Below are 57,671 nucleotides of genomic sequence, written 5' to 3'. Positions count from 1 at the left end.
TAATAAGAAGGGCCTAGCACCTGCAACAAAAACACTTCGGTGCGATGCACTTAGTGCGTTGATCTTTGCTTGTACTTGAGCTGATTTGGCGACTAAGCGTGCTTTAAGCAAATCTTGTTTAAGCACTTCCTCTTCGCTAGTAAACAGCTCATCGAGGATGTTTCCGACCGTCTGAATAGGGTCTTGCGTCGCACTGCCAAATAGTTTCGCCAATAACCCCATTATTGCCACTCCCCTGTCAGCATTTGCTTCGCAAGTTCGTTGGCTCTATTTGGCACCTGATTTGCCCAACGGCTATTAAGCATCTCGAGTGCTGCTTGCTCGAAGTTACCCCGCTCAACATGCGTAAGCATTTTCTTAAAACCCATTAATCCATTTAGGCCTAAGTTAAATGCCATGTTAATCAGTACAGCCATACGCGCTTCATTGCACTTGCTCACATCAATACGACGCTTAACGCCCGCTCTGGCCTCTTGTACATCATGGGCTAATAACTGCTCGGCTTCTTCCTCACCGACACCGTTATCATCGAGATTACGACCATACCCAATGGTCAGTTTGCCTCCTGTACAATAATAAGGGTACTGCTTGTACCCTTCGTGCTTTTTGATCTGTTCGACCGTGATCATCAGCGACATAGTTACCCCTTATACACTATTAAGGTTGGTCGAGAATTCGACCAACAAACTGCGTTCAGCTTTGACTAACCAAAACTCTGCTGAACGTTTTGAGTCAAAGCCAACTAACTTTGCAGCATCAGCCAATGTGCCAGACATTAAGTAGCGCGCGCGAATAGCGCGTATACATTCAGGCCTCATTGCTGCTACTAGCTGGGTAATTAACTCAATTTCTTGCGGTACTGACATCGCGTCAGCCCCCATCGCACCGCCCGTTGGTCGACCTGATGAATCACTCATCGAGCTGCGCTTAAAACCTTTGCCATATTCTCTGGATTGCCAGAACTTTCCCCAACGCTTCAAAGCACTTCGAACTTGTTTAATCGTTATGTGTGTCGTCATGATTGATTTTTCCTATAACTTCTAAAATATCAAGTAAATACACGTCTTCAACTAGGCTGATAACGTCGTTCCATTTGGGGTCAAACTCACGGTTCTCCCAACGCCTTAATGTGCGTTCTTCAATTCCATAGCTCGCCGCAGATTCCGCCTGGGTATAGCCACGCAATTGGCGTGCAAAGCGCAAGATTTCTCCGCCACGCGGGGTTTTTCTGGTTGTAAAGATTCTTGCAGGCTTGGAAGGTGATTGATTCATTACTGTACTGTTCCCTTTAATTTCTTAATTAACTAAATCATCGCTGGTGGTGTGTGACTGCGGCGGCTTAAACAACCATCGAGTACATGCAACGAGACCGTACAATTGAGCGGTAGCCAAACTTCAGTAAAGAATGCCTTTTTTCTTGGTACGTTCCCTAGGTACCAACTAAGCAGACTTTACTATTGGCTAATTACCAACTCTTTGGAGCATTGAATTACGAAAATGATTCACAAAGTTTGCTAAACATAAATTGCTGATATTTTCGCCTGAGTTTCGTTTTGCTCTGTTTGGTATTTATTTACAATCTGTCTAAAAAATTGTTCTCAATGTAAGCTAATCTTACCGTTTTCTTGCCCCTAAAACAGGTCAAATATGACCTATTATTATAAAGTTACGCCTTATCACCCCTCGCCTTCATTACCGATTGAAAAACACACAACTAATACACATTTGTAAAATAATAATGTTGTCTTAGGTTTGCTCTTTGCAGTTCATACCTTTGGCAGAGTAATTGAGCTAAAACATTGCTCCAACGCTTTGCATTCACTAAAATAACGCCAAACAATATAATCAAATAATTGGAACCTCATGGCTCAATATATTTATACAATGTCAAGGGTGAGCAAAGTTGTGCCACCTAAAAGAACCATCTTAAAAGACATTTCTTTATGCTTTTTTCCAGGCGCTAAGATTGGTGTTCTTGGTTTAAACGGTGCGGGTAAGTCGACCCTACTGCGTATCATGGCTGGTATCGACAAAGAGTTTGAAGGCGAAGCTCGTCCACAACCTGGCACCAAAATAGGTTACTTGCCACAAGAACCTGTACTTGATGAAAGCAAGACGGTACGTGAAACTGTTGAAGAAGCGGTCAGCGAAGTTAAAAATGCGCTTGCCCGACTGGATGAAGTGTATGCTGAATATGCAATGGAAGATGCAGACTTTGACGCCTTAGCCAAAGAGCAAGGCCAGCTAGAAGCGATTATTCAAGCTCACGATGGTCACAACATTGATAATGTACTAGAGCGTGCTGCTGATGCACTTCGTTTACCTGAATGGGACGCCAAAATAGAGCACTTGTCAGGGGGGGAACGTCGTCGTGTTGCAATTTGTCGCCTATTACTAGAAAAACCTGACATGTTGCTACTTGACGAACCAACCAACCACTTGGATGCTGAGTCTGTTGCTTGGCTAGAGCGCTTCTTACATGATTATGAAGGCACAGTCGTTGCGATTACCCACGACCGTTACTTCTTAGACAACGTTGCAGGTTGGATATTAGAACTTGACCGCGGTCATGGGATCCCTTGGGAAGGTAACTACTCCTCTTGGCTGGAGCAAAAAGATGCACGCTTGAAACAAGAAGAAAAGTCAGAAAAAGCGCGCCAAAAGTCCATTGAGAAAGAGTTGGAATGGGTCCGTTCTAACCCGAAAGGTCGCCAAGCTAAATCTAAAGCGCGTATGGCTCAGTTCACTGAGATGCAGCAATCTGATTACCAAAAACGTAATGAAACTAATGAGCTATTCATTCCACCTGGCCCGCGCTTAGGTGACAAGGTGATTGAAGTAAGCCACCTTAATAAGCGCTTTGGCGACCGTGTACTCATCGATGATTTAAGCTTTACTGTGCCTAAGGGTGCCATTGTTGGGATCATCGGTGCCAACGGTGCCGGTAAGTCAACGCTATTCAAAATGCTAAGTGGTCAAGAACAACCAACTGCGGGTGAAATCACAGTTGGTGATACCGTAGAGCTGGCAACCGTTGACCAGTTCCGTGACGATATGGGTGAGAATAACACGGTTTTCCAAGAAATTGCTGATGGTCAGGATGTCTTGAAAATTGGTAACTTTGAGATACCGAGCCGCGCATACGTTGGGCGCTTTAACTTCAAAGGTAATGACCAACAAAAGTTCGTTAAAGAACTCTCTGGTGGTGAGCGCAACCGTTTACATCTAGCTAAACTATTAAAAGCAGGTGGTAACGTTATCCTACTAGATGAACCAACCAACGACCTTGACGTAGAAACGCTACGTGCTTTGGAGAATGCTATTTTAGAGTTCCCAGGCTGCGTAATGTGTATTTCTCACGATCGCTGGTTCCTAGACCGTATTGCGACACATATTCTTGATTACCGTGATGAAGGCCAAGTTAACTTCTTTGACGGCAATTACACAGAATATGAAGAGTGGTTGAAAAAGACCTATGGCGCAGAAGCGACTGAGCCAAAGCGGATCAAATATAAAAAGATAGGCTAACCTGCCTTTAAGCCCCGATAACTCGGGGCTTTTTAATTTGGTATTGGTTGCAATATGCAACTATGCTTATCTTAAACATGCCATTTTGGAGTTGTGATGGAAGAGCGTAGAAAATTTACCCGAGTGCTATTTTCAACACCCGCGCTGTTGATGACTGCCAGTGGCGACTATCATTGCCAATTACTTGATTTATCGCTTAAAGGGGCGCTAGTAACGCTACCACAAGGCTATGTACCTCTCAAAGACGAATTAGCCAGTATTAAGGTATCTCTGCCGGACAGTGACATTGTGATTTCTATGGAAGTCGAAGTTCGACATGTTGAACATGATCATTTAGGCCTACATTGCAGTCAAATTGACCTAGACAGCGTCACTCATCTAAAACGTTTGATACAGCTAAACGTTGGAGACGAGCATATTCTCCACCGAGAGCTATCACAATTAATACACCTGCCTGAATAGCAGCTTTGGTTCTCTGAGGACAAGCACAGCTGTATCCAAATCAATTACACACTTGATGCGCCAGTGTCTTTGAACACAACTTTCTCAGTAAAAAGGATGGCAAATTTTACTGCCTCCATATTTCATCCATTTTGTTTCATTAATCTAAACGAACTTAACAACAACCTATCAGTAAAATAAAATGGTAAATCGAACAATGAGAGAACTAAGGTTACAAGTAAACGTAACCTTCTATACAACGGTGGCTATTATGGTGATGAGTCTACTAACAATCTCACTGTTTATCACCAAAGGTCACAGCGACAGCGTACTTAAAGGCGCTATGCTCATGTCTTTTATCCTGATTGGCGCAATTAACTTAAACCTAATAATGACGCTTTCAGGAAAGCGCCAGGCTAGTATGTGCAACAACGGCCTATTTTATACATCAGCTTTTGGTCGCCACGTTTACATTCCGGTAGAAGGGATCACCCACATTAGTGTACGTAAGTTTTGTGGTATCAAATTGACTAAAGTATCCACCATTGATGGTGACGTGCATTTCTTAACCATGCAGTTTTCTAACACGCAAGAAGACAAACTTAGAGAGTTTGGTTATCTAGCGCAGTAGTTTGCGATTGCACCACAAAGCACTTAGGATTGGGTTTTGTTCTCTTATTTGAGGCTCTTATGTCAAAACCCTATCCTATCGGGGAGGCCAATAAGCCTTGGCAAGCATCGCACAAGCAACAATGGCTCTCTCAACAGCAAATAAAACGTAGTTACACAAACGATGTTGTTACGCAAATTCAGCAATTCGCCGACTCATTCACTATCATCGAATATGGGATGTTGGAATATGCTCAGCACACTTATCCATTATTCGCCATAAAAACCAAAGACTGGCAAGATCATAAACCAACGATATTAGTTACAGGTGGCGTACACGGCTATGAAACAAGTGGCGTGCATGGCGCTTTGGCGTTTGTAAGAGACAGTGCCAAACAATATGAAACACACTTCAATATCATTGTTCTCCCCTGTATTAGTCCATGGGGTTATGAAACCATTAACCGCTGGAACCCTGATGCGATAGACCCAAATCGCTCATTCTATAAAAATTCACCAGCCAACGAGTCTCGGCTTGCAATGGATTTCGTTCAAGCTCACAACCATAACATGCTTTGTCACGTTGATTTGCATGAAACAACCGATACAGACAATAGTGAATTTAGACCAGCGCTCGCTGCCAGAGATGGTATAGAGAATCACAACTGGAATATCCCAGATGGATTCTATTTAGTTGGACACACGCAAAAGCCACAGCCTGACTTTCAAAAAGCCGTTATTACAAATGTGGCTAAAGTTACCCAAATCGCGCCAGCCGATGAAGCAGGCAAGCTGATAGGCGTGCCCCTTGAACAATTTGGTGTCATTAATTACGATGGTACAGCGCTTGGCCTGTGTATGGGGATGACTGATGCTCCCTATGTGACAACTACAGAAGTCTACCCGGATGGCGCTGCAGCAACACCGCAAAACTGCATTGACGGTCAAGTTGCAGCCGTCAAAGGCGCACTTGACTACCTGATTGAACACAACGCATAGCAAATACTTGTAAAATCGGTGCGCTGAATAATCAGCGTCACCGTTTATTTTTGAGTAAATTACGCCGACATTTCTTCATGCTCGTGAATAATGGCGAAGATTTCTTTAAAAGAGTGCGCTTTTTGAAAGATATTGACGGGTATGTGTAGCGACTTAGCAATATCGCTGGCGGATATCATTCCACGAAGCCCTCCATCACCGCCAACTAACAATACATGCTGCTGCCCTATTTCTTTGGGTGTTTCGAGAATGTCTTCTATTTTTGCCTCTTCAATGTCGCTGTATGGCCACGCGTGTAAATCCGATTTACTTGTCATCACATCTTCCACACACAAGTCGCTTCTTGATTGACTTCGCTTTTGGGCAATACTGCGCACGTTTCTCCCCGTCAAATCCCGAGAATTAACAACGCCCAAAAACGTATCATCATGATCAATAACCAACTTAGAACGAACGTGACCATTAATCATCATTTACAATGCATGGGCAATATCAACGTCCTTTAAGATCACTTTAGGCGCTCTACGGGTAAAATCTGTCACCACTTTCAAGGCACTGGCGTTCAGTGTTAAACGTTCACAATCGAAGTAATCACAGAAGTTATAGACTCCCGCTAATTTTACCGTATTCATTTTTCTGAACTCGCCCATTTTACCCTCGTAAATGACGAGTCAAATAGTGTTTTAAAATATGGCTCACTCTGCAATAATGCGCAATATGGGATTAAGGTACGTATGTAATACCGTGTAATTGGCGAGCTAGTCTAAATTCTCTAAACTACTTAATGTAAAGATTAAAATAGATGTTTAGCCAATAATTTTAACTCTCTGAAAGTAACTGACGTTGATTTTTTCTCACATTGGTTTGAAGTTGTACCTGGAATTAACACCCCATCACTTGAACCCGTTGAACTATCCAAAATTCAAGTTAAAGGGACTTTAGTATTGGTAAATGACGCAGTTAAAATTAAGTAGGAATCTGAAACTTTTAAACTTGTGTCGTGCTTAAAGACAACAGTAAATGGTAATGTAAGGACATATTCATGGCTTATCTTATTGATGAACATAAACTCACAAAAGTATATTTGAAAAGCTATCATACGATCGGCCGTTATAAATTTAATGTCGATACGCTGATTGATCAGCCGGGCGTTTCACGCCATCACGCCATCATTGAACTTGCCCAAGGCAAATGGCTCATTAGAGACGTGAGTACTAACGGAATTTGGCTCAACGATAAAAAGATTGATAAAAACCTGCCGTATCAACTATGCGAAAATGATAAGCTAGACTTCGCAGCCCCGGGGCAAAACTCATTTGTTGTTGGCAACCTGAACGCAGAATGCCAGTATTTGGTATCTCAGTCAGATAACCAACAGGTCATTGAAGTTTCAGACCAATTACTACTTCCTGACGAAGAGAACCCAACCCACATTATCTATTATGATAAAATGCTTAATTATTGGTTTTTAGAGGATCTTAATACCAATGATCGTCAGGCACTTATTGACGGTGGGCTGGTCAGTGTTTTTAACAATCAGTGGGTATTCTATTCCGCAGGTGCAGCCCCTATGACCAAGCATTTAGACAGTCAACCCATTGTAAAACCATGCGGCTTATCCTTCTCTGTCAGCCAAGATGAAGAAGCCACTCAACTGTCTGTTACGCTCAACGGAAATATGATTGATTTAGGCGTTCGTAGCCATCATTATTTGTTACTGTTATTGGCCCGACTTCGTATTCAAGACAAAGACGAAGGCATAGAGCTAGATCAACAGGGCTGGATTTACCGCGAAGATTTAATTAAAGCGCTAGGCGTACAAATGAACCACATGAACATTATGGTTCACCGTGCGCGTAAGCAGTTGACCGACGCAGGTGGAGAAGACTTTCCAGAGCTTGGTTACTTGATTGAAACAAATAATGGCAAACTAAGGCTCAACAGCCAAGATATTACCATTATCAAAGGTCATAAACTTGAGACTCGTATGTCTTTGTAATACATATAAATAGACTGGGTAAAAACCCAGTCTATTTATATGGGCCCGCTTGCGCAATGATTGTTTGTTCGAGCGATTTACACAGCCCCAGCAAGAATAATACTTCAACAACTACAAATAGTGGCCCCGTCACCAAGCCCATTATGTCATCCACAAATGCAGGTTTTTTACCTTCATAGTAATGACCAACAAACTGAACTACCCAGCCAACGAAAAACACCGCAACACCACCTAAATAATACCATGTATGATCTAGCGGCCAATTTAGATAGACAGCTTTCGCGCCAGTGTACACCAGCGCAAGCAACAGTGACATCAAAGCGCCCAAGCGAAAATCCAAGCGCAGGTAATAAATGCTCAAGATCACCGCGGTGACCAAGGCGGGTGTAAAAATTGTGGTGTTTATCTGAATGATTGGGATATACAACAACCAAGCAACAGCAAAAACAATCAGCGGAATACCGAAGAAGTGAGTGGCAATATTGCGCCTATCTCGATGATATTTTGCATAGGAAACTAATTGTTGTTGTAAAGTTTGCATCATGTCCACCAGATTAAAGTATTTACTTTAATCTGTTAAACCACACTGTATAAATTTTGTCAATATTGAGCTTTATCTCAAAGCAATAGCATAACTAAGCTCAGTGAGTTAGGCTGGAAAAATATAATAAAAATTAATAAGAAGGACGTCTTTCATGCGTATACTCCCCGTCTTGGCTACATGTTTGAGCCTACCTCTGAGTTTCGCGGGTTCCGCCAAGCCAGATACCAGCATCGAGCTTGATGCAATTAATCAGCAGGTTATCGAGTGGCGTAGGCATCTCCACCAATACCCAGAACTGAGTAACAGAGAATTTAAAACCGCAAAGTATATCGCTGAGCATTTACAAGAACTCGGCCTTGAGGTCGAAACCGGTATAGCGCACACAGGCGTAGTTGCTAAGTTGGTTGGGGGCAAACCTGGGCCCCTAATTGCCTTACGTGCAGATATGGATGCATTACCCGTGACCGAGCAAGTTGATCTTCCCTTTGCTTCTAAGCAAACTGCACAGTACCGAGGCCAAGAAGTCGGCGTCATGCACGCCTGTGGTCATGATACCCATGTGGCCATGTTGATGGGCGCAGCTGCGGCATTAAAGCAACAGCAAGCACAGCTTGCAGGTTCGGTGCTGTTTGTCTTTCAGCCGGCCGAAGAAGGCGCACCTGATGGCGAAGAAGGCGGTGCTGAATTGATGCTCAAAGAAGGTTTGTTTACAAAGCAAAAACCTGAAGCCATTTTTGGCCTACACTCTACCAGCCATTTAAAAGTCGGCCAGATTGGTTATCGCAGTGGCCCAATGATGGCCAGTGAGGACTCCTTTGCCATTACCGTTAAAGGGAAGCAAACTCATGGCTCTAGGCCTTGGAATGGTGTTGACCCCATTGTAACCGCAGCGCAAATCATTATGTCTACACAAACGATTGCATCGCGACAAGTTGACGTCACCAAGGCCCCTTCGGTACTGTCTTTTGGTGCAATTAATGGGGGGATACGCTCAAACATTATCCCAAATGAAGTTGAGTTAATTGGCACGATTAGAAGCTTTGACCAAGCGATGCGTGCAGATATCAAAACGCGCTTGCAAAGCACCGCATCACTGGTTGCTCAGTCAGCAGGCGCTGAGGCTGTCACCCATATTGACGCCGGTTATCCTGTTACGATTAACAACCCCGAGCTCACAAAAATGATGCGACCAACGCTTGAAAAAGTGGTTGGCAAGGATAATCTCATCGAACTGGACTTGATCACCGGAGCTGAAGATTTTTCATATTATGCACTTCAGACCCCGGGCTTATTTTTAATGCTTGGTGTAACACCCAAAGATAAACCGCTGAGCGAAGCCGCAAGTAACCATTCACCCAACTTTTATGTTGACGAAAGTGCTTTGGCGGTAGGTGTATCAACTCTAACAAGCTTAGTAACAGACTATATGAAGAAACACTGATTATTATACGAAAAAGCCGCCACAAGTTACTTATGGCGGCGTGCTGACCACTGGGCAGTGGAGTACTTAGGGAAGGTAAGTATTTGCCACAGGTTCAAAGAGCAAAACTTACCTTAAAAACTATAGAATACTTTACAAAAAATTCAACACTGAATCAACTTGTTAATTTTTCATTAACCTTTCTCGTAAACCAGAACATCGGGATACCGATCTCGCCATAGCATTGAGCAACACTTGCTCTTGTGCAACTAATTCAAAGTATTGCTTCGCTCTGGTTATTCCTGTGTAGAGCAATTGTCTATTAATACCTACAGACGAGCGCTGTATAGGCGGTAAGATCATTGCCGTATTTGCAAACTCCGAGCCTTGAGACTTATGAATAGTCATCGCGTAAACATTCTCGTGCCTAGGTAAGCGCGCGGGGTAAAATGAACGCAAATTCCCCTGTTCATCAATAAATGTTGCCTTAAGCTGCATGTGCTCATCCTTCAGCAAAATACCTATATCGCCGTTAAATAACTTAAGCTGATAGTCATTCTCTACAACCATAATAGGTTGCCCTGCATAGTGGCGAGCAAACGGCTGAATAAGCCCTCTGGCATGAAGCACCTGCTCTATGCGCTTGTTAAGTTGCTCAACACCATACGGACCCTCTCTTAACGCAGCCAATAATTGATATTGTAAAAATGCCTGATGAATATCTTGTGCTGCTGCACCACCTTGCATGAGCGTTAAATAATGGCTGTAATGTTGGGCTGCCCGAGAGATCAAATCTTGGTACTGCTCATTGTTTAAAGGGTGTATGGCAATGTCTTCAAAGCCTTTTTGCAAAGTCTGGGTCAAAAGTTTGCGATCATTAGTATTGACGGCCAACGCGAGTTGACCAATACCACTTTGGCTGTCAAAGCGGTGACTATGCTGCAAAAATGCCACATTGTCACTGAGTGCAAAATCACTTTTCTGCCCTAACAACTTTGGTTGTTGAGTAAAGCATAGGCGATTTAAGCTGTCACACAATGTTTGGCTGTAATGGGGTAATACGCCTATTCTCAGCTCCTGACACAAATCACTAAGTACACTGCCCGTATCCACCGACGCAAGTTGATCTTTATCACCTAACATAATCAGTCGCGCATGCGCTGGCAGGGCCTCAACCAGCTTAGCGAGCAAGGACAAGTCGACCATGGAGGCTTCGTCTATGATCAGCAGATCTACATGCAAAGGATTGTGCTGGTTGTGACGATATTGATTGCTTTGCGGGATCACACCTAACAAACGATGAATGGTTTGCGCTTGTTCTGGTATCAGCTCACTCAATTGTGACTCAAGCTCGAGTTTTACCTTTGCCCCAAGTATCGACTCGCTAAGGCGCGCCGCAGCTTTGCCCGTAGGAGCCACCAGCTTTATGGTTAATGGAGCCTTGATATAAAGGGACTGTAAAATAGCCAGCAGCTTAGTGACTGTAGTGGTTTTTCCTGTTCCAGGCCCGCCTGTGATCACACAAAACCTTCTGGTTGCCGCCATCGCACAGGCCACTTTTTGCCAATCAATCGTGTCGTTACTGTTATCTGGAAAGTATTCACCAAGTAACCTAATCAGATGATTTTCATCGATCACAAGTGGCTGCTTCTGCATGGCTATAAATCGCTCAGCCAAGAGCGCTTCGTAGTTTGCCAAACGTGACAAATACAATTTCTGTGCAAATAATGTGAGCGGCTTATCAACACCTACAGCCTGATGTTGCGCAAGCTTCTGCCAGATTTTGTGGTGTACTTGTTCTTGCCATGGCGCCGCATTACCTAGCTGGTAATGCGCTTGCATAGCAAACGGGTCCTGCCAATCTATATCATCAAACGCTAAACAGCTATGTTGTAGCTGTTCCGCCCTAAGTAGCAGCAAAATAAGATAAAACACATCGTCGATAGTTTGCTTGTTCAACAACTTTGCAAGCGCCACATCGGCGTAACGAACCCTTGACTCTTGCAATAGCAAGTTAATAAATGCATCGTGGTCAAAATCATGGTGTGTTGCATCTTCGAATAAGTCTAACTGGCTCATAACACGCTACCTCGTGTGAATAATGCGTCGAGCTTTAACAACTGTTCGAGCGTTAACTGATTAAAATACACCCCTGCCCCGTCTGGTAGTGCACGCAAAAACAGGTAATACACGCCGCCCAAGTGCTTATTGGGATCATAATCATTCAATCGCTGCGATAGCAGCCGATGTAGCGCAACAGAGTAGATCATATATTGCAAATGATACTGGTGCGCACCCATTGCCAGTTGCAAGTTACTTGGCTTGTAGTCACTGGCTTTGTCTCCCAAATAGTTAGACTTATAATCCAAAATGTAATATTTCTCTTGGTAAACAAAAATCAAGTCTATAAACCCTTTGAGCAAACCTTTGACCTGTTCAAATTGCAGCTGGCTGTATTGCCCTGTTATTTCACTCACCAAACGGTTTAATTGTCCCGCTTGCAAAGGCTCAAGTGGCAGATGAAATTCCATCTCAACCAGGCACTGTGTGGGGTTTAATGCACTTAGGCTCAAGCCGTTACTGCTATTTAGCGGGCAATTTAGACACGCCAAGATCCAGTGACTGACAGGCTCCTGCCATTGCTCTTCAATGTGATATTTGGTCAAACTCTTGGTAATGGCTTCTGGTAATGGTATTTGCTCTGCGCTTGGGTCATACGGCGCAGTAAAGTCGATTAGCTCAAATATTTCATGTAGACAACTACCTGGCTTAGCACCCTTTGGGAAGGTGTACGAGTCAAACACTTGCTGAGTATTAGCAACAACTTGTTCAGGTAAATCAAGCTGGTGGTTTTCATCTAAAGCGCCTGCTGGTCGCTCATCAGAATGACTATGATAACTTAGCTGACTAAAACTGGTGGCTCGCCAATCACGCTCAATTTTAATCGTGACGGGCTTGACCCCCATACTGGATGACTCGACAAACTGAGCATCCATAACCTTAGGTGTGCTATCCTCTGTGGTTATCCAGTGTAGCCTAATATCCTCTTGCTCATCACAAAATGTTTGTAGCCTCTGGTGCCAGCTTTGTGCATCTGCAAAGGCCTCGTTGCCAAACAGTACATAACCTATCGCTGTTTGTGTGATCCCCGGTTTTTTAGTTCGTCCTGCTGCAATGTTAAATAACCCTATATCACAAAAATGGACGGCCCGGGTTAAAGCAACGTATAGCAGTCGAATATCTTCGGCTAAGCGCTCTTGTTGCGCCAAAGCTTGCTCATCTTCTGTTGCATCCATACTATAAATGAGCTGGCCATCTTGATGATAGATAGCATCGCTGGTTTCTCGGTAACTGCTAGCAAAAGGCATATAAACGATTGGGTATTCAAGCCCCTTAGATGCATGCATTGTGACTATTTTCACGAGGTCTGCATCACTTTCTAGGCGCACCTGAGCGCTGTCTTGCTGTGATTGCTGACATTGTCCTGAAAACCATCGCAATACGCGCAGTGTGCCGTCCAGCTCTATCTGTTTTTGTTGCAACAACTCGGCTAAATGTCGATAGTCAGTTAGCCAACGCTCGACGTTGTAACCTTTGGCTTTCCACAGCGCAGGTAAGCGGTTTTGAACCAAGAGCTGCTCGAGCATTGCCATAGCACCTTGCTTGGACCAAGTCTTTTGTAGCTGACTGAATTGGTCGAGATAGTCCTGCCACTGTTGCTCTTGCGTACGCAGCGCATAGATCTGTTGATAATTCAAAGCAAATAATGGACTGACTAAAATGCCTCGCAGTGCCGCTTCATCATATTTGCCATGTAATACCTCCAAAAAGTTTAGTATTGCATGGGCGATAGGCTGACTGAATATGCTGTCTCTGGCCAAATATACACTGGGAACCGCACATTGAGCCAACGCTGACTTAATCATGCTAGCTTCATTTCTATCGCGTACAAGTACACAAATATCGCCTGCTTTTACGGGTTGTTCACCAATTCGTGCCTCACCTTGCTGAGCGTCTAGTAGTAAGTCGACAATTTTACCTGCATAAGCATGCGCTAAAACCTCTAAAGCTTGGGCTTTACTGGTGATCGCGGCCTCATCCACATAAACGCTAAATACGAGTGAAGCCTGACTGGTTGCGGTCCTTGAAAAACGCTGCGCTTCGCTCTTCCCCTTAGCTGCAACACTGTTAAATGGAATCGCTTGGTTGTAAATAAAACTGTGTTCATGGCATGAAAACACCGCATTAATCGCGTTAACCATGCCCGTTGCAGAGCGAAAGTTAGTGCCAAGGGTATATTGGCTTTGCTCATTTACTTGCTGTTTAGCTTGAATATAAGTGAATATGTCTGCACCACGAAAGCCGTAAATAGCCTGTTTAGGATCGCCAATCATGGTTATAGTGGTATCAGGGTTATCACCGTAAATCGCATCAAAAATACCGTACTGAACAGGATCGGTATCCTGAAATTCATCAATCATCGCAATTGGAAATAACTGTGCAATTTTTTGCCTTAAAACACCACCTTGCTCAGTGTGTAATGCGCGATAGAGCTGGTTTAGTAAATCATCTGGGCTAATTAGCCCATGCTGGGCTTTATGCGCTTGTAGTAGTTTACGTACTTCACTGACACTGTACTGCAAAATAGCTAGTGGCAACCCCTTACTAACTTGTGCGTGTAGTTTAGCCATTTCATCAAAGCTTGCGATAAGCGGATGTTCAATAATAGCCGCACCTTTTTTATAGTGACTGGTATTTGATAACGAGGCGCTCCCCCACAAAGCAAACGAATGCTTAGCACTGCCAAATTCAAAATACCAGTCATCGCTTTGGCAATACGCTATTAGCGCCTCAATATTAGCCACTCTCCCCGGCGTTTTATTTTTGGCCAAGGCACTTTGAGACAACACAGTAAAAAAGTCGCTCGCCAGTAGTGATTTTTTAAAAATACTTGCTTGGCGCTGATATGCTTCACGAGCTTGTAAAACCTCCCCAAGTTCAAGCTTCGGGGTGATCACCGCCTGCTCTTTAGTGAGTAACTTTATCACACGGCCAGCCAGCGCTTGAGGACTAGAAAAGTGCTCAAGCACCGCCGAAGTCGTGTCTTTGTCTAGCGGATAAACAAAGCTTCGCCAATGGTCTTTAATGGCTTCAAGGATCAGTTCAGACTCATCCAATACAAACTCTAAGTTAAACGCAACATTTGATTCAAAAGCATGCTGTTTTAGCATCCGTTGGCAAAAGCCATGAATGGTAAAAATTGCCGCTTCATCAATTGATTTTGCGGCTGCGTCTAATAATGTAAATGCCTGATGTGGATCTGATACTTGTGATAACACACTGTTGATCAGTGCGTCATCACACTCAGCCCCCAAGAGCGCATCTCTAGCTAATAGAATTCTAGAGCGCACTCGGTCTTTAATCTCTTGCGTTGCAGCTTCAGTGAATGTTACGACTAATATTTGTTCTACGGTTAACGGAGGTTGTATCTGAGGTGGTGTTTGTAAACCAAGTAAACAGCGCAGATACAAACCGGTGATGGTGTAGGTTTTTCCCGTTCCAGCACTTGCTTCTATGAGGTTAGCACCAATCAATGGCATGCTTTGTGGCTTAAGCGTCTGCATAACGTTGCTCCTGTGCCAGCTCTACAATATCTGCAAGTAACCTGTCGCTTATCGCCTGTAATGGCGCAATCACGTCATCTAAGTTGCTAAAATTCAGCGCCACATATGGGTCTTCACTTTCACCAAACCCTATGTACTGACCACCATTAAACTTGGCAGCAGCCTTGTTGATATCCCCTGTGGCGATAAGTTCATAAGCAGTACTGACAAAAAATGGCATCGGTTGCGCCAAGCATTGTTGATAAAAATCAAGCCAGTTTGCCAAGTGCTGACGCGCAGCCTTCGGCTCAACTGGCGCAAAACTCACACGCTCATCCAATCCATAAATATGCGTATGTACACTTTGCTCTGCACATTGTGCAACACAATGCATCAAAAAGCCTTTCACCTTGTCTTTGGCCTTAATACTGGCACTACGATAAAAAATTTGCTTGTCGTCGTATAGTTTATCCAGCCAGCCAAGTAGTGTTTTCTCACCCACTTTGAGGCGTACTTCAACTGGCTCTTTTCGCTGTTGAATGTGTGTTTGTAGTTGCTCTGCCATAGGTTGAACGCGTTGCTGCATTTTCGCCAGCTGAATTACACCAACCGCTGCTTGGGGTAAGTTGCCGCGTTGCACCATTTGCTTGAGATTTACCGTTTCACCTCTAAGTTGACTCTCAAGTAGCTCACCAAGGTAAAAGTACCGTTCCAAGGTATCGAGTATAAATGGCTCTTCATCTTTATCACTCAAGGCTTGTTCATGTAACTTTAGCCCCAGTGTTTGGGTATAAAACGCTTTTTGAGGGTTGAGCACGGTAAACATAAACTGAGCGATATCTATTTCAAGGTCTCTATCTATTTCAAGCGCAGTGGCAGAAGTCGGCTCAAGAAGCTGTTCAGGAACCTCTTCGTCAATTAACCAAATAGGATTAAAACTTTGTAGCGCATTATGAGCATCATAATTCTTGACATTGAAGGGCTGTAGCGATGCTTGCTGCAAAAGTTGCTCGGACGGCTTTAGCTTCGGGTCTGAGTAACAAAAACTACGATCGATGTACTCCATTAACTCGCTCACCAAAATCGATGGCATCTGCAATTCATTATTAAAGCATGAACGGCCAATATAGCTTAGATACAAATGCTCTCGCGCACTCAGCAACGCTTCAAGAAACAGATAACGATCGTCAAATTTCCGTGAACGGTCACCTTTTTGCCGTTTGGAGTGAGGAACTAAATCAAAGCCAATGGGTTGTACAGTTCTTGGATAATCCGCATCATTAAGTCCAAGCAAACACACCACCTTAAACGGTACTGCACGCATCGGCATCAGTGTACAAAAGTTAACCGGACCGACTAAAAATCTTTGCCCCACCCCCTTTTCCTGCACGCCTTGCTTTACTAAATAACTCAACACTCTAGCTGACACAGGTGATTGCATGTCTAAATTGTCATCATGCTTTTGCAAGTCATCAATGACTCGTTCAAGCGTAAGCAAGTCCCAACTCTGCTCGGTTTGTGCATCATAAAACTGCTCAACCATCTGGCGTAATAATTGGGCTTTGTCGGACAAACGCGCCTGTTGATTTAGTTTTTGTTTGAATGCAGCCAACATACTCACAAAATGCAACAACTTACTTAAACTGTTGACCGCCATGCCCTCAACGAGATCTGCTGGATAAATATCATTAAAGTCATGTTGTTCATTACTTGAAGCAATGCCCAGCAGCAGTCGATTTAGACCATGTTTCCAAGTATTAAGAGATAACGCAGGTAAGTCATGGTCTAACTTGTGTTCAGCATCCAGCCCCCATTTAACGCCAACCTGTTCTAACCAAAACTTCAGCTGGGAAAACTCCTGTTCCTCCACCTTAAATTTGCAAGCTATAGGCGTTACGGCTAATAAGTCCAGAATATCAGACACACCAAAACGGCTAAATGGCAAGTTCACCAAACTCACAAATGAACTCAATATCGGTTTCTCTTGCTCTATCGATAAGTCAGCCAATGCATAGGGAATAAATCGCTCACCTGAGGCTGCGCCAAATACCGCTTCTATATATGGGCTGTAGGCACCCACGTCGGGCATCATGACAATAATATCTTTGGGTGTAAGGCTTGAGTCAGCATGAAACAACCTGAGTAAGTGATCATGCAAACATTCCACCTCACGAAGCGGTGTATGGCAATCTTGTAGCTGTATTGACTTATCGTTTAAAGCAATTGGTAACTTACCTTGCTCGCTGATAAACCACTGTTTATCAGGAGTTAACGACTTCCCTTTGAATGCAAGTTGAAAGACCTCTTGTTGTATCTTGCCAAGTAGTGTGTCATCAAAATCATCCACAAAGCCATCTATCCATTGAGCGTCTACTTGAACCAGTTGCTCAAAATAGTCACGCCCCAACTTCCCCCAAGAGGATAGCAATGGGTTGCCAACAAAGTAATATTCCTGTTGCGCCGATTGCGCTTCGACCTGTGGCATTTTGGCATATTTGACTGCTATTTTAGCCTGAGTTTTTTCATCTACTAGGTCTCCCCAATAATGTTCGCTAGGATTGCAAAAAAACAGCAACACCGTGGTTTTCTTGGCCAGCGCCTGAAATATTTCTAACTGGCTTGATGGCATGGCCGACAAACCAAAAATACATATTCGTTCGGGTAATGTGCTAGGGTCTGCATCTTCTAGAGCAGCAACCAATAGTTGGTGCATATTTGCACGGTGATAGTCGCTTTGCCCTAGTGCTTGGGTATGCTTTACCAATCGCCGCCAAAGATCGGGTTGCCAAGGTGCGATGGTAACATCAACATCATCCAGCTCGTCTATTGAGCTATCCCATTTTGCTATCCAATGGGGACGGTACATTAAATACTGATCGTACACATCGGCGATTTTTTCACACAATGCAAATAGCTTTAGACCGTCCGCATCTTGTTGTAAATATTGCTGTAACTGCACATAACGAGGATCATCCAAACAAGTTGGTAAAATACTTACCAACTTCCAAGTCATATTAGGCTTATTATAGGGCGATTCACTGGGTACATCAGGTAAAAACTGTTGGTACAACCGCCAAATAAAACTTGAAGGTAGAGGAAAATCAACTTGTGCGGCGATCCCCAGCGCCTCACTTAGGCCGATTTTCAACCACTGTGACATACCTGGTGATTGTACTAAAACCACTTCTTTACTAAATGGCGAACTTAATGGCGCACTTTTGAGCAGGGTATGAAATTGCGCCTGTAGAACTTCCATGCGGTTAGATTGAATGATGTGCAACATTATGTATTTCCGAGCTATTTATAACCAGAATAACCGGATAAACCAGCTGAGTTTGAGTTTTTATATGCACTTAACAGTGTAAGATATTTACTTGTGCGAAGATAGACTCAAAACAAGTCAACTCCGTCGCCTTCATCACCCGCAGGCCGCTCATAGCAACTTACAAGGCTCTCAAAAAAGCAAATTTGATCACGACCATTCTCTTTTGCCGCATATAACGCCCTGTCGGCGTTTTCTAATATATGAATAGGAAAGTCATACGGTCCAACCTTAGCCACACCAATACTCACCGTTAATTTATCGACAAATGGAAACTTAGTACGCCGCACTAGCGCAACAAAGTCGTTAAGCAAACTCTCTACTTCTTCAAACGTAACAGGTTCAAACACCAGTACAAACTCTTCCCCACCAAAGCGGAACAATAAATCGGTTGAGCTAAAAAACTTCTCCATGGTTTGCGCTAATATCAATAGCACTTCATCGCCACATACATGACCATAACTGTCATTGACCTGCTTGAAATGATCTATGTCCATCATCGCAAGCCAAGAAACCGTTTCTTTGTACTGTTTTCTATCTTCGCTTGCTTTGAGGGTTTTGTGGTGATTTACCACCTGCTTTTCTACTAACTGTTTTAACTTTTTATCAAATGTTTGTCTGTTTAATAAGCCGGTGAGCTTATCTCGTTCGTTTTCATGAAGGATAGTTAGATAATTTTCATAGATACAACAAAACGCGTTGAGCAATACCTGATCTGCGCTGCTGAGGCTTGGGCTAACGATAGCAATGGCGCCTATGGGTTTATCCGAAAGTGTTATTGGGATCCATCTTCTTTCAACACCATCTTGACCTTGAATGGCAATAATACACGCCGAATGTAAACAAGATAAAAGCTCAGAGCTTGGGCTTAATATTCTCTCAGACTCCTGCCAGTGATATTGTTTATCGTCCAACACCTCAAAGCTTAAGCTGCATTCTACCGTTAGTTCATCCCCTCCTAAAGTGGATTTGTAAATGGAGATTTTCTGGCAGCCAATAAATTCATGAATAGTAGATAGTAGGCTTGATTCGAGTGAATCCACATCTCGTGTTTTGGTCAGTTTTACAACAGAGTGAAGTAGCTCTTCTTGCATAGCTTTCCTTAAGGCTTAAACGACTGGAGCGCCGCGATTAGTTATGGCTTCAAATCTAGTTAGAACCTCAAGGTTCATAACAAGTATAGTCACTATTCAAACGCTTGCAGTAGTTAACTTCGCACTGTGTTTTATTGGGTTTTTCCGCTCGCTACAGTTACAAAAAAGGAGGCCGAAGCCTCCAATACAATATTACGCTTGCTATAGTTAAACGAGTTCTGCGAGCATCTGTTCGCTGTACTGCTCTAGCTCTTGCTGGTTCTTTACGCGGCTTACATAATCTGGATTAGCGATAAATGGACGCCCTATCGCTACTAAATCAAAACGCTTCTCAGATAATGCTCGCTGTGCTGTATCTGGTGTAAAACCACCTACGCCAACAAGGGTTCCCTTATAGCGCTTACGCATATAATCAGACACTCGACCCCCAAGGTGCTCAAATTCCATGCCATCGTCAAAAATGCCCACATGTACAAATGCCAATGAGCGAGTATTGAGTTGCGCAAGCAAGTAATCAAATACCTGTGTATCACGTGAATCTGGATCCATATTGAAATACGCCCCTGGAGATAGACGTAAACCAACTCGCTCATTACCCACAGCAGCAACCACGGCATCAACTACCTCTAACGCAAAACGCGACATATTCTCTGGCGTTTCGCCATACTCATCTTTGCGTTGATTTGCTGCATAGTGCAAGAACTGGTCAATTAAATAGCCATTCGCACCATGTATTTCTACACCATCAAATCCAGCTTCAATTGCGTTCTTTGCAGCCTGAGCATAATCGGCTACCAATTGTTTGATTTCCTCGATTGACGCAGCTTTTGGTGTTTGATAACTCAAGTCCCGCATTCTTGGCACCGTGCCTTCTATGCCAATTGCTGATGGTGCAAGTACATCTCCTTCACCGAAAAAGTACGGGTGAGCAACACGGCCAACATGCCAAAGTTGAGCGAAGATCTTGCCACCTGCATTGTGAACGGCGGTTGTCACTTTTTTCCAACCGTCAATTTGCGCTTGGGTGAATAACCCCGGTGTATTTGGGTAGCCTTGAGCATCAGGGCGAATAATGGTTGCTTCGCTGATGATTAACCCTGAATCGGCTCTGCGTGCATAATAAGCCGCCATGGTGTCGGTTGGGACAAGCTCATCATCAGCCATACAGCGCGTCAAAGGTGCCATTAAAATGCGATTGTTTAAAGTAAGTGTCTCGTTGAGCTGCAGTGGCTCGAATAAAATAGATGTCATAAACCCTCTCTCATATGCTTAGCATTAATCTTGAATATGCATTCAAGATACACATTCTTGAACATGTGTTCAAGAACTATTTTTGAATAGCCAATCAAATTAGGTTAAGATTTGTTTATCTAAGCAAGACTACACGCCCCTATGAGAAGTGCTGAATTCGACAGAGAACATGTATTACGCCAAGCCATGACCGCTTTTATGCAGCATGGTTACTCCAAAACGAGTATGCAGAAACTAACCCTGGCCACTGGACTACACCCAGGGTCAATTTACTGTGCCTTTAACAACAAAAAAGGGTTATTGCTGGCGTCTGTTGAGCAGTACCAAAAGGATAAAAATGAGCAGTTTGCTCAATTGTGTGCAAGTCATGACAATATCAAGTCTGCTTTACAAGCTTTTTTAGCTGACATCGCCCATCCATGTGCAAGCAATGAAGCAACCAAAGTATGCTTGCTTACCAGAACGCTTTCAGAGGTCGACGGACAGGATGATGAAGTCACGCAAGTGCTTGCAAATAATTTAAGTGCATTTGAGCATTCATTAGAAAATGTGTTAAGTGAAGCGATCAACAAAGGTGAGATTGGCTCAACGCCCAGTGCAAAAGAACGCGCTCAGTATCTGGTGGTGGGGATTTATGGTTTGCGCACCTACGCCAGCACAGGGAACGATCCACAAGCTTTGAAGCGTCTTAGCGAGCAATTGCTTGAACACGTGCTCAGGTAGTCAAACGAAAGTATTCAGACACAAAAAAAGCGCCTATAAGCGCTTTTTTAATGTCATTCTGTTATTGCACTAAAAAACATGGCGGAGAGGGAGGGATTCGAACCCTCGATAGGGGTTAGCCTATACACGAGTTCCAGTCGTGCGCCTTCAGCCACTCAGCCACCTCTCCGTTGCATCAAAAGTGCGGGGCTAATACTATGAAAAGCAACACACTTTAGCAAGCAGTTTTTGCCCCAGAGCAATCAGTTGCTCAACTATCGAGCGTTATCTTTGCAGGTTTGCTGAAAAATCCAGCATACGGTTAAGTGAACGTAACGCACCTTCACGTAAGTCCATATCTACAAACACTTCTTTGCCTTGAGGGTCAACAAGCGCCTCTTCTATTGCTTTGAGGCCATTCATGGCCATCCAAGGACAATGAGCACAACTCTTACAGGTTGCACCTTCGCCCGCAGTTGGTGCCTCGAAGAACTCCTTCTCAGGGCAAAGCTGTTGCATTTTGTAAAAAATGCCACGGTCTGTAGCAACAATAAACTTGTTGTTGTCCATAGTCTGCGCCGCTTTAATCAACTGGCTGGTGGAGCCAACAGCATCCGCAAGCTCAACAATTTCCGCTGGCGACTCAGGGTGCACCAATACCGCGGCATCTGGGTGCAACGCTTTCATGTCTTTTAGCGCTTTGGTTTTAAATTCATCATGAACAATACAAGCGCCATTCCACATGATCATATCAGCACCGGTTTGCTTTTGAATATACGAGCCTAGGTGCTTATCTGGACCCCAAATAATTTTTTCACCTTGCTCATCTAGATGCTCAACAATTTCCAATGCACACGACGACGTGACAATCCAATCGGCTCTAGCTTTGACGGCGGTTGAGGTATTGGCGTAAACCACTACTTTTCTATCTGGGTGCTGGTCACAAAATGCCGAGAACTCATCGATTGGGCAACCAACATCCAAAGAGCAGGTTGCAGCAAGCGTTGGCATCACTACGGTTTTATTTGGTGTTAGAATTTTTGCAGTCTCACCCATAAAGCGCACACCAGCCACAACAATTACATCAGCATCGTGCCTAGCTCCAAAACGCGCCATTTCCAATGAATCAGCCACACATCCACCGGTTTCTTCGGCCAAAGCTTGGATCTCAGGATCGGTGTAGTAATGGGCGACCAACACGGCATTTTTCTCTTGTAACAGGGATTTAATACGTGCTTTGTAAGCCTGCTTTTCGTCATCAGATAACGGGGCTGGTTTAGGAGGAAAAATATAATCCTCAGGCATGATATGTTCAGCTAAACTCATTTTTCGACCACTGTAGTCATATTGCATAATTGCAGCGAATTATACGTAAATGAGCGCAAGAATCCTAGTCAATGACGACTATAAGACAGAATAATTAAGAATATATTAAATAGAGAATATCTAGGAAGTGGTGGGTCATGATGGACTTGAACCATCGACCAATGGATTAAAAGTCCACTGCTCTACCAACTGAGCTAATGACCCGCTCTAACATCGAGAATAGTTTTTTGAATGGTGGGTCATGATGGACTTGAACCATCGACCAATGGATTAAAAGTCCACTGCTCTACCAACTGAGCTAATGACCCGCTCAAAAAAGAGAATAGGTTTTGAATGGTGGGTCATGATGGACTTGAACCATCGACCAATGGATTAAAAGTCCACTGCTCTACCAACTGAGCTAATGACCCGCTCGGAATTCAAAACTGATTTTGTAAATGGTGGGTCATGATGGACTTGAACCATCGACCAATGGATTAAAAGTCCACTGCTCTACCAACTGAGCTAATGACCCGCTCGGGTTATCCTAAACATTGCATGATGGTGGGTCATGATGGACTTGAACCATCGACCAATGGATTAAAAGTCCACTGCTCTACCAACTGAGCTAATGACCCGCTCGAGTATCAATGCAAAATTGTAAATGGTGGGTCATGATGGACTTGAACCATCGACCAATGGATTAAAAGTCCACTGCTCTACCAACTGAGCTAATGACCCGCTCGGATAACATTTACAAAATAAGTGGTGGGTCATGATGGACTTGAACCATCGACCAATGGATTAAAAGTCCACTGCTCTACCAACTGAGCTAATGACCCACTTAGTGCAGCAGTTTGATTTGAACCAATCGCCTGCTGCGGGCGCTTATAATACTTATTTAAAAAATGAGTGCAACTGAAATACGTAGTTTTTTTCAGTTTTTGTGTCTAAGCGCCTAATTTTAAACCATTGTGGCAAAAAATCGTGCCATTTAGATCTTCGCAAGACGTTCTGTGGCCAATTTAGCAGCAGTCGTACTTGGGTATTCTGAGATCAAAGTATTTAAGATTTGCTTAGCTAAATCTATTTTGCCCTGCTTTTGATACAAAGCACCTAACTTTAACATCGCATCGGGACGTTTATTCGATTCAGGGAATTGTTCAACAACCGTTTTAAAGTGCACTATCGCATTAGCGTCATCACTTTTTATCGACTGTAGCTGACCTAACCAATAATGTGCATTTGGAATATACACAGACTGTGGGAAAGTCGTTAAAAAGTTTTGAAACTCAGGAATAGCGGCATCATATCGCTTGTCCTGCATGATCAGCGCGACTGCACGGTCATATGCTTCATTCTCATTTAAATCGGTGCTAATGGCTTGTGAGTTGTCAACGGCCGTTGCCGCCGCAGGACTGCTCGATTGCTCATAGGCTTTAGATACGCGATTTTCAATTTCTTGATACAGTTCACGTTGCCGCTGAAGCACTTTCTCAAGCTTGTAGCTTTGCTCCTCAGTAACACCGCGTACTTGACTCACTTCATCTTGCAATAAATTGAGTTGTTGCTGTAGCTCGAGTTGCAACTTATTACGTGTTTGCATCATGCGCTCTAACTGCGCTATACGTTGCTCTAAAGAATCTGGGTTATTTGCAGCTTCAGAAACAGGAGCGGGAGCAGCCCAAACTTGGGTGCTCCCGCTTAGTAATAGTAGAGCTGCCAGAATATTATTCGGCTTCATAATCTCTCTTACTTATTAGTATACAAGCACCGCGCGACGGTTTTTAGCAAATGCTTCTTCTGTGCGAGACTTAACCATCGGCTTTTCTTCACCATAGCTCACTACAGAAATTTGGCTATCTGAAACACCTAAACTTTGTAGATACTTCTCAACTGCTTTACCACGGCTTTCACCTAACGCGATGTTGTACTCAGGTGTACCACGCTCATCCGCATGACCTTCAATAAGTACTTTAACGCTTGGGTTTTTAACTAAGAAGTCGGCGTGAGCTTGCAATAGCTCAGCGTACTGGCTTTGAATCGTTGACTTATCAAAGTCAAAATAAACGATTTGCTCTTGACGCAATGCTTCATACTTTTCGCGTAACTTTTCTTCTGCTGACTTTTCACGAGAAATAGTATTTACGTCTACTTGATTGTTCGAATCATTAGCTGCAGCCTGGTTGCTTTCATTTGCTGCACCTTCGTCAACACTTGAAGAAGAGCTACATGCCGCTAGCGTCATTACTGGTAAAGCCACCAATAGCGCTTTTAAAGTTTTATTAAGTTGCATCGAGTATATTCCTATTTGTAAAATTCAAACCAGCAAAATTGTTATAAAAATGGCGACCAGGCCGGAGCCTTTACTTGTCCATCCGAAACGGGAAGTCGCGCCTTAAATCGACCATCCATAGACACTAAAGCCAGTACCTGCTTGTTGTTATGTAACGTGCTATAAATGATCATTGAGCCATTCGGTGCAATACTGGGAGACTCATCTAAACGCGTTCTCGTCAATACTTGAAACAGCCCCGATTCTAATTCTTTTTTAGCAATATGATATTTGCCTAATGTTCTATTAACCATAATCAATTGTTGACCATCAGGGCTAATAGAACTCGCAAGGTTCATGTCACCGTCAAAGGTAATACGCTTTGACCTACCAGTCTGTAAATTTAACTTATATATCTGGGCATTACCACCCCTTTCCGACGTATAGACAATTTCTTTGCCATTTGGGTGCCAAGATGGCTCTGTATCTATACTACGGTGCTTAGTTAAACGTCTGGTTTGTTTGGTTTTAAGGTCCATTACATAGACTTCTGTGGCACCGCCTGCATCCTTAGATAACACCACGAGTAACTGTGTACCATCAGGTGAGAATTGCGGGGCACCATTTATACCAGGAAAGCTTGTAACCACTTCTCGTTTTCCAGTGTACAGGTCCTGTATGACAATTTGTGATTGACGGTTTTCAAACGTGACATACGCCAGCTTATTACCGTCTGGAGACCATGCTGGAGACATTAGAGGCTCTTTTGAGCGCAATAACACTTGCTCATTGTAACCATCGTAGTCCGCAACCACTAATTGGTACGGCTTATCCTGCCCATCTCGTACTATCACATAGGCAATTTTGGTACGAAATGCACCGCGCTCACCTGTTAAAGATTCGTAGACGACATCACTAATTTGGTGGGCATAACGCCTAAAGCCTTCACTGGTGATGATGCTTTGTCTGGCTTCTTGGATATGGTCCTGACTTTTCATCAGTTTGCCATTACTCATCATGCGTGTTTCGCCGCCTGTTATCTGGGCGCGGATCACGTCAATTAACTCGTATTTTACCAAGTATCGACCACCAGGCTGTTGTTGTACTGAGCCGACAACAATGGCCTCGACGCCTCTTTCTACCCATGCGTTGTAGTCAACGTCTTCATCACTAGTTGGCAACTGCGGCATATCTGCAATCGCTAGCGGCTTAAATTTACCACTGCGCATCAAATCTGCGGAGATAACATCACTTAGCTGCGAAGGTAACTGACCTACCCCGTCAAACTTAAATGGCACAATCGCTATCGGTCGAGCACTGTCAATGCCCTCCGTTATGACAATCTCAAGGGCTGCGCTTGCAACACCCTGCATGCCAAAAGCAACTATGATTAACATGTTTCTCAATCGGTTAAACATAAGTTTCCTTTATAAATTTGGTTTAATTGTTAAGTTAATATTTTTTAGTTTTTCAAACACATCTTTTTCTTTAGACACAGGCAAGGTATCCGCCATTCTCACCGCTCTAAGTGCTGCATCACAGACCAGCTTGTCGCCACCCAAAGAGGTGACACTCGTAACCAAGCCATTAAATGCCAAACGAATATTGACTCGACACTCTTTGCCTCGCATTTTCTCATCTGTTAGCAAGTTTTGTTGAATTCGCTGTGTGATCAAAGCTTGATACTTCTCAACTTCAGTCAGCACCTGCTGTTGACGAATGCGGCTTCTTGCTGCTTGCTCCTTGGCTAACTGCTCTTGAAGCATTTTTTCTTCCAGCGCTTTTTGACGAGCCCGCTCAGCTTCTTCCGCCTTGCGTTTTTCTTCTGCTTCGCGACGTTTTCTTGCCTCTTCTGCTTTGCGCAGAGCATCTTCTTCTGCTTTGCGTTTATCTGCTGCCGCTTTTGCAGCCTTTTCAGCAGCTAACTTTTCTTGCTCCGCCTTTTGCGCCTTCTCACGTTGTTTCTTCTCTATTTCACGTGCTTTTCTAGCCTGCGCTTCAGCTTGGCGCTTTTCTTCTTCTTTCGCTTTACGTTGCTGTTCTAGCTTAGCTATGCGGCGGGCTTCTGCTTCACGGTCTTGTCGAGCTTGCTGCGCACGTCGCTCTAAGTCTCGTATCCGCTTTTCCTCCGCCCTTTTCTGTGCATCTTCTTTTTGCTTCAGTTCAGCAATTTTCTTTTCTACCGCACTTTGATCTACAGAAACTGCCGAAACCACCTTCTCTGGTTGAGCGGTTTCTGGCACATTCAAGGTCACCTCCATGACTGTAGGTGTGGGCACTTTAAACGTTGCACTTGCGAATAAAAATCCAGCTATCGCAAAATGTAAAAGAAAAGATTTTAACAATCCGCTTTGTAGTGAGCCCATGGCTATTCCTCAAATGATTTAGTCATTAAACCCACCGATGGCACACCAGCATTCTTCAAGAAGTCCATCAATAACAGAACTTCCTGATACGACACTTTACCTGAGCCTTTGATCATCACTGGCGTATCTGGATTTTGTTGTAGCTTAAGTTTAATAACTGCTGCCACCTCAACCGCATCCATCGGAGCCTCAGGATCTGTACCGACACTCACATAGTATCGACCTTCTGAGTCAATACTGGCGATAATCGGAGGCGCATCTTTAGTTTCGACTAGATCCGACTCCTGCATTTGCGGTAAATCGACTTTTACCCCATGCGTTATGAGCGGTGCAGTTGCCATAAAGATGATTAACAGTACCAACATGACGTCTATATAAGGTACAACGTTTATCTCCGCCATTTGGCGGCGTTTCTTCCGCACATACATATTACTTCGCCTCTACCGAGTTAGCAGCTTGACGATGAAGAATATTTGAGAACTCTTCCATAAAGTTAACGTATTGTGTTTCAGCGCGTTCTACATTTTTTGCAAAACGGTTATATGCCATAACTGCGGGGATTGCGGCAAATAAGCCCATAGCTGTAGCAATCAAGGCTTCTGCGATACCGGGTGCAACCATCTGTAACGTAGCTTGTTTAACTTCGCCAAGTGCAATGAAGGCATTCATGATCCCCCATACCGTACCAAATAGACCGATATAAGGACTGATTGAACCCACTGTGGCAAGAAATGATAATCCTGATTCAAGCTTTTCAATTTCGCGAGATAAAGCCACTCGCATTGAGCGGTGTGTGCCTTCGATCATCATACCAGCCGAAGGTGTACTACTTTTTTTATGGCGGGCAAATTCCTTAAAACCTGCTGCAAATAATGCTTCAAGCCCAGCCGCGGGAGCCGCTTTGGCACTCACTTCTGAATACAGTTTGCTTAAATCCATTCCAGACCAAAACTTACGTTCAAACTCTCTCGCTTCGGTTACTGCTCGGCCAATAATACCTTTACGCTGAAAAATAATGGCCCAAGAGGCAATCGACATCCCAACCAGTGTTAGCATCACAAGTTGTACTAATAAACTTGCTTTTAAAATTAGATCAATAAAATTGAGTCCCGATTCCACTTTTTTATACTCCTAACGATTGTGTTTCGGCCAATGGCCTGCCAATTCACTCAATTGACTGTAAGCGACTATAAAGGTTCAGTTAGTTTACTCACACATGCCAGTGCTTACAATCTCATTACCGTGAATTACAGCTATTTGGCGACAAAGTGCGCAAAAATGTAACAACTCTTCCTCCTTCCTATGAGAAATAAGCCAAAAGGACTAGAGAGCAAACTTTAATCTATACATAAAATGCGTATTTATTACTAATTCATGCATAAATCGAGTGTTTTATGCATAAATAGCGAATAAACTCACAAAAACATATTGGTAATACCAATTAACAACAAATAAACTAATACTCACAAATTGATTAATAACAATACAAACACAACAAAAACAATAACTTAAAATCGTACTAAGTTCAGAAAATCAACATAGAGAAAGATACACCACAAACTTGGTATTAGTTTTTTTTATTTGAAAATAAAATTTTTCTAGTTTGATGAAATGCAAAAACCTCTTTAATATACACCCTGTACTGAGCACACAGCATGATGAATGCACAAGCACAGTTGTTAGTAATATGATTGCTGATTTGTCGTATTACTTTTGATAAATGCATACTGGATAAAACCGGTGTTCATTTATCAGTTCCCTGGATTACTTCCTTCAACTTGTTGTTTTGCCCGCTATCTTTAGCGGGCTTTTTTTTGTCTTGAATTCAGCGAATATTGTATTAAGTAAGACTTAACCTTGACTGAAAATGAACAGGTAGGTGTAGAATTTCAGGCGCTAAGCCTAGCGACAAACTAGGCTTGCGGTGTTAGGTTAAAATGAAGGTATGCCGCATTAGACGCAATACGGCCACGAGGTGTCCTTTGTATAAAGCCTTGTTGAATTAAAAATGGTTCTATAACATCTTCAATCGTTTCACGTTCTTCACCAATTGCCGCAGCTAAGTTGTCTAAGCCTACGGGACCCCCTGTGAACTTTTCAATGATGGCCAATAGATATTTGCGGTCCATATAATCAAACCCACACTTGTCGACATCCACCATATCCAGCGCTTGTTGTGCGATTTCTGCACATACTTTTCCATCCCCTTTGACTTGCGCAAAGTCGCGCACTCGCCTTAATAAGCGATTCGCGATACGAGGAGTGCCTCTGGAGCGCCTAGCAACCTCATCAGCCCCTTCTGGGCTAATGGTTAAGTCTAGATAAAACGCTGAACGGGAGATGATTTTCGCCAAGTCGGCTACTGAATAAAACTCCAGTCGCTGCACGATACCGAAACGATCTCTCAGTGGCGATGTTAATGAACCAGCCCGAGTCGTGGCACCTATCAACGTAAATGGCGGTAAGTCTAGTTTAATCGAGCGTGCTGCTGGCCCTTCTCCTATCATAATATCTAACTGATAGTCTTCCATCGCTGGGTATAAAATCTCTTCAACTTGCGGGCTTAAACGATGAATTTCATCGATAAATAGCACATCGCCTTCTTCGAGATTGGTAAGTAACGCAGCCAAGTCACCTGCTTTTTCCAGTACGGGGCCAGACGTCGTTTTTATATTAACGTCCAGCTCGTTGGCAACAATATTAGCCAATGTGGTTTTACCCAGTCCTGGTGGACCAAATATCAACAGGTGATCCAATGCTTCATCACGGCTACGAGCAGCCTCAATGAAGATTTCCATCTGCTTTTTAACATGGGCTTGCCCAGTGTAATCAGCTAGCAGCTTAGGGCGAATCGCCCTATCAACTACATCTTCGTTGCCCTGTACTTCGGGCTCAATTAATCTGTCAGCTTCTATCATAATGGCTACATCATAGATTTAAGCGCTTCTTTTATCAGCGCTTCTGTGCTCATATTCGGTTGTGATACATTTTTAACCGCTTTCAATGCTTGTGCTTGTTTATAGCCTAATGCCATTAAAGCAGCAACCGCGTCATCCGCGGGCGTATCCGCTACGGTTGGGTTTTGTGTTGGTTCAAGTACCGCCGCATCACTAAATGGTGTTAGCAGATCATGGCCAAAGTTCTTTAGCCTGTCTTTCATTTCTAATACTAAGCGTTCTGCGGTTTTTTTCCCAACACCAGGAATTTTCACCAACGTTGTGGCATCTTCATTGTTTACACATTGTATAAACTGCTCCGCTGACATGCCTGACAAAATAGCGAGCCCTAGTTTAGGACCTACACCATTGGCTTTGATCAACTCTCGAAACAGCGCACGCTCTTTTTTATGGTTAAAACCAAACAGTAACTGCGCATCTTCACGCACCACAAAATGAGTATAGACTGCCGTTTGCTCACCTATATTAGGTAATTCATAGAAACAGGTCATAGGCATTTGTACCTCATAGCCTACTCCCGCAACATCGAGTAATATTTCCGGTGGTTGTTTTTCTAATAGTATCCCACTGAGTCGTCCGATCATGCTTATTCCTATCTAAGTCTACGCCTTACGGTTTTGGTCGCACTGCCTGCAAGGCGAATTAAATTTTGTTCCGAGTGAGCGTGGCAAATTGCAATGGCTAATGCATCAGCGGCATCCGCCTGTGGTGTACCCGGCAGCTTGAGAATACGCTTAACCATCTCTTGTACTTGTGCTTTTTGCGCACCACCTGTACCAACAACGGCTTGTTTTACCTGCCTTGCGGAATATTCATTTACAGGTACATCTTGCATCGTCGCAGCAACGATTGCTGCGCCTCTGGCCTGCCCAAGCTTGAGCGCAGAGTCAGGGTTATGCGCCATAAATACTTGTTCAATTGCAAAGCTATCTGGCGAGAATTGTTCAATTAATTGATTTACTCCTTGGTAAATCATTTTTAATCGGGTGGGAAAGTCGTGTTCCCCAAGCTTTATACAACCACTGCCTAAATACTGAAACTTCGACCCTTGGTGAGAGATCACACCATAGCCAGTAAAGCGAGAGCCGGGATCTATGCCTAAAATAATTGCCAATATACTTACTCAGTCATTAGGTTTTGTGCATAATGCCAAAATACTGTATGAATTACCAGTTATAAGTCTTAGAGTTTAACATCTGCCTTAATCGCACTGATCCCTTGGTCTGAAATAGTACATAGTAGCAAGCTCGGTTGCTTGGTGTTTGTATACGCTAACATTTGCCCTGCCGCATCCCAAATAGCATTATTGCCAGCGGCAGACCACCCACCGGTGCTCGAAATATGATTACTAAGCAGTAAAGGAAAATGATGCTTTTTGGCTATTTTAGCAAGTAGCGCCGCATCAGATTCATAGCCTGTTTGCGAAATTAACGCACTCACAAGATATATATCAGCGTTGGCATTTGCTGCTGCTTGGCTATGCTCTGGTGCACTAAAATCTGCGCATATCGCCAAGGCTAGACGACGGTGTTTGTAGTTAAACACATAGTGTTTGTTGCCTGCACTACAGTATTGCTCTTCACCTGTATGCAAGTACTGCTTGCAATAAAACTCGACTTCACCAGTTGCAAAACAGATCACCGCACCAATCGTAGGTTTTTCGGATGCTTCACCACGCAGCGGACAACCAGCAATAATGATAATGTTATTTGTCTTGGCCGCCTGTGATAGTGCCTTGAAGTTTTCAGCTACAGGGTCAACCGCCAAAGCGTCCAACAATTCCAATTCATAGCCACTGAGCGATAGTTCTGGGAAAACAACAATATCACAGCCTTGTGCAGATGCAGCTGTTGCCATCGACACGTGGGCATTTAAGTTTTCCGCCAGCTCGCCTTTTACAACTGGCATCTGCGCTAAACCTATAACAAAGGGTTCGTTCACTTCATCTCCTAGAGGTAATAGTCAAAAAGCAGCTATGGAAGCAACCTTTTTGACATCACTTGAACATCCACACCTGAATAAGTAACACGCTCTAAACAGTGCCAGCCCACGCGCTTGTAAAGACCGCCGCCTAATGCCTGTGTTTGTAAATAAAGCTCAGCTATACCAAAAGATGTTGCGACTTGTTCTACTTTATCGACCAAAGCCTTCGCCACTTTTTTACCGCGCCAATGAGGCGCAACAAAAACACCACCAAGCCAATGCTCTCTCTCTGGGTAAATCGACATTTCCCGATACTTCAGTTGGGCAACACCTATCATCTCTTCTCCTTCTACAGCGACAACAATAAGTGGCATGCAATCCCGGTTAAGATACTCATCGAGTTGCTGCTCAAATAACGCGATTGATGCATTTTCGATAATATCTCCCCACTGTTCAAAATACCATTTTGCCACCAGCGGTTTCATTTCTACCTTGTCCGCCAAAAATAAAATATCCATGCTCGTTTTCCTTATCTCTTAAGCGCCTTCAGTGTTTGCGGGGGGACGAATATACTTACCTGACTTAATTAAATATCTAGTGTTCATAATCTTCGAAACGCAATTCCATGGGCTGATATATCAGCCCCTCTGACACGGCTATGTCACCCACACTGACAAAGCCGTAGCGTTCATAGGCTGACACCGATGTTGTGGATGCGTGCACTGTAAGTTTAGGGCTTGCAGCTGCGCGTTTGATCTCAGACAACAAGCTACGACCAACGCCTTGCCTTTGATATTCAGGCGCCACGAACAACATTGCGATATGCTTTCTTTGCTTTAGTTCAACGTACCCAACCACAAATGCATCAATGAGCGCGACTAGCATGATGTTGTCCTGCATCATTCGCTCAAAAAGCGCGTCACTGCTTGCAATTTGACCAAATGTCAAAACCCCTTGCTCAGGCAAAGTTTCAGCCACAGTGCCCATAAATGATGACATGCACAATTTGCTCACCTCATCACTGTCTGAGTATAAAAATTCCCTTATAATCATTAGGTTTTACCTGCTATTGGCGTGCTAAGCAATCACATGCTTCATCTTGTAACCCCCCGTGATCTCAAAGCCATTAGATTTATAGAACTCAACCGTACCTTTGAATTGAGGCAACGGAGGGGTGCACAGCTCAAGCCGTTTCCAGCCTTGCTGCTTGGCTAGTTTCACTACAGCCTGTAATAATTCCTGTCCCACATGCTTAGAGCGATATTCAGGCAACACATAAAACTCTTGAATAATACCGAATTGACCTTCGGCGTATAATGAATAACTTTGACAAATTGAAGCAAAACCAACTATCTGTTCCCCATCAAAAGCTGCCATCACTTCGTAAATACCTTTGGATACATAATTTTTGCATAAATCAATCGCTAACGGGCCATCTACGTTAAAATGTGTTGTGCCTGTTCGCTCTGTAATTTCTTTGGTAAGACAAACTGCTAGCATGGCAATTTGTTCTGATTTAGATGAATCGATAGTTTGGTATTTCATGCGCTCACTCCTTGTTCGCTGATTTAAGTTAAAAGAAAAGCGTTACCGAGCAAATGTGCAACGTGATAACGCTTTTCTACATACAGATATTAATAACGAATGGATGGCTGATACAAGTACTATCTAGTATAAAAATTAAACTTTCTTTAGGCGCAAAGACAAACCCAGAGCCAATAAGTGAAACTAACATAGCGCAAATAAAAAAGGCGACCTGAGGCCGCCTATTTTAATAAAATCAACAGTTATTCGTTGTCGATTTTTGCTTGTTCAACACTAATCGCAAGTTCTTTAAGGGCATCAGGATTGGCGACGCTTGGCGCATTAGTCATTAAACAAGACGCTTGAGTTGTTTTCGGGAATGCAATGACATCACGGATATTGTCCGTCCCACATAGCAACATCACTAAGCGGTCTAAACCAAACGCTAAACCAGCGTGTGGCGGCGTGCCGTACTTCAATGCATCCAACAAGAAACCAAATTTATCTTGTTGTTCTTGTTCGTTGATCCCTAAGATCCTGAACGCGGCCTGCTGCATCTCATTGTTGTGAATACGCACAGAACCACCACCTACTTCATAACCGTTTAAGACCATGTCGTACGCGTCAGATATTGCAGATGCGGGATTTGCTTCCAAGTCTGCCGCTGAAATGTCCTTCGGCGCAGTGAACGGATGGTGGACCGCGTGTAGTGTTCCTTCGTCATCTTCTTCAAACATTGGGAAGTCAACAACCCAAAGCGGTGCCCATTTTTTCAAATCTGTCAGTTCAAGGTCCAAACCAACTTTTAGACGTAACGCACCCATTGCTTCGTTAACCACGTTGCGCTTGTCAGCACCGAACAGGATAATATCGCCTGTTTGTGCGTTGGTACGCGTTAGTAACGCGTTGATCACTTCTTCATTTAAGAATTTAGCGATCGGTGACTGCACACCTTCTACACCAGCTGCGCGGTCGTTAACTTTCATCCACGCCAGACCTTTCGCACCATAGATGCCAACGAATTTGGTATATTCATCAATTTGCTTGCGTGACAGCGCAGCACCGCCAGGTACAGTTAATACAGCGACGCGACCTTTGTCATCGTTTGCAGGACCAGATAGTACTTTAAACTCAACATCTTTCACTAGATCGGCAACGTCTACCAATTCCATCGGGTTACGTAAATCAGGCTTATCTGAACCAAAACGACGCATCGCTTCGCTGTATGCCATAACTGGGAATGCACCCAAATCAACGTTCAGTAATTCTTGCCACATTTCACGGATCAATTGCTCTGTCACAGCACGTACTTGATCTGAGCTCATGAATGAGGTTTCAATATCAATTTGTGTGAATTCAGGTTGACGGTCAGCACGTAAGTCTTCGTCACGGAAACACTTAACGATTTGGTAGTAACGGTCAAAGCCCGACATCATCAACAACTGTTTAAATAATTGTGGAGACTGAGGCAAAGCGTAAAAACTTCCTTTGTGTACTCGGCTTGGTACCAAGTAATCACGCGCACCTTCAGGTGTCGCTTTAGTCAGCACTGGTGTCTCAATATCTAAAAAGTCATTGTTGTCTAAGAAGCGGCGTACAAAGCTGCTGGCCTTGGCGCGTAATTTAATACGGTCGCTCATTTCTAAACGACGTAAGTCAAGATAGCGATATTTTAAACGACGCTCTTCAGAGTTTTGTTGATTAAAATCCAGAGGCAGCGGTTCAGAACGGTTAACAACCGTCAGTCCAGTACCTAAGATCTCAACTTCTCCGGTTGCCATATCTTTATTCACCTGACTGTCAGGACGAGCGCGAACCACTCCCCTAACCTGTACACAGAACTCTTGACGCAACGTGTTTGCTGTGTCCATTAACCCTTCAACTTCTGGGTCAAAAACAACTTGCACTAACCCTTCACGGTCGCGCAGGTCGATAAAAATCAAGCCACCTAGGTCACGGCGTTTATTGATCCAACCGCATAGTTCTACTTCTTGTCCAACATGGCTTTTGTTTAAATTTCCGCAGTATATAGAGCGCATAGTATTCCTGTGTCTCAGTTACACAAGACCGGTAACTGGCATTAATATGAAAAATTATCGGCGATTATATAAAATTCCTTGTCTGAATGTCATCCTCGATCCGATTTTGTTTCTAAAATTCGTCATCTTTATTACACTGTCGCTATTAGCGGACTTATAAAACTCGATAACATGTTATATCTTGGTTGCCCACAATGGAGCGCAGCTCATTGGAAGGGACGATTTTTCTCTTCCCACTGCCAACACAGCCAAATGCTTCAAGAATATGCACAAATTTTTAATTCTGTTGAGGGTAATACTAGCTTTTATGCCGATCCAAAACCCAGTTCTATTGCTAAATGGCGCAATGATGTGCCAGCTGATTTCAAGTTTACGTTTAAAATTCCCAAACGTATTTCTCACGAACTGGCGTTACAAAACTGCCAGCGTGAGCTTACTCGTTGGTTAACTCTTTTCGAACCCATTTTTGATAAAGTCGGTCAAGTGATGCTGCAACTGCCCCAAGCCTGTAGCCCACAATTTTTACCTCAGATAGAAGCGTTCTGTGCCCTACTTCCCAAAGAGCTGCCACTGGGCATTGAAATCCGCCATCTGGCATTTTTTGACAAGGCTTATCATGAACGCTGTTTCAATCAGTTCTTAATTAACAATCAATACAATAGAATTATGATGGATACACGCCCCCTATTTAGTGAGGCCGCTACAAACGAGGCGATTATCGATGCACAAAGAAAAAAGCCACGCGTGCCATTACATGTTATTGCCACCGGTAACGCGCCAGTTTTGCGCTATGTTGGCTGTTCTGATTTGCAAGCCAACCGTCAGTTTTATGCACCATGGCTAAAGAAAATTAATCACTGGTTAGATGAAGGCAAAACACCCTACGTCTTTTTTCATACTGCTGATAATTATGATGCGCCACTGTTGGCCAAGCAATTTATTGAAGATCTTAACCGCCCAGAAGTTAAACTTGGTGAATTCCCAGCACAGCAGCAGCCACAGCAAACAAGTTTACTGTGATCAATTTTCCCACTCATGTAGTAACGTGCTATTAGTTTTTACCACGACTAGGCTCAAACCCGTTGTATTGTGGCAACTTAACATCAAGGTCTTCCCAGTTCGCTTTGCTGCTTACAAAGTTATGTGACATAGGCCGCTCATCAATGTCTGAATCGAGAATACCTAGGCGTAAGCGTAGCTTTTGCGGTAAATCCGAGTTTGAACTGAACAATGGACTGGCGCAATTGGCGCAAAAGTGGCGTTTTCTACCTGGCTTAAACTCAAAATGCTTAATTGCATCCTGACCACGAACCACCTGTAGCTCATCACTATTTACAAAACCGTTTGTTGCAAACGCGGTGCCCGTGGACTTTCGACATAATGAGCAATGACAATGAATGATGTCGCTGATCCTACCGGTGATATTCAATTGAACTTTGCCACACAAGCAACTAGCCCTATACATCCCGTTATCCTTGTTGTCGTGTTTATTAATGAATTCGATTATAATAAGCCGCTGTAGCATGTACCAGAATTAAAACCATGAATTTCTCACATTATTTTCTTCAATACCCGGAACACATTCAAACTCAGGTTCAGCAACTGATCACGTCGGGTAAGATAGAGCACTATTTCAAGAACAAGTACCCACATGCTCACCAACTGCAAAGTGAGAAATCATTGTATGAATATACCAATAAGCTAAAGCAGCGCTATTTAAAAAATGCGCCCAATTTGAACAGTGTTAGGTATAAAAAGCAGAGTGATTTGGTAAAAAATGCTTTGGGAACGCACACTTTTAAAAGCCATCAACATGGCGGAAAGTTAAAAGCAAAACATGAAATAGCCATTGCAGAGCAATTGAAAAACGCCCCAGAAGCTTTGCTCAAGGTACTAGTTGTTCATGAGTTGGCACATTTTAAAGAAAAAGATCACAACAAAGCATTCTATCAATTGTGTTGTCATATGGAGCCTGAATATCATCAGCTAGAGCTAGATTTACGATTATTCCTAGTGCTTCAACAACTACAACTGAGCTTTTATTGAGCGCTTGGTCAATCCAAGCAATTGCTCAAAATCAAGATAGCCGAGCTTTATCACCAACCAAGTGCGCAGCACCGCACCCAGCACAAAACCAAAGCAAAAGGCCCAAGCGATACCCAACAAGCCAAATTGTGCCTGACAATACCAAGCAACTAATACCGTACCGGCTGTTGCAAATAACAACACCCATAGATTATAAAGTGGCTCACCTAGTAAATTGATAGTGCTGCTAGCACATACCCTCAAAGGGGTGACCAACTGCGCTAGCAACAAAATCAGTAGTAGCGTATGACCGGACTCCATTTCAGGCTCATGGTACAATGCCAGTAAGGGATACGCTGCGATGGCAAGTACAGATACAAACACTAAATTGCACAACCAAAACCAGCGCATGGTCTGAGCTATCTCAGCGCTGTCTGGACGCTCTTTCAGTAGCATCGGCTTCAATACCATACCAAACGCGTTGGATAATATAGCCATCAACCCAGCAATCACCACAGCAGGATAAAACACACTGACTGCTTTTGGACCTAACCAATGATGTACAAGCAGTACATCGAGTTTAGCGACCAGCGCAACACCCGCCCCACTTGCAAGCAACCGCAACGATGATTTACACCAATGCTTGGTTTGATACGCCGGTTGGTCTTTTTTCAGCAGCGGGAATATCAATGCGAACTGTAGTATTACCACAATACTGATGCTGGCTATCAGTGCTTGACAGACCATTTCAAGGTGTAATGGTCCTTGGCTAAAATACAAGTAAGCGCAACTAGCAGCCGTAAATATTTCAAACAGTGACTGCTGTGTCAGCAAACCGCGCCGCTTGGCATCAAGCGCAATTAAAAATGTTGCCTGACACTGCATAAGTGCTCCAAGAGGAACTATTAAAACTAGGTACTCTAAATGCTCATTTGCCAGTTGGTGAGGAGAAAATAGCGCGTAGCCAAACAGCACAATGGCAGCAAAAATAAGCCCAAAGCTCAATGCAACTGCTAAGTAAACTCGTTTTAGCCCTTGTAACAATGCATGTTGCTGGCTTTTAAACAAAGGATGCGCAATACGCATAAGCGATGACGCAAAGCCCATGCTAGCAGGTAAAAGAAGCACTTCGCATAGTGCGAGTAAGGCGGCAAACGTGCCAAAATGTTCGGCCCCCATAAAACGGGCCAACAGCAAAGTCATAATAACTCTGCTGACATGGTTGAGCCCCGTAAAGGTGCAAAGTGATAGAACGTGCTTTAAAACATCCATGTTGGGTGAATAACTCTACAGACCTAACTCCGACATAAAATCGTCATCTGCTACATCCGCATCATCTGCTGCCTGCTTCTTGCTCTGTTCTTCATTTTTTGAAGCCTGGCGTTCTATGATTGTATCTGGGTCTACCGATTCGGCGATATCAAAGTCATGTAGTTTGATAAACTCGGTTTTATCCATTGCCAGCTCTAGGTAGAAAATATTTTGATTCTGAGTGGTAAAAGTAACTCGACGCGCTTGTGGGCGGTCCATCGTGGTATCTACAGAGATCTGTACCTGCTTGTTAATCGCCATCATCTTCGGCTGATTTTGGGTGATTGACGTATGCAACTGTTCACGTACTTTGCTGGTGAAATCCCCTACAATTTGGTTCATCAACTCACCCATCACATTGGATACATCATCAGACAAGTGACTATTCGCTATCTCATCTTCTGGCATACCCATGCTGCGCATGTAGTCTTGGTAGATTTCCATCGCCGCTTGTGCTGTAAAGTTGGTCACGACAAGGCCTGTAAACCCACCATCAAACAATACAAAACACCCAATGTCAGGGCGCATACACGTACGGGTAATTTTTTGCACCATCGCTGAATATGCTATTTGATTGCCACTTGCCGAAGAGAGGACCTCGGTCACAGAACGACACAAAGTTGATAATATGTCTTCAGTACTAACTACTTTATTTCTCGCCATTATTTGTCTCTTTTTTACTTCTTATCATTAATAGTAGCCAAGCTACTCAATTTATCACTGACTATCCAGCATAAAATGGTAAAATAGCACGATTATTTGGTAAGAGAGATAAAATGTGACTGGCAAAGACAGTATTTATGCCACTGAGCAACAGGTAAAAGATTTCAGCTTTGACGCCAATGTCGTTGAAGTGTTTCCGGATATGATACAACGCTCAGTCCCAGGGTACGCCACGATTGTAAGCACCATGGGTAAACTAGCTGGGCAATTCGCTCAAAGTAACTCAAATTTATATGATCTTGGCTGTTCTTTAGGCGCTGTAACGCTGAGTATGCGCCGCAACATTGCAAAGGAAAATTGCCAGATCATCGCTGTGGATAACTCACAAGCTATGGTCGAGCGCTGTAAAATGCATCTTGGTGGCTTCAAATCTGATGTGCCTGTGGATGTGCAACTTGGTGATATCAATGAGCTTGAGATTAGCAACGCCAGTGTTGTTGCCATGAACTTTACCCTGCAATTTATCCCACAAGAGCAGCGTTTAGCGGTTTTACAAAATATTTATAACGGCCTTAAACCGGGTGGTATCTTGTTATTAAGTGAAAAAATCAAAGGTGAAAATGACGAGCAAGATAACTTGCTGATCGACTTACATCATGATTTTAAGCGCCACAATGGCTATTCTGAGCTAGAAATTAGCCAAAAACGCACTGCGATTGAAAATGTCATGCGCCCTGATAACTTGAGCACACATTTAACTCGATTAAGTGACATTGGTTTTAAGCAAACACAGGTTTGGTATCAGTGTTTTAACTTTTGTTCAATAATAGCGATTAAGTAACGGAGAAAAGATGAACAACTGGTTTACCGACTTTTATGCAGCCATCGCAAAAAACCAACTGAGCCATTGGCTAAATACCCTGCCAGCTCAGCTTACGCACTGGCAAAATGAGGCACAGCACGGTGACTGGCCACAATGGGAAAAGGTTTTGAAAAACCTGCCAGAGTCAAATACTCAGCACATTAATATTGTTGATAAAGTTGAGTTTGGCCTTGCAGGTGAGCTTTCTGAGGGTCACAAAAAGCAGCTCTCTCATTTGCTTACGCGCATGATGCCATGGCGTAAAGGCCCATTTCATATCCATGGTATTCATATTGATACTGAATGGCGTAGCGACTGGAAGTGGGATAGGCTACTGCCACATATCAGTGACTTGCATGGTCGAACCGTTTTGGATATTGGTTGTGGTTCTGGTTATCACTTATGGCGTATGCGTGGTGCTGGCGCTGAGTTTGTGGTGGGCATAGACCCATCGGATCTATTTTTATCTCAGTTTCAGGCTATCAAACACTTCAATCCCGACCCTAACGTGCACCTGCTGCCACTGGGTGTAGAGCAACTGCCACAGCTAAAAGCGTTTGATACGGTGTTTTCTATGGGCGTACTGTATCATCGCCGCTCACCGATAGATTTTCTATCACAGCTTAAAGCGCAACTTCGTGCAGGTGGAGAACTAGTACTTGAAACGCTTGTTATCGAAGGCGACGTCAATACGGTGTTAGTGCCAACTGATCGCTACGCAAAAATGCGCAATGTCTGGTTTATTCCAAGCACTGCTGCACTAACTTTATGGCTTGAACGTGTCGGTTTCAAAGACATCAAAGTGGTAAATGAAGACATTACATCTGTTGATGAGCAACGTCGTACCCCTTGGATGCAAACGGAATCGTTGGCTGACTTTTTAGACCCTAATGACATCACGAAAACCATTGAAGGCTACCCTGCGCCACTGCGCGCTATTCTAACTGCCAAGGCCTAAGGTTCGTAGTAACTCTGTGCAGGGATTTCCTCCAGCATTCCCTGCACACACTGCTAATTTTTTCCACATGCGATTAAGTGATATTTCAACTAGCCCCATATGGGCAATTGTTGTAAAATACGCGCGTTTCTAAGCAACCCATAAAGCAATTTTGAGGAAAACCTGTGAGCGAACAAAAACAGTCTCTTAGCTACAAAGACGCAGGCGTAGATATCGATGCGGGTAACGCATTGGTAGAGCGCATAAAAGGCGTAGTGAAAAAAACTCGTCGTCCAGAAGTAATGGGCGGAATTGGTGGTTTTGGTGCACTATGCGAACTTCCAACTGGTTACAAAGAGCCTGTATTAGTTGCTGGCACAGATGGTGTGGGCACTAAACTTCGCCTCGCTATCGATTTGAAAAAACACGATACGGTAGGTATCGATCTAGTTGCAATGTGTGTAAATGACCTAATCGTCCAAGGTGCTGAACCCCTATTTTTCTTGGACTACTACGCAACTGGTAAACTAGATGTTGACGTAGCAGCCGATGTCGTAACAGGTATTGGTACAGGCTGTGAATTGTCGGGTTGTGCGCTAATCGGTGGCGAAACTGCTGAAATGCCAGGCATGTATGAAGGCGATGATTACGATATCGCTGGCTTTTGTACTGGTGTAGTTGAAAAGTCAAAAATCATTGACGGCACCAAAGTTGCCGCGGGTGATCAGCTGATCGCTTTGGCTTCAAGTGGTCCACATTCAAATGGCTATTCACTTATCCGTAAAGTATTAGAAGTATCAGGCGCTGATACAAACGCTCAGTTTGAAGGTAAAACCTTAGGTGAGCACCTATTGGAACCTACTCGCATCTACGTTAAATCAATCTTAGAACTGCTTAAAGATGTAGACGTTCATGCACTATCGCACATCACAGGCGGTGGCTTCTGGGAGAATATTCCTCGTGTATTACCTGAGTCAGCCAAAGCCGTTGTTAAAGGCGACAGTTGGCAATGGCCTGCTATTTTCAACTGGCTACAAGAAAATGGCAACATCAGTACCCACGAAATGTATCGCACATTCAACTGTGGTGTTGGCATGATCTTAGTTGTTCCAGCTGACAAACTAGCACAAAGCCTTGAAATATTAACCGCGCAGGGCGAGCAAGCTTGGCATATTGGCGAAATTCAAGATGCTGTTGCAGGTGAAGAACAAGTTGAGATTTTAGGTGGTAAGGCCTAATGTCAAACACTCGCTTAGTAGTATTGATCTCTGGTAGTGGTTCAAACCTGCAAGCCATCATAGATGCCTGTCAGAGCAATCAAATAAAAGGCGAGGTAGTTGCTGTTATCAGTAACAAAGAACAAGCTTATGGCTTAACACGTGCCGCTAATGCGAGCATTGAAACCAAAGTGTTAAGTCATAAAGCATTCGCTACACGTGAAGATTATGACGTCGAGCTGGCCTCTTTAATCGACTCTTTTAATCCAGATTTAGTTGTATTAGCTGGATTTATGCGTATTCTAACTCCTAGCTTAGTGCAAAAATTTAAAGGGAAAATGTTGAACATTCACCCTTCTTTGTTGCCTAAGTACCAAGGGCTGAACACCCATCAAAGAGCGATAGATGCAAAGGACGACGTACACGGTGTTAGCGTACACTTTGTAACGGAAGAGCTGGACGGTGGTCCGGTGGTATTACAAGCAAAGGTTCCTATCTTAGCTGACGATACCGCACAAACACTGGCACAGCGGGTTCACGAACAAGAACATATTATCTATCCCTTGGTGGTCCAGTGGTTCAGCGAACACAGACTAACTATGGAAGCAGATTATGCCGTTTTTGATAACCAACCCCTTCCAGCCCAAGGCGCAACCTACCCAGAATAATAAAATATGCGCTTGGCTACTTGGCTTAAGCGCTATTTTCTCTTGCTCTATCATTGCCAACCCGCTTGTTTCTTATAACGCTGAATATCAAGTGTCTCGCAAAGGCTCGGTAAAAGGTACCGCCGTTCGCGAACTGAAATTACTTGATCAAAATACCTATCAATTGAAATATCAAAGTGACATCGATATTTTCATTTTCTCCGATGAGCGTGAAGAAGTATCAACATTTACCTTAAAAGATGGGAAGGCGGTTCCGCTCAGCTATAGCATGGTGCGTACAGGTACCGGTAGAGATATCAATCAACACATCACCTTCGATCACAAAAACCAATTGATCACCTCGAGTAATGAAAAGTATCCGCTAGATGTAAAATGGATAGCCGATCAGCAGGATTTACTCACTTATCAGCTACAATTGCGTCAAGAGCTCAAGGCCGGTAAACAAAAGTTCAGCTACCCAATCATCGATAATAAAGGCAATCAACGCATTTATAACTTTGTGGTAGACGGCGTAGAAACCATTACCTTGCCCGTTGGCAATGTTGAAACGGTGCGAATTAAGCGTTTATACGACAACGACAAACGTCAAGCAACCGTTTGGCTAGCACCTGAATACGACTACATGGTGGTCAAAATGTATAAAGGTAAAGAAGGGGTTGAGCAATTCCAGGTTCAGCTAACTAAATACGAAAAACAAACAACGATGTAAACAACATGGGTAGCAGCATGAACGCTATGCTACCCAGTTTCCAAAACCTCAATGGGAATGCTAGATTTTCTCACCCATTTTAAACAACACAAACTCCCCTTCCTGCATTTTTTGCCACTGCTCATCGTTGGTCAAAGGGCGAGTGGCTATCACGGTGACCACGTCATTAGGTGTCGTTTCTTTTTGAAAGTCCACTACCATGTCCGCGTCAATCAATGTTGCTTTTCCAAAAGGTGCACGGCGAGTGATCCAATGTAAATTGTTAGTACAATACGCCAATACATAAACGCCATCAGTTAGTAGCATATTGAATACTCCTTTGGCCCGTAGCGTATCGGCAAGCTTAGCTGCATAACGAAACACCGAGGCCATGTTTGAAGGGCGTTTAGGATATTTCTGGCGGATCTTGTCTAACAACCAGCAAAAGGCCAGTTCACTATCGGTGTTACCCACTGGGCGATAAAATTCAGGTTTCAAATCGTTATAGTTAGATAGCTGCCCATTGTGCGCATAAGTAATTTCTCGCCCCCATAGCTCCCTGGTAAATGGATGGGTGTTTTCCAAACACACACGACCACGATTACCCTGTCGGATATGACTTATCACCGACACACTTTTTATTGGGTAGGCTTTAACCAGCTTAGCAATTTCTGACTGACAGCTTGGTTCTGGGTCTTTAAAGGTTCGACATCCCTTTCCTTCATAAAAGGTAATTCCCCAACCGTCTTTATGAGGCCCGGTATTCCCCCCACGCTCCAAAAGGCCTGAAAAACTAAAACAGATATCTGTTGGGACGTTCGCCGACATGCCCAATAACTCACACATTAAATAAAACCTCTTTAAAATAGTGGAAACACCATCGTATTGACTAAACATACCTATGTTTTGGATGGTGCTATGGTTACGATTACTTTTTCTTATGTGTAACCCATGTTGGCATTATGTCTCACTCACACACCTTCGTAAACAAGGCGGTCTATTTAATCGTATTGAGTGGTGCCGTCCTTTATTCAGTATTTATAACTTTACAATATTGACTACAAATGTAATCTATAGCAACATAGGATTACAAACGTAATCAAATGGCAGATCATGAAAGCACTTTTCCCCCTATTACTGGCATTGCTAATAGCTGCTTGCCAAAGCCCAGTTATCCATATTTACTCGCGTGATTTATCGCAGGCGCAACATGCAAAAATACAAGCCCTTCTTGAAATTGAAAAAGTTCGCTATCAATTTACTAATTTGCAATCACCAGAACGATACAATCAACCGAGTTTGCTATATCACCCACAAGATAGTGATCAAACACTCATCAGTGCCGTTGAACGCGTAGTGAAAGGAATGGGTTATGAGGACTTAAGCATTCAGGTGTTTAGCAAAGATAATCATTATTATACGCAAGGTAATATGGGATTATACTTCCCTACCAAGACGCGCGAAGTTGTAGTGCCTGACTTATTGTTTACGCACGAATGCGCCGATATTGATATGCAAATTCAAATGAAACACACTGGTCAATGGGTAGCGCGTAATCAAACGGACCTCAAAGGTAAATGGCAATACATTGAACCGTATTTAACCTTGCTTTGGTTCGATGGCGCTGGAATGGTACAGCAAGCATATCAGGGTAAAACTCACACAGTAACCACCAAGCTGGGACAGAGAAATGCTGTAACTTTCTCTGCCCTCGGTCATCGTAGTTATCCACTTCCCATACTCAATTGTGATTTGCAGGCGGTTTTTATGTAATGTGCCTTATCAGATCAGTTAAGTGACAAGCAGATTAGATAAGCAAACCGACATCTAACAAATTATGGGCACCTTAAAGATGCCCTTTGTAGCTTTAAGCCATCAACAAGAAACCGATAAACGCTATCACCGCTGCAATGAGTGCATAAGGTAATTGTGTCACCGCATGGCTAATCAAATTACAGCCTGAACCTTGCGCTGCTAACACCGTGGAATCCGAGTAAAAGCACGCTTGACTACCAAAAGAAGATGCCGACAGCAATGCGCCTATTACTAGCGCCGTGTTTGCTTCAACCGCCACGGCTAACGGCATTACAATTGGGATTGTAACAGCAAAAATTCCCCAGCTCGACCCTGTAGCAAACGCTAGAATCGCCATCGATAAAAATACCATTGCAGGTAGTAACTGCGCAGTCATATATGGACTGAGCGAATTGATCACATACTGAGGTAGCATTAACTGATCGCACACATCTTTAAAGATAAATGCGGCGATAACCGTGCCAATTGCTGGCAACATGCATTTAAAACCATCGATCATCTGCTCAAGCATGTCAGCAAGAGGCATTAGTCTTTGTGCTAAGTAAAACGGAACTGTAACCGCCAATGTCGCTAGCAAACCTTTCCATACATCAATATCAAAGTACACCGTAAATGCCACAAGTAAACCGATAGGCAACAAAAAGTTATAAAGCTTACCTTGCTCATCTGCATGCTCGAACTCCTGCTCTATCGCCTTTGCAGCATAGTCGTCTGGTGTGTGTACGTCAGTCAAGTCTACTTGCTCTAAAGCAGGCTGCCCTTGACGCGCGGCAAGTTCCGCACGCTTCATCGGCCCAAATAGAGGGATGATACCCAGAGCAACGAGTGGCACCATGATCACGGCAACCCAAGCATACAGCATGTAAGGTATCGCCTGCATATAAGTGGTTATGCCCAGCCCTTGCTCCGCAACCCCGTTGTCGACCAACAACCCACCAAAAAACACCGCCCATGTAGACAGTGGGACCAGCACGCAAATTGGCGCGGCTGTTGAGTCCACCACATAGGCCAGCATTTCACGAGAGATCTTGAATTTATCAGTGACTCTACGCATGGTTTCGCCAACCGTTAGCGCGTTTAAGTAGTCATCAATAAAGATAACAACCCCTAAAAGGTAAGTCATTAATAGTGAAGACTTACGCCCTTTAGCCATTTTTAATGCATTGCGACCAAAGGCCAGCGCGCCACCTGTACGTACTAACAACGCGATAAGCGCGCCAAAGCTGCCGCATACTAGGATTAGCCAGCCAATGGTCTCATCTGCCATCACTTTGAGCGACGCATCGGCAAAATTGGGTAAAATAGTTCCCACATCTACTAACGCCAAACCCACCAAGGCACCAATAACAAGCGCTAAAATCGGTCTGCGTAGCAAAATGGCAAGGGTTAAAACAACGATAGGTGGAATTACACTAATAACACTAGGCTCTGTCATTCAAAATCATCCCAATATTATGACTACAGTAAAAAACAATGGCCGCTACGTATTGTGAGCGAGTATCTGCTTAATATTGGGTTGACCAGTGATTAGTATGGCCCTTCTTGAAACATCAGCGAGAAAATAAACAGTAATTCATTTTTCGTCAATTTCTTTTTTCTGCTGACATTGAGTTGCCAAGTATGGCTGCTGCTGAAAATAAAAACTATTGCAGCAAGCAAATTAATAAAAGTGTTCTTCATATCGATTTGCTTCTAGAGAGATATTGTTTTTCCCATGTTGTCGAAGTGCTGAGTCTAGAGAGTATTTCTCATGTTAAATCAAAATATTAGCCATAGATATATGTCAGCAGCTAATGTCAACCAAGCCTCAATTTTACACTATTGCGATTCATTCAATACGGGAAAGCTAACATCACTTTATTTACTCTTTACGAGAAAATTTTTTCGTTGTTCAACATTAAGTTTTTAGTTTAAAAAGTGCATGTCCAATTAACTTAAGGCAAAAACAATGAAAAAAACACTTCTTGGTATGGTAGCAGCATTCACTTTCGTTGCTACAAGCAGCTTCGCTGACGAGAAAACAGTTGCACCTCAAGAGCTAGTACAAGAGTTTACGCAAATGTGCTTAGAGTGGGCAAATGACGATGGCGTAGACGCACAAGATCTTAAAAAATACGTATTAGATTGTGTGAATGAAGAACTAACAAGCAACAGCTATCAAACAGTAAGTAGTGTTGATATCTGATCTCAGATTTTTATGTCTGCACACCTCATTCAGACTTCACTAAAAAGCCGGGTTTCCCCGGCTTTTTTTATTACTTTTTCTTCTTCGATGCTTTGGTTTCAATCACCCACTTTCCACCTTCATATGTGGCTTTCCAGCCGGTGGCTTTACCATCAACCTCAGTCATAACGTACTGAGTTTTGGTTTTTCGTGAGTAACGCACAACAGCTAGATTACCATCGTCATCTTGTTCTGGTGCATCTGCTAAATAATGGAACTTAGGAGATATTCTATCTTTGAAACGCTTCAGTTCAGCCACTTTTGGTGCCCGAGTTTCTCTCGATTTCGGGAACGTATGAGCGGCTAAGAAAATACCTGACGCGCCATCACGTAACACAAAGTATGCGTCTGACTTTTCACATTCCAGCTCTGGTAAGTGAACAGGATCTTCCTTCGGTGGCGCAGGCTCACCATTTTTAAGTAGCTTACGAGTATTTTTACACGCTTCATTGCTACAACCAAAATACTTACCAAAACGACCCGACTTAAGCTCCATATCTGAGCCACACTTATCGCACTCAATGATAGGACCGTCGTAGCCTTTAATCTTAAATGTTCCCTTTTCAACCACATAGCCTTTACATGCAGGGTTATTACCACATACATGCAACTTACGCGTTTCGTCAATTAGGTATGAATCCATCGCCGTTTCACAAATTGGGCAACGCTTCATCTGCATTAGAGTTTCAGTTTCAACATCTTCAACATCAGCTGCAATGGCCTCATCACCTGACACCAAGTTCATGGTTGTCGTACAACGCTCTTTTGGTGGCAGGTTGTATCCTGTGCAACCAAGAAACACGCCCGTAGACGCGGTACGAATACCCATCTTGCGACTACAGGTCGGACAATCAATATCCGTCTCAACCATCATGTTTTGACGCATGCCACCTTCAGCTTCATCGCCGGAGGCAACTTCAAGCTGTTTTGAAAAGTCAGCATAAAACTTATCTAGCACCTGAGTCCAAACTCGCTCACCTTCGGCGATATCATCGAGTCTATCTTCCATCTTGGCCGTGAAGTCAAAGTTCATCAGATCATTGAAATTCTCAACTAGACGATCAGTAACGATTTCGCCCATTTTCTCTGCAAAGAAACGGCGATTTTCAACTCGTACATACCCTCTGTCCTGAATCGTTGAGATAATCGAAGCATAGGTAGAAGGACGACCTATTCCTCTTTTTTCAAGCTCTTTTACAAGGCTAGCTTCACTGAATCGAGCTGGTGGCTTAGTAAAGTGCTGTTTAGGATCCAGCGCCACCAAATCAATCGCATCACCTTCTTTAACAGCTGGTAATGACTGTTCTTCTTCATTTTTCTTGCGCACAGAAGGTTGCACTTTAGTCCAACCATCAAAACGCATTACGCGACCTTTAGCCTTTAACGTATAATCCTCTGCTGCCACAGTCAGCGTTGTCAGGTCATACTCTGCTGGTGTCATTTGACAGGCGACAAATTGACGCCAGATAAGCTCATACAGCTTCTTGGCATCCGCATCTACCCCTTCAACATGGCCCGACAAAACATTCACATCCGATGGACGTATTGCTTCGTGCGCTTCTTGAGCGTTTTCTTTTGCGCTGTATTTTATTGGGTTGGCAGGTAAATACTTATCACCAAACTGCGAGCCGATATAATCGCGACACATAGCAACCGCATCGTTTGATAGATTGGTTGAATCGGTACGCATATAGGTGATGTAACCGGCTTCATATAGACGTTGAGCCAACATCATGGTTTTCTTCACACCATAACCTAAACGCGTACTGGCAGCTTGTTGCATAGTGGAGGTAATAAACGGCGCGCTAGGCTTACTCTTACTTGGCTTTTCTTCAACCTTTACAACACGGTAAGCACTCTTCTCCAGCTCAGCAACAGCTTGCATGGTTTGCGCTTCATTAACTGGCTTGAAGGCATTACCCTGATACTTTGTAACCTCTAAGCGGATCGGTTGCTTAGCTGCGGTTACATCTGCGTGAATATCCCAAAACTCTTCAGGAACAAAGGCTTTAATTTCTCTTTCACGCTCTACCAGCAATCGTACCGCAACTGACTGTACTCGCCCTGCCGACAAGCCTCTGGCTACTTTTTGCCAAAGTAATGGAGACACCATAAAGCCAACAACTCGGTCTAGAAAACGACGAGCCTGTTGCGCATAAACCATGTCAGTGTTTAATTGCCCTGGGGTTTCAAATGCCTGTTGAATTGCGTTTTTGGTAATTTCGTTAAACACCACACGCTTGTATTTGTCTGGCTCACCACCAATGATCTGTTCAAGGTGCCACGCAATGGCCTCCCCCTCTCTATCCAAATCGGTTGCCAGATAAATGTGGTCAGCATTTTCTGCGAGCTTCTTTAATTCTTGTACCACCTTTTCTTTGCCTGGCAGTACTTCATAGTGGGGTTCCCAGCCTTTTTCTGGGTCAATACCCATACGCGCAACGAGATTCGCGTAATCTTTATTCTTCTTATATATGGCTTTTTCTTCAGGAGACATCTTTCTTACTTCGGCTGGACTTTTAGTAGCCAAGCCTTTTGTCTTTCCTGCACCGGAAGTTGGCAAGTCACGCACATGTCCAACACTGGATTTTACGATATAGTCCTTACCTAAGTATTTATTAATTGTTTTTGCCTTTGCGGGAGACTCTACAATTACTAGCGATTTGCCCATAGCTGCCTATTTTTGACCCATTCTTGTCTGAGTTTTTGCCCGTCTCGGGCGATTAATATTTATAGGTATATCTACAAACACCTATTGTTACAAGCTTTAAATACAATCTTTTAGCTGATTAATGATTAATTACACAATTACTGTTGCTATTTTAAGCAAAAAGTACAAAGCCAAATTTAAGCAGCGCAATATAAAGGAATCAGTACAAAAATGCCAACCCGAAGGTTGGCATTTTTAAGTCTCATTACCCTGCGTCTCTGACTGTCAGCCTTGCGCCTGTTGTCTCCCCAGCAGGCGTTGTAAACACAATTGAAACTTCACCTTCGGCCTTTTGGTTAGCCTCTATCTCATTGGCAATGCTGAATTTAATCATTGAGGCGCTTTTTTGCGACGAATTCGACACTTCATAGCTCGTGCCACCGGTATATAACCCGTTATCAGCGCTAACTTGGATCTCAGTGCCTTTTGGCAACGGATTATTATTTATATCGCTGAAATATAGGAATACTTCAACACTCCCTATTGTCGTAGAGGTATCAAAATTAACTTCCTTAACATCACAGAGCCCATCTAACTCTGAGGACTCAAGCTCCAGTGCTGTCACGCCATCTATTACTAGATCACTACAATCTTGCGGTATCGTGTGATCGTTGGCCAAATTTGCATCTTTTGCCACTACAAAACGGAAATATGCTCGACTACCTGACATAATAATTTCGGCGCTATCAAATACATCAATAATGGACTTGCTACATGCCCCCGCTTGCTGTTGTGCAACGGTACAACTCAACCCATTGTATTTTCTATCTTTATCAGTAAAGCTTCCATCGCCATTACCATCCCACAACTTTTCGAAATGGCCCGCATTAGTACTTAACGGCGAGCAAGGGTTTGAATCACTGTTTGGTAAGCAATTTATGCCTTCATAGCTACCATTTTCGTTGTCATCACGAAATGCCTCGGGTACATCGTAAACCAAGCTAAACTCGTTCTCATCAAACAAACCATTACCGTTGACATCGTTGAAGTTTTCTTCGCCGTCGGTGATGGCAATCAGGGTCGCACGACCAGCTAAAGGTACACCATCTTCATGTACCGAAGCGTCGAGAATGCCATAAGTACAGGGTGCGTAGCTCCCAAAGTATAAATCACAGTTACGCGTCGCTTCTAACTCGATGGTGCTTAACTGATTATTACCTACATTTAAAATTTGCTGGTGACTCGGCGCAGAATTTCCCTGACCGACTAAATACGACTTTTTGGCTTTATATAGTAACTTGGGATTAAATGAGCCAATTTCGTTGCCCCAGTATTTTTCCGAGCAGCCAACCTGATTTGGCTGACTACAATCAATTGGACTACGAGGGTCACTCGCAGGCTTATTGGTAACAAATGGGATTACATTTTGGCTCACCCAAGTTGCACTACACCGACCATCTGTGGTTTCACATTCTAACTCTGCGTTAAACTGCGTGCCATCAACGGTGCCAACCGCACCACCTTCAGCGCTGATATACACTTTTGTACCATCGTGCACAAAGTTACCGTATCTGTCAGCCACATTAACAACAATTGGCACTTCTTTATTGCTAAAGCTAAGCGTTTCTGTATTAACAGTCTCGACAGACAATGACATCGTAGAGTTTACTGGTAAGCCACTTGTTACACTTAAACGGCTTGATACCGACATAATAGCTTCATCTTGAGGCACTAATGTGATCACGCCACTAGGACAATCATCCGGCCTTGATGAAGACGTGCATTCGTCAAAACGTTCCTGCCAACAGGTTACTTCATCATTACTACTACTTGGGATCAGTTCATTGGGAATAAAACAAGCCTGCACCACAAAGCTAGACGAGACATTACCTGAGCTAACAATGACCTTCGCTTCTCCCAATGAGTCTGTGCGTACACTCTGTGGCACGAGCGTTGCGTCGCTGTGTTTTGCTCTGAGTCTGAAATCTAACCGCTGATTTGCTGCACCACCACTTAGGCTGTTAATAAGTTTGAAGGTCAACTCAGATGACTCCTTTCGCAGCGGCCCACCAGTACCTCGAAGCGCTAAAAGACTCTCAGATGCATCAACAAATTCAATTGCTTGTGGTTTGGCCGGTGACACAGGAATGACAACCTGTTGCGTTTCCGAATTGCCACCTTTTGAAATGGTCACAGAAACCGTATCGCCTGTTGCAATATCACACCCTAGGTTTTTGTATGTTGAATAGGCAATACCGCCGACGCTGGTAGCATTACCATCTACTTGCGCTTTGTCGCTCTCTGCACATCCAGAAGAAAATGCCACATCTAAAGGGGCCGTAACAAAGTCGCCATTTTGATCTCTGATCTCAACTGTTAACAATGTGGTTTCACCTGCGCCTAACGCAATGGTATTGCCATCAGAGTCTTTACGAAGACCGTTATCGATGGTCAGTGACAGATCTTCAGCACCACTGGTAAATGCAAACTCAGCCTCGACATCATTGAAGCTGGCTTTAAGTTGTCCTGCGCCGCCTTGCAAAGGTGGGCGATACTTAAACAATGCAAAGCCAAAGTTGTCGGTTACACTCTTCTCACCCGATAAAATCGTACCTATATCCGCTTCCAACTCTACGAGTACGCCTGAAATGCCAAGCCCAGATTTAGTGCTAGCCACGCCCACCAACACATCAACTTCTTGAATCGCATCAATCTTGTTGGTGGCAGTACACTCTAAAGCCAACTCATCTAATGGCGTTGTATCTCGCTGACTTTCCCAACTTGCTGGGCAGTCTGCCAATACCTTCATTGTTAACTTGGTGCTATCTTCTTGCGCGTTAGCCTCATCGCCAGATGAGTAAAATACTGATTTATCGGTATGAGTTTCGTTTTCAGAATCCGTGTAGGTTGCAGTGACTTCGCCCCAGCCTCGGTTTTCTCCACTGGCTATGGTAATCGAGGCGATACCAGCTGAATTGGTCGCTCCTGTACCGGTCTCAGGGCTCAATCTACCCGCATGGAGCAAGTTAAACTGAATTAATTTCCCCGTGATTGGTTCATCTCCTTTGGTCAGCGTTGCTGTAACAGTACCAGTACGGCTCTGCGAAATGGGGTTGTTTTCATCAAGTGTATTTCCGTCGCTATCAGCCACTTGAATTGTCAATACAATTTCACCCGCTTGATCGGTTGTATTGTCCGTACCATCCGTACTTTTCTCGATTGAACCACCGCCACCACATGCGGTCAGTAGTAAACTCAGCATCGTAATGCTTAACCAGCGCATCAAAGGCATTAACCCCTCTCCCTAGCACAATTTTGAAGTTAAATTTTTCCTCATACTACCTTAGAAAGCGCTCAAAAATCACAGTTTTTTCGTATTTTCTCACCGATTTTTTTTGGTCAAATGCAGACGGCCTGTTAGGCTATGCAGATCTATTGTTGTCAATCTCACTTATGAACATGCAAAAAAATAACAAAATGAGTTTAACCACTCGGATTATGCTGGGCATGCTAGCCGGTATTATTCTGGGCTTATTACTTCAAGCATTGTTTGCTGGCGAACCTGAATATTTAATCCCATTAGGTCTGTTTGACTTTCCTGTAAAAAGCTTTTTAGTTGACGGATTGTTTCACGTTGGTGGGCAAATTTTTATTGCCAGCTTAAAAATGCTGGTTGTTCCTTTAGTATTTATCTCTTTGGTGTGTGGTACTTGTAGCCTAAGTGACCCGAAAAAGCTCGGTCGACTTGGTGGTAAGTCTATTGCTTTATATCTGATGACCACTGCGATTGCCATTACTGTTGCCATTTCACTTGCATTGATTTTTGCCCCTGGTGTTGGCCAAGAATTACCGAGCAATGCAAGCTATGACGCACAACAAGCACCAACGCTTGCGCAAGTTATCATTAACATGTTTCCAACCAACCCAATTAGCGCCATGGCGAATGGAAATATGCTTCAAGTTATTGTTTTTGCACTACTATTTGGCATTGCAATGGCGTTAAGTGGTGAACCAGGTAAACGTGTTGCCAAGGTGTTTGACGACCTAAATACCGTGGTACTGAAGCTGGTTACCATTTTGATGAATTTAGCACCTTACGGGGTGTTTTTCTTAATGGCAAAACTGTTCACCACCATAGATATTAAGCTAATAGCTGGTCTGGCTAAGTACTTCTTTGTGGTACTGCTTGCATTATTTATTCATGGCCTTATCAACTATTCCATTATCTTAAAAATGCTGACAGGCCTGAGCCCCTTCACCTTCCTTAAGAAGATGAAAGATGCGTGTATGTTCGCCTTTAGTACCTCAAGCTCTAGTGCCACGATGCCGGTAACTCTCGAAACAGCTACGAAAAAGCTAGGTGCGCATAACTCAGTGGCTTCGTTTACCGTTCCTTTGGGAGCGACCATCAATATGGATGGCACTGCTATTATGCAAGGTGTGGCAACGGTCTTTATCGCGCAGGTATTTGCCATAGACCTTACTATTACTGATTACCTTATGGTGATTTTAACTGCAACACTCGCATCGGTTGGCACCGCTGGTGTACCAGGCGTGGGCCTTATTATGCTGGCTATGGTACTGAATCAAGTCGGCCTACCTGTTGAGGGAATTGCCATCATCATTGGCGTAGATAGACTGCTTGATATGACACGCACTGCTGTGAATGTCACAGGTGACTGTATGGTCACCTGTATCGTTGCCAACTCTGAGAAAGAGTTTGATTTGGATGTGTTTAACGATCCTGACGCGGCTAAAGAACTAGAAGAAAAGACATCGTTATAACGTAATTTGCTAGTTGACTAAAAAGCCCGCTATAAAGCGGGCTTTTTAGTTTAAAATTGCCTTAGTTGCAGTGTTGCTCATAAACCTCAAGCGCTTGTTGCAAGTCTGAGATCAAGTCTTCTACATCTTCAAGACCAATGTGCAAGCGTATAATCGGCCCTTGTGCCCAACCTGTGGTACTGCGAAGCCCTGACACGCTCTTGTTAGCTGTAACCAAACTCTCGTAGCCTCCCCATGAAAAGCCCATTTTAAAGTGCTCTAACGCATCTAGAAACGCATTAATTGCTTTTTGGGTACCTTTGCGCATCACAATAGAAAACAAACCATTACTGCCGTTAAAATCACGTTTAAAGAACTCATGCCCTGGGCAAGTGGGCATCGCAGGGTGCCTTACATGGTCCACCAGTGGATGCTCGCTTAACCACTTTGCCACTGTTAACGCAGCCTTTTCATGTTGCGCCAACCTGACTGACATAGTACGCAGGCCTCGCAAAGCAAGGTATGCATCGTCAGCAGAAGTGCACTGCCCTAACAAATAAGAGTTTTCTCTAAGAGTAGGCCAGTACTCTTCGTTGGCAACCGCTACCCCCATCATCACATCTGAGTGCCCGACAATATACTTAGTAGCTGCCTGAATACTGATATCAACGCCATGGTCGAGCGGTTTATAGTGCCAACCATTACCATAGGTATTGTCCAGCATAGTGATCACACCATGTTGCTTTGCCACTTTGACTAAAGATGGTACATCTTGTACTTCCATCGTGATAGAGCCTGGCGACTCTAAAAACAGTACCTTGGTATTCTCTTGAATCAAATCGCTAATACCGGCACCTACCATGGGGTCATAATAAGTCGTCGTAATACCCAAGCCAGCTAAGATTTTATCGCAAAAGTCTCGAGTCGGTTCATAAGCGGTATCCACCATCAATAAATGATCACCCGCTTTTAAAAAGGATAACAATGACTGACTGATAGCCGCAGCACCACAGGGGTATAAAGCACAACCTGCACCGTTCTCAAGCTCCATGATTGCATCTTGTAAAGCGTAATGGGTATGCGTACCTCGGCGACCATAAAACAATGTTCTGTTACCACGCTCTTTGATGGCTTCATGTAAGTCTGCCACACTGTCAAACACCACGGTTGAGGCGCGCTGTACAACTGGGTTTACCACACCTTGCGTGTATTGCGGTTTGCGCCCGGCACTTACTAACTTCGTATTCTTTTTCATTTTTACACCTTTATATGTGCGCGCCAATATTCAACTAAATAACGAGATATCGAGTCTGGACGAGTTAGCTTATAACCCGAGTCTTTATCTCCCCATTGTCCAAACGCATTTAGTTGTTCGCGAGAAAACCATTGCGCATCTTCTAAATCATCTTGATCAACTTTAATCTCTGTAGAGGCTGCTCTACCGATAAATCCTAACATCAGTGATGATGGAAATGGCCAAGGTTGCGAAGCAATGTATTCCACATCAACGACGTCGATGTTAGCCTCTTCTTTAACCTCTCTTATCACTGCTTGTTCAAGCGTTTCGCCAGGGTCAACAAACCCAGCCAGTGTTGAATAAACGCCTTCAGGCCAGCTCGCCTGACGCCCCATTAAACAACGCTCAACACCATCTTCAAATGTGTGGGTTATCAACATAATCACCGCAGGATCTGTTCGCGGAAAGGTCATATGCTTACATTGGCTATTTTGGCAAAGCCTAGCGTGCCCACCTTCAATACTCTCATTTGTGTAGCCACAACGACCACAAAAACGATGGGTTTTATGCCAATAACATAACCCTCTTGCCAACACGCCAACCGAGGCCATGCTGTAATCCAGTTGCAGGCCTATGCTGCGCATATCAACAAATTCAAGCTCGTTATCTGCAAGCAGCCCTATCGTGTGTTCAGAGCCTGATACATCCA

54 protein-coding genes and 8 tRNA genes (2 of these 62 cut by a window edge) are annotated in these 57,671 nt (G+C 43.7%); 17 read left to right on the top strand and 45 right to left on the bottom strand.

The annotated features are described in order from the left end of the window. The 4 genes in view from L1070_RS06705 to L1070_RS06690 are tightly spaced (at most 9 nt apart) and all read right to left on the bottom strand, a layout consistent with a single transcriptional unit that may run on beyond the window. On the bottom strand, positions 1–222 hold the 5' portion of the coding sequence (locus tag L1070_RS06705; RefSeq protein WP_237124954.1) for a 3TM-type holin. It extends 177 nt beyond the left edge of the window; only the first 222 of its 399 coding nucleotides appear in the window; the start codon lies at positions 220–222; its stop codon lies off the left edge, out of view. After that, positions 222–638 (bottom strand): glycoside hydrolase family protein, encoded by a 417-nt coding sequence (locus L1070_RS06700; RefSeq protein ID WP_070984982.1) that lies wholly within the window; start codon positions 636–638, stop codon positions 222–224. Before L1070_RS06700 ends, L1070_RS06705 begins: the two co-directional genes overlap by 1 nt. Positions 639–647: 9 nt before the next feature. Then, positions 648–1,019, bottom strand: a complete 372-nt coding sequence (locus L1070_RS06695) for a hypothetical protein (protein WP_237124953.1) — start codon at positions 1,017–1,019, stop codon at positions 648–650. Continuing rightward, complete coding sequence (locus tag L1070_RS06690; RefSeq protein ID WP_070984978.1) at positions 997–1,272, bottom strand: helix-turn-helix transcriptional regulator; 276 nt, start codon at positions 1,270–1,272, stop codon at positions 997–999. Before L1070_RS06690 ends, L1070_RS06695 begins: the two co-directional genes overlap by 23 nt. Before the next feature lie 591 nt (positions 1,273–1,863). Here L1070_RS06690 and ettA point away from each other — a divergent pair. From ettA to L1070_RS06670, 4 genes are all read left to right on the top strand, one after another. Next, complete coding sequence (gene ettA, locus L1070_RS06685) at positions 1,864–3,528, top strand: energy-dependent translational throttle protein EttA (protein ID WP_237124951.1); 1,665 nt, start codon at positions 1,864–1,866, stop codon at positions 3,526–3,528. A 96-nt stretch (positions 3,529–3,624) separates the two neighbouring features. Beyond that, a complete protein-coding gene (locus tag L1070_RS06680; protein WP_237124949.1) occupies positions 3,625–3,990 on the top strand; it encodes a PilZ domain-containing protein in 366 nt (121 codons plus the stop codon). Between the two features lie 196 nt (positions 3,991–4,186). Beyond that, on the top strand, positions 4,187–4,600 hold the full coding sequence (locus tag L1070_RS06675; RefSeq protein ID WP_237124948.1) for a hypothetical protein: 414 nt from the start codon (positions 4,187–4,189) through the stop codon (positions 4,598–4,600). Positions 4,601–4,659: 59 nt separating this feature from the next. Next, a complete protein-coding gene (locus tag L1070_RS06670) occupies positions 4,660–5,577 on the top strand; it encodes a M14 family metallocarboxypeptidase (RefSeq protein ID WP_237124947.1) in 918 nt (305 codons plus the stop codon). 59 nt (positions 5,578–5,636) lie between these two features. On the opposite strand, the gene L1070_RS06665 is transcribed toward L1070_RS06670, so the two are convergent. Together L1070_RS06665 and L1070_RS06660 are read right to left on the bottom strand one after the other, a co-directional pair. After that, positions 5,637–6,050: a CBS domain-containing protein gene (locus L1070_RS06665; RefSeq protein ID WP_237124945.1), complete on the bottom strand. Its 414-nt coding sequence runs from the start codon at positions 6,048–6,050 to the stop codon at positions 5,637–5,639. Next, positions 6,051–6,227: a hypothetical protein gene (locus tag L1070_RS06660; RefSeq protein WP_237124944.1), complete on the bottom strand. Its 177-nt coding sequence runs from the start codon at positions 6,225–6,227 to the stop codon at positions 6,051–6,053. It lies immediately after the preceding gene. A gap of 392 nt (positions 6,228–6,619) precedes the next feature. Between L1070_RS06660 and L1070_RS06655 the strand changes: the two genes are divergently transcribed. After that, positions 6,620–7,576, top strand: a complete 957-nt coding sequence (locus L1070_RS06655) for an FHA domain-containing protein (protein WP_070984966.1) — start codon at positions 6,620–6,622, stop codon at positions 7,574–7,576. 31 nt (positions 7,577–7,607) lie between these two features. On the opposite strand, the gene L1070_RS06650 is transcribed toward L1070_RS06655, so the two are convergent. Next, positions 7,608–8,117, bottom strand: coding sequence for an Mpo1-like protein (locus tag L1070_RS06650; protein WP_237124943.1), 510 nt, complete (start codon positions 8,115–8,117; stop codon positions 7,608–7,610). Between the two features lie 154 nt (positions 8,118–8,271). On the opposite strand from L1070_RS06650, the gene L1070_RS06645 reads away from it, so the two are divergent. After that, positions 8,272–9,561 carry an amidohydrolase gene (locus L1070_RS06645; protein WP_237124942.1) on the top strand — a complete coding sequence of 430 codons (1,290 nt, stop codon included), beginning with the start codon at positions 8,272–8,274 and terminating at the stop codon, positions 9,559–9,561. 162 nt (positions 9,562–9,723) lie between these two features. Here the strand turns inward: L1070_RS06645 and recD are convergent, their stop codons facing one another. From recD to L1070_RS06620, 5 genes are all read right to left on the bottom strand, one after another. Beyond that, positions 9,724–11,619, bottom strand: a complete 1,896-nt coding sequence (gene recD, locus L1070_RS06640; protein WP_237124941.1) for an exodeoxyribonuclease V subunit alpha — start codon at positions 11,617–11,619, stop codon at positions 9,724–9,726. Next, on the bottom strand, positions 11,616–15,164 hold the full coding sequence (gene recB, locus L1070_RS06635; protein WP_237124940.1) for an exodeoxyribonuclease V subunit beta: 3,549 nt from the start codon (positions 15,162–15,164) through the stop codon (positions 11,616–11,618). Before recB ends, recD begins: the two co-directional genes overlap by 4 nt. After that, the gene (gene recC / locus L1070_RS06630) at positions 15,151–18,426 is read right to left on the bottom strand and encodes an exodeoxyribonuclease V subunit gamma (protein ID WP_237124939.1); all 3,276 of its coding nucleotides are present in this window, start codon (positions 18,424–18,426) and stop codon (positions 15,151–15,153) included. The genes recB and recC overlap by 14 nt, the downstream gene beginning before the upstream one ends. Positions 18,427–18,533: 107 nt before the next feature. After that, a complete protein-coding gene (locus L1070_RS06625; RefSeq protein ID WP_237124937.1) occupies positions 18,534–19,559 on the bottom strand; it encodes a GGDEF domain-containing protein in 1,026 nt (341 codons plus the stop codon). A 207-nt stretch (positions 19,560–19,766) separates the two neighbouring features. Next, positions 19,767–20,810: an alkene reductase gene (locus tag L1070_RS06620; RefSeq protein ID WP_237124936.1), complete on the bottom strand. Its 1,044-nt coding sequence runs from the start codon at positions 20,808–20,810 to the stop codon at positions 19,767–19,769. A 141-nt stretch (positions 20,811–20,951) separates the two neighbouring features. Here L1070_RS06620 and L1070_RS06615 point away from each other — a divergent pair, with 141 nt between their 5' ends. Continuing rightward, a complete protein-coding gene (locus L1070_RS06615; RefSeq protein WP_237124935.1) occupies positions 20,952–21,533 on the top strand; it encodes a TetR/AcrR family transcriptional regulator in 582 nt (193 codons plus the stop codon). Positions 21,534–21,612: 79 nt separating this feature from the next. Here L1070_RS06615 and L1070_RS06610 read toward each other — a convergent pair. The 23 genes from L1070_RS06610 to aspS all read right to left on the bottom strand — a co-directional run bounded on the left by L1070_RS06610 (position 21,613) and on the right by aspS (position 35,901). Beyond that, positions 21,613–21,702, bottom strand: a tRNA-Ser gene (locus tag L1070_RS06610). A gap of 95 nt (positions 21,703–21,797) precedes the next feature. Continuing rightward, positions 21,798–22,838, bottom strand: a complete 1,041-nt coding sequence (nadA, locus tag L1070_RS06605; RefSeq protein ID WP_237124934.1) for a quinolinate synthase NadA — start codon at positions 22,836–22,838, stop codon at positions 21,798–21,800. Between the two features lie 128 nt (positions 22,839–22,966). Beyond that, positions 22,967–23,042 (bottom strand) — tRNA-Lys (locus L1070_RS06600). A 28-nt stretch (positions 23,043–23,070) separates the two neighbouring features. Then, positions 23,071–23,146: transfer RNA gene (locus L1070_RS06595), tRNA-Lys, on the bottom strand. Between the two features lie 26 nt (positions 23,147–23,172). Beyond that, positions 23,173–23,248: transfer RNA gene (locus tag L1070_RS06590), tRNA-Lys, on the bottom strand. Positions 23,249–23,276: 28 nt separating this feature from the next. Further along, positions 23,277–23,352 (bottom strand) — tRNA-Lys (locus L1070_RS06585). Positions 23,353–23,379: 27 nt separating this feature from the next. Beyond that, positions 23,380–23,455: transfer RNA gene (locus L1070_RS06580), tRNA-Lys, on the bottom strand. Positions 23,456–23,482: 27 nt separating this feature from the next. Further along, a tRNA-Lys gene (locus L1070_RS06575) sits at positions 23,483–23,558 on the bottom strand. 25 nt (positions 23,559–23,583) lie between these two features. Beyond that, positions 23,584–23,659: transfer RNA gene (locus tag L1070_RS06570), tRNA-Lys, on the bottom strand. A 152-nt stretch (positions 23,660–23,811) separates the two neighbouring features. Continuing rightward, positions 23,812–24,561, bottom strand: coding sequence for a tol-pal system protein YbgF (ybgF, locus tag L1070_RS06565; RefSeq protein ID WP_237124933.1), 750 nt, complete (start codon positions 24,559–24,561; stop codon positions 23,812–23,814). A gap of 15 nt (positions 24,562–24,576) precedes the next feature. Then, positions 24,577–25,113 (bottom strand): peptidoglycan-associated lipoprotein Pal, encoded by a 537-nt coding sequence (pal, locus tag L1070_RS06560; protein WP_070984947.1) that lies wholly within the window; start codon positions 25,111–25,113, stop codon positions 24,577–24,579. A gap of 41 nt (positions 25,114–25,154) precedes the next feature. Continuing rightward, positions 25,155–26,510 (bottom strand): Tol-Pal system beta propeller repeat protein TolB, encoded by a 1,356-nt coding sequence (gene tolB / locus L1070_RS06555; RefSeq protein WP_237124931.1) that lies wholly within the window; start codon positions 26,508–26,510, stop codon positions 25,155–25,157. Positions 26,511–26,519: 9 nt separating this feature from the next. Next, the gene (gene tolA, locus L1070_RS06550) at positions 26,520–27,458 is read right to left on the bottom strand and encodes a cell envelope integrity protein TolA (protein WP_237124930.1); all 939 of its coding nucleotides are present in this window, start codon (positions 27,456–27,458) and stop codon (positions 26,520–26,522) included. A gap of 2 nt (positions 27,459–27,460) precedes the next feature. Further along, positions 27,461–27,886 carry a protein TolR gene (tolR, locus tag L1070_RS06545; protein WP_070984941.1) on the bottom strand — a complete coding sequence of 142 codons (426 nt, stop codon included), beginning with the start codon at positions 27,884–27,886 and terminating at the stop codon, positions 27,461–27,463. Between the two features lies 1 nt (position 27,887). After that, complete coding sequence (gene tolQ / locus L1070_RS06540; protein ID WP_070984939.1) at positions 27,888–28,577, bottom strand: protein TolQ; 690 nt, start codon at positions 28,575–28,577, stop codon at positions 27,888–27,890. Between the two features lie 794 nt (positions 28,578–29,371). Then, a complete protein-coding gene (gene ruvB, locus L1070_RS06535; protein ID WP_070984937.1) occupies positions 29,372–30,376 on the bottom strand; it encodes a Holliday junction branch migration DNA helicase RuvB in 1,005 nt (334 codons plus the stop codon). 5 nt (positions 30,377–30,381) lie between these two features. Then, entirely contained in the window at positions 30,382–30,999 is a 618-nt protein-coding gene (ruvA, locus tag L1070_RS06530) for a Holliday junction branch migration protein RuvA (RefSeq protein WP_070984935.1), read from the bottom strand. Between the two features lie 8 nt (positions 31,000–31,007). After that, a complete protein-coding gene (gene ruvC / locus L1070_RS06525; protein ID WP_070984933.1) occupies positions 31,008–31,529 on the bottom strand; it encodes a crossover junction endodeoxyribonuclease RuvC in 522 nt (173 codons plus the stop codon). A gap of 68 nt (positions 31,530–31,597) precedes the next feature. Further along, on the bottom strand, positions 31,598–32,356 hold the full coding sequence (locus tag L1070_RS06520; RefSeq protein ID WP_237124929.1) for a carbon-nitrogen hydrolase family protein: 759 nt from the start codon (positions 32,354–32,356) through the stop codon (positions 31,598–31,600). Between the two features lie 32 nt (positions 32,357–32,388). Further along, positions 32,389–32,856, bottom strand: coding sequence for a GNAT family N-acetyltransferase (locus L1070_RS06515; RefSeq protein WP_237124928.1), 468 nt, complete (start codon positions 32,854–32,856; stop codon positions 32,389–32,391). 76 nt (positions 32,857–32,932) lie between these two features. Continuing rightward, complete coding sequence (locus L1070_RS06510) at positions 32,933–33,391, bottom strand: GNAT family N-acetyltransferase (RefSeq protein ID WP_237124927.1); 459 nt, start codon at positions 33,389–33,391, stop codon at positions 32,933–32,935. Positions 33,392–33,415: 24 nt separating this feature from the next. Further along, positions 33,416–33,883 (bottom strand): GNAT family N-acetyltransferase, encoded by a 468-nt coding sequence (locus L1070_RS06505; protein ID WP_237124926.1) that lies wholly within the window; start codon positions 33,881–33,883, stop codon positions 33,416–33,418. Positions 33,884–34,125: 242 nt separating this feature from the next. Beyond that, positions 34,126–35,901, bottom strand: coding sequence for an aspartate--tRNA ligase (aspS, locus tag L1070_RS06500; RefSeq protein WP_237124924.1), 1,776 nt, complete (start codon positions 35,899–35,901; stop codon positions 34,126–34,128). A 171-nt stretch (positions 35,902–36,072) separates the two neighbouring features. On the opposite strand from aspS, the gene L1070_RS06495 reads away from it, so the two are divergent. Beyond that, positions 36,073–36,921, top strand: coding sequence for a DUF72 domain-containing protein (locus L1070_RS06495; RefSeq protein ID WP_237124922.1), 849 nt, complete (start codon positions 36,073–36,075; stop codon positions 36,919–36,921). Between the two features lie 31 nt (positions 36,922–36,952). Here L1070_RS06495 and L1070_RS06490 read toward each other — a convergent pair whose 3' ends face one another. After that, the gene (locus L1070_RS06490; protein WP_237124921.1) at positions 36,953–37,366 is read right to left on the bottom strand and encodes a GFA family protein; all 414 of its coding nucleotides are present in this window, start codon (positions 37,364–37,366) and stop codon (positions 36,953–36,955) included. Between the two features lie 77 nt (positions 37,367–37,443). Here L1070_RS06490 and L1070_RS06485 point away from each other — a divergent pair, with 77 nt between their 5' ends. Beyond that, positions 37,444–37,947 carry a YgjP-like metallopeptidase domain-containing protein gene (locus L1070_RS06485; protein WP_237124920.1) on the top strand — a complete coding sequence of 168 codons (504 nt, stop codon included), beginning with the start codon at positions 37,444–37,446 and terminating at the stop codon, positions 37,945–37,947. On the opposite strand, the gene L1070_RS06480 is transcribed toward L1070_RS06485, so the two are convergent. Continuing rightward, positions 37,927–39,198, bottom strand: coding sequence for an oligosaccharide flippase family protein (locus L1070_RS06480; protein WP_237124919.1), 1,272 nt, complete (start codon positions 39,196–39,198; stop codon positions 37,927–37,929). The genes L1070_RS06485 and L1070_RS06480 overlap by 21 nt on opposite strands. A 15-nt stretch (positions 39,199–39,213) precedes the next feature. Beyond that, positions 39,214–39,900 carry a DUF3334 family protein gene (locus L1070_RS06475; protein ID WP_237124918.1) on the bottom strand — a complete coding sequence of 229 codons (687 nt, stop codon included), beginning with the start codon at positions 39,898–39,900 and terminating at the stop codon, positions 39,214–39,216. A 115-nt stretch (positions 39,901–40,015) separates the two neighbouring features. Between L1070_RS06475 and cmoA the strand changes: the two genes are divergently transcribed. The 5 genes from cmoA (at position 40,016) to L1070_RS06450 (ending at position 44,293) form a co-directional block, all read left to right on the top strand. After that, positions 40,016–40,741, top strand: a complete 726-nt coding sequence (gene cmoA / locus L1070_RS06470) for a carboxy-S-adenosyl-L-methionine synthase CmoA (RefSeq protein WP_070984909.1) — start codon at positions 40,016–40,018, stop codon at positions 40,739–40,741. Between the two features lie 10 nt (positions 40,742–40,751). Beyond that, on the top strand, positions 40,752–41,720 hold the full coding sequence (gene cmoB, locus L1070_RS06465; RefSeq protein ID WP_237124917.1) for a tRNA 5-methoxyuridine(34)/uridine 5-oxyacetic acid(34) synthase CmoB: 969 nt from the start codon (positions 40,752–40,754) through the stop codon (positions 41,718–41,720). 164 nt (positions 41,721–41,884) lie between these two features. Next, the gene (purM, locus tag L1070_RS06460) at positions 41,885–42,937 is read left to right on the top strand and encodes a phosphoribosylformylglycinamidine cyclo-ligase (RefSeq protein ID WP_237124915.1); all 1,053 of its coding nucleotides are present in this window, start codon (positions 41,885–41,887) and stop codon (positions 42,935–42,937) included. Next, on the top strand, positions 42,937–43,584 hold the full coding sequence (purN, locus tag L1070_RS06455) for a phosphoribosylglycinamide formyltransferase (protein ID WP_237124913.1): 648 nt from the start codon (positions 42,937–42,939) through the stop codon (positions 43,582–43,584). Before purM ends, purN begins: the two co-directional genes overlap by 1 nt. Next, entirely contained in the window at positions 43,529–44,293 is a 765-nt protein-coding gene (locus tag L1070_RS06450; RefSeq protein WP_237124911.1) for a DUF3108 domain-containing protein, read from the top strand. Before purN ends, L1070_RS06450 begins: the two co-directional genes overlap by 56 nt. 60 nt (positions 44,294–44,353) lie before the next feature. Here the strand turns inward: L1070_RS06450 and L1070_RS06445 are convergent, their stop codons facing one another. Then, positions 44,354–45,118: a class II glutamine amidotransferase gene (locus L1070_RS06445; RefSeq protein ID WP_237124910.1), complete on the bottom strand. Its 765-nt coding sequence runs from the start codon at positions 45,116–45,118 to the stop codon at positions 44,354–44,356. A gap of 267 nt (positions 45,119–45,385) precedes the next feature. Between L1070_RS06445 and L1070_RS06440 the strand changes: the two genes are divergently transcribed. Further along, a complete protein-coding gene (locus L1070_RS06440) occupies positions 45,386–46,045 on the top strand; it encodes a hypothetical protein (protein WP_237124909.1) in 660 nt (219 codons plus the stop codon). Between the two features lie 94 nt (positions 46,046–46,139). On the opposite strand, the gene L1070_RS06435 is transcribed toward L1070_RS06440, so the two are convergent. Together L1070_RS06435 and L1070_RS06430 are read right to left on the bottom strand one after the other, a co-directional pair. Further along, positions 46,140–47,522, bottom strand: coding sequence for a Na+/H+ antiporter NhaC family protein (locus tag L1070_RS06435; protein ID WP_237124907.1), 1,383 nt, complete (start codon positions 47,520–47,522; stop codon positions 46,140–46,142). Between the two features lie 92 nt (positions 47,523–47,614). Beyond that, a complete protein-coding gene (locus L1070_RS06430) occupies positions 47,615–47,767 on the bottom strand; it encodes a hypothetical protein (RefSeq protein WP_237124906.1) in 153 nt (50 codons plus the stop codon). A gap of 268 nt (positions 47,768–48,035) precedes the next feature. Between L1070_RS06430 and L1070_RS06425 the strand changes: the two genes are divergently transcribed. Next, the gene (locus tag L1070_RS06425) at positions 48,036–48,272 is read left to right on the top strand and encodes a hypothetical protein (RefSeq protein ID WP_070984895.1); all 237 of its coding nucleotides are present in this window, start codon (positions 48,036–48,038) and stop codon (positions 48,270–48,272) included. Between the two features lie 70 nt (positions 48,273–48,342). Here the strand turns inward: L1070_RS06425 and topA are convergent, their stop codons facing one another. Together topA and L1070_RS06415 are read right to left on the bottom strand one after the other, a co-directional pair. Next, positions 48,343–50,982, bottom strand: a complete 2,640-nt coding sequence (gene topA, locus L1070_RS06420; RefSeq protein WP_237124905.1) for a type I DNA topoisomerase — start codon at positions 50,980–50,982, stop codon at positions 48,343–48,345. 244 nt (positions 50,983–51,226) lie between these two features. Further along, on the bottom strand, positions 51,227–54,253 hold the full coding sequence (locus tag L1070_RS06415) for a hypothetical protein (protein WP_237124904.1): 3,027 nt from the start codon (positions 54,251–54,253) through the stop codon (positions 51,227–51,229). 167 nt (positions 54,254–54,420) lie between these two features. Here L1070_RS06415 and L1070_RS06410 point away from each other — a divergent pair, with 167 nt between their 5' ends. Then, positions 54,421–55,746, top strand: a complete 1,326-nt coding sequence (locus L1070_RS06410) for a dicarboxylate/amino acid:cation symporter (RefSeq protein ID WP_237124903.1) — start codon at positions 54,421–54,423, stop codon at positions 55,744–55,746. A 61-nt stretch (positions 55,747–55,807) separates the two neighbouring features. On the opposite strand, the gene L1070_RS06405 is transcribed toward L1070_RS06410, so the two are convergent. Further along, entirely contained in the window at positions 55,808–56,980 is a 1,173-nt protein-coding gene (locus L1070_RS06405) for a cystathionine beta-lyase (protein WP_237124902.1), read from the bottom strand. A gap of 2 nt (positions 56,981–56,982) precedes the next feature. Beyond that, positions 56,983–57,671: the 3' portion of an NAD(+) diphosphatase gene (nudC, locus tag L1070_RS06400; protein WP_170829124.1), read on the bottom strand. 235 nt of this gene lie beyond the right edge of the window; the window shows 689 of its 924 coding nt (coding positions 236–924); its start codon lies off the right edge, out of view; it ends in the stop codon at positions 56,983–56,985.

Origin of the sequence: Pseudoalteromonas sp. MMG022 (assembly GCF_021654245.1) — a bacterium.
In the GTDB taxonomy this organism is placed as follows: domain Bacteria; phylum Pseudomonadota; class Gammaproteobacteria; order Enterobacterales; family Alteromonadaceae; genus Pseudoalteromonas; species Pseudoalteromonas amylolytica.
Note: the sequence above shows the minus strand (reverse complement) of the source record. Positions and strands in the feature narration are given on the sequence as shown.

Excerpts from the sequence above, each read along its gene's own strand:
- L1070_RS06645 (WP_237124942.1), top strand. The coding sequence starts at position 8,272 with ATGCGTATACTCCCCGTCTTGGCTACATGTTTGAGCCTACCTCTGAGT.
- L1070_RS06490 (WP_237124921.1), bottom strand. The coding sequence starts at position 37,366 with ATGTATAGGGCTAGTTGCTTGTGTGGCAAAGTTCAATTGAATATCACC.
- L1070_RS06675 (WP_237124948.1), top strand. The coding sequence starts at position 4,187 with ATGAGAGAACTAAGGTTACAAGTAAACGTAACCTTCTATACAACGGTG.
- topA (WP_237124905.1), bottom strand. The coding sequence starts at position 50,982 with ATGGGCAAATCGCTAGTAATTGTAGAGTCTCCCGCAAAGGCAAAAACA.
- L1070_RS06425 (WP_070984895.1), top strand. The coding sequence starts at position 48,036 with ATGAAAAAAACACTTCTTGGTATGGTAGCAGCATTCACTTTCGTTGCT.
- tolA (WP_237124930.1), bottom strand. The coding sequence starts at position 27,458 with ATGGGCTCACTACAAAGCGGATTGTTAAAATCTTTTCTTTTACATTTT.
- tolR (WP_070984941.1), bottom strand. The coding sequence starts at position 27,886 with ATGTATGTGCGGAAGAAACGCCGCCAAATGGCGGAGATAAACGTTGTA.
- ybgF (WP_237124933.1), bottom strand. The coding sequence starts at position 24,561 with ATGAAGCCGAATAATATTCTGGCAGCTCTACTATTACTAAGCGGGAGC.
- L1070_RS06485 (WP_237124920.1), top strand. The coding sequence starts at position 37,444 with ATGAATTTCTCACATTATTTTCTTCAATACCCGGAACACATTCAAACT.
- L1070_RS06670 (WP_237124947.1), top strand. The coding sequence starts at position 4,660 with ATGTCAAAACCCTATCCTATCGGGGAGGCCAATAAGCCTTGGCAAGCA.
- L1070_RS06515 (WP_237124928.1), bottom strand. The coding sequence starts at position 32,856 with ATGGATATTTTATTTTTGGCGGACAAGGTAGAAATGAAACCGCTGGTG.
- L1070_RS06450 (WP_237124911.1), top strand. The coding sequence starts at position 43,529 with ATGCCGTTTTTGATAACCAACCCCTTCCAGCCCAAGGCGCAACCTACC.
- L1070_RS06505 (WP_237124926.1), bottom strand. The coding sequence starts at position 33,883 with ATGAAATACCAAACTATCGATTCATCTAAATCAGAACAAATTGCCATG.
- L1070_RS06660 (WP_237124944.1), bottom strand. The coding sequence starts at position 6,227 with ATGGGCGAGTTCAGAAAAATGAATACGGTAAAATTAGCGGGAGTCTAT.
- L1070_RS06510 (WP_237124927.1), bottom strand. The coding sequence starts at position 33,391 with ATGATTATAAGGGAATTTTTATACTCAGACAGTGATGAGGTGAGCAAA.
- L1070_RS06445 (WP_237124910.1), bottom strand. The coding sequence starts at position 45,118 with ATGTGTGAGTTATTGGGCATGTCGGCGAACGTCCCAACAGATATCTGT.
- L1070_RS06700 (WP_070984982.1), bottom strand. The coding sequence starts at position 638 with ATGTCGCTGATGATCACGGTCGAACAGATCAAAAAGCACGAAGGGTAC.
- recC (WP_237124939.1), bottom strand. The coding sequence starts at position 18,426 with ATGTTGCACATCATTCAATCTAACCGCATGGAAGTTCTACAGGCGCAA.
- L1070_RS06650 (WP_237124943.1), bottom strand. The coding sequence starts at position 8,117 with ATGCAAACTTTACAACAACAATTAGTTTCCTATGCAAAATATCATCGA.
- L1070_RS06655 (WP_070984966.1), top strand. The coding sequence starts at position 6,620 with ATGGCTTATCTTATTGATGAACATAAACTCACAAAAGTATATTTGAAA.
- recD (WP_237124941.1), bottom strand. The coding sequence starts at position 11,619 with ATGAGCCAGTTAGACTTATTCGAAGATGCAACACACCATGATTTTGAC.
- aspS (WP_237124924.1), bottom strand. The coding sequence starts at position 35,901 with ATGCGCTCTATATACTGCGGAAATTTAAACAAAAGCCATGTTGGACAA.
- L1070_RS06680 (WP_237124949.1), top strand. The coding sequence starts at position 3,625 with ATGGAAGAGCGTAGAAAATTTACCCGAGTGCTATTTTCAACACCCGCG.
- ruvA (WP_070984935.1), bottom strand. The coding sequence starts at position 30,999 with ATGATCGGACGACTCAGTGGGATACTATTAGAAAAACAACCACCGGAA.
- cmoB (WP_237124917.1), top strand. The coding sequence starts at position 40,752 with ATGAACAACTGGTTTACCGACTTTTATGCAGCCATCGCAAAAAACCAA.
- L1070_RS06410 (WP_237124903.1), top strand. The coding sequence starts at position 54,421 with ATGCAAAAAAATAACAAAATGAGTTTAACCACTCGGATTATGCTGGGC.
- L1070_RS06475 (WP_237124918.1), bottom strand. The coding sequence starts at position 39,900 with ATGGCGAGAAATAAAGTAGTTAGTACTGAAGACATATTATCAACTTTG.
- pal (WP_070984947.1), bottom strand. The coding sequence starts at position 25,113 with ATGCAACTTAATAAAACTTTAAAAGCGCTATTGGTGGCTTTACCAGTA.
- nadA (WP_237124934.1), bottom strand. The coding sequence starts at position 22,838 with ATGAGTTTAGCTGAACATATCATGCCTGAGGATTATATTTTTCCTCCT.
- L1070_RS06625 (WP_237124937.1), bottom strand. The coding sequence starts at position 19,559 with ATGCAAGAAGAGCTACTTCACTCTGTTGTAAAACTGACCAAAACACGA.
- L1070_RS06620 (WP_237124936.1), bottom strand. The coding sequence starts at position 20,810 with ATGACATCTATTTTATTCGAGCCACTGCAGCTCAACGAGACACTTACT.
- L1070_RS06695 (WP_237124953.1), bottom strand. The coding sequence starts at position 1,019 with ATGACGACACACATAACGATTAAACAAGTTCGAAGTGCTTTGAAGCGT.
- recB (WP_237124940.1), bottom strand. The coding sequence starts at position 15,164 with ATGCAGACGCTTAAGCCACAAAGCATGCCATTGATTGGTGCTAACCTC.
- L1070_RS06615 (WP_237124935.1), top strand. The coding sequence starts at position 20,952 with ATGAGAAGTGCTGAATTCGACAGAGAACATGTATTACGCCAAGCCATG.
- L1070_RS06440 (WP_237124909.1), top strand. The coding sequence starts at position 45,386 with ATGAAAGCACTTTTCCCCCTATTACTGGCATTGCTAATAGCTGCTTGC.
- L1070_RS06495 (WP_237124922.1), top strand. The coding sequence starts at position 36,073 with ATGTTATATCTTGGTTGCCCACAATGGAGCGCAGCTCATTGGAAGGGA.
- ettA (WP_237124951.1), top strand. The coding sequence starts at position 1,864 with ATGGCTCAATATATTTATACAATGTCAAGGGTGAGCAAAGTTGTGCCA.
- L1070_RS06435 (WP_237124907.1), bottom strand. The coding sequence starts at position 47,522 with ATGACAGAGCCTAGTGTTATTAGTGTAATTCCACCTATCGTTGTTTTA.
- L1070_RS06430 (WP_237124906.1), bottom strand. The coding sequence starts at position 47,767 with ATGAAGAACACTTTTATTAATTTGCTTGCTGCAATAGTTTTTATTTTC.
- L1070_RS06690 (WP_070984978.1), bottom strand. The coding sequence starts at position 1,272 with ATGAATCAATCACCTTCCAAGCCTGCAAGAATCTTTACAACCAGAAAA.
- tolB (WP_237124931.1), bottom strand. The coding sequence starts at position 26,510 with ATGTTTAACCGATTGAGAAACATGTTAATCATAGTTGCTTTTGGCATG.
- L1070_RS06415 (WP_237124904.1), bottom strand. The coding sequence starts at position 54,253 with ATGCCTTTGATGCGCTGGTTAAGCATTACGATGCTGAGTTTACTACTG.
- L1070_RS06480 (WP_237124919.1), bottom strand. The coding sequence starts at position 39,198 with ATGGATGTTTTAAAGCACGTTCTATCACTTTGCACCTTTACGGGGCTC.
- ruvB (WP_070984937.1), bottom strand. The coding sequence starts at position 30,376 with ATGATAGAAGCTGACAGATTAATTGAGCCCGAAGTACAGGGCAACGAA.
- L1070_RS06665 (WP_237124945.1), bottom strand. The coding sequence starts at position 6,050 with ATGATGATTAATGGTCACGTTCGTTCTAAGTTGGTTATTGATCATGAT.
- L1070_RS06405 (WP_237124902.1), bottom strand. The coding sequence starts at position 56,980 with ATGAAAAAGAATACGAAGTTAGTAAGTGCCGGGCGCAAACCGCAATAC.
- purN (WP_237124913.1), top strand. The coding sequence starts at position 42,937 with ATGTCAAACACTCGCTTAGTAGTATTGATCTCTGGTAGTGGTTCAAAC.